The following is a 57671-nucleotide window of genomic DNA, read 5'->3' on the forward strand; positions in this document are numbered from 1 at the left end:
ACCGGAGAGTTGCTGGAAGGTATACGTTTAGGACCAAAGAGGTTTCGGTGCATTGGACCGGCTCTAGAGATAAAGTTATTTCTACAGCCATTCATGAAACGAGTCATCGAGTTTTGGGTGCAGCAATAAGGTCCACTACTTGTCCCATGTGGCTCAATGAGGGTCTAGCTGAGTATTTTGGGCAAGGAAGAGCTTCAGGGAATAATGTGGTGATTAAACCAAATACATATCAAGAGCGATTGCTACGTGACGCGCTGCGCAATGGTTCTTTGCCAGCACTCAAAGAACACGTAAATTTACATATAATAGCGTGGCAGGGTGGAAACACTCAACTGAACTATGCCATTGCTTGGTCCATGGTTTCCTTATTGATGTCTTCAAACCAAGGCAAAGCTCTTATACAAAAAATACTTCATGAATTAGCCTACGATAGACCGAGCACATTCGATAGCGTTCTGGCTTTCGACAAGCACTATAAAGGTGGGCTAACTTATTTTGAGAAAGAGTGGCACAAATATATTGAAGGTCGGAAAAAGAGCATAAGCTATCCTAGTGATGTACGTAGGAGAGCTTTTTTTGAAGTGATTCCTTCGACGTTGAGGGTAAATCGCTAGGACTCCTTCAAAGCTTTCAATCTGTGCGGCCTCTTAACTTTTTTACTTCAGACTCCAGTTCTTTGATGCGCTTAGAAAGCTCGGGGAGCTTATGGATAAGTGCCTCATAGTGAAGTTGCTTTTGCAGGGGTTGTGCGGGTGCTCCTCGGTAAGTGCCTTTGCTTAAATTTTTGGTAGCAGCAGAACGAGCTGTGAGTGTCACTTGATCTCCCAATTCAAGGTGACCAACTGTGGCTGATTGCCCGCCCATAACCAGGTATGCTCCCGCGGAAGTGCTTCCAGAAATACCGCTCTGTGCCACAATGACTGCGTGTGGACCGATTGTCACATTATGGGCAATCTGCACTAGATTATCGATTTTAGACCCTTCCTTTATCCAGGTTTTTGAGAACCTTCCCCTATCTATACAAACATTAGCCCCTACCTCGACATGGGAATCTAACTGAACAAAGCCAGTTTGCGGGATCTTTGTATATTTACCTTGCTCGAACTCATAACCAAAGCCATCGGATCCGATTACCGTGCCCGAATGGACAATGACATTATGGGCTATTTTGGAGCGCTCACCTATCGTGACATTTGGATGAATCAAGCAATTTTCTCCTAAGCTTGAGTTCTGGCCTATGTAACATCCTGAGCCTATGTAACATCCTGAGCCTATACTTGCCCCAGAGCCTACAACCACTTGAGCACCAATATGGGAGGAGGAATCTACAAGAGCTGTTTTATCGATTAATGCTGAAGGGTGAACTCCGGGCTCCCAAGTAAGAGGTGGAGGGGTAAATAATGAGGTGAGTTTCGTGAATGCTTGAGATACATTCTCCACCACGATAACAGAGCATGGAAAAGGTTGCTCTTCATAGCAGGGTTCGATAAGGATAGCACCAGCCTTTGTGCTTAAGGCGGATTTTAAATATTTTAAATGGCTTAAGAATGATAATTCACCAGGCTTGGCGAGGCTGAGATCATTGACTCCTGTGATTTCGATTTCAGCCTGGCCTAAGATTTTGCCATTTACCAAGGCGGCAAGCTCTGTCAGTTGCCGCATAGGATCGTCTTACTCTGTAGGCTTAGATTTGTTAAGTTCTGCGATGATATCGTCCGAAATGTCCGGGATGCCTTCGCTGTGAATGATGGCTGGAGCTCCGCTAAGCGTTTTGCCAGTGGAGTCTAGCACCAAATTATATTTCCCTTTCGTAATTGATTTGATGGTTCCATCCATTTCTTCCAGGATTTCGCTCCTCATGCGTTGTGTTTGGTCCATGGTAAGCTTACGTGTTGTTTGTAAAAACTCATTGATCTTATTTCTGCTGGACATGATTTCCTGCTCTTTGTCTTTAAGGCGGCTTAGTTTATCTTCTTTAGCACTATCAGCTAAAGAAGGGTCTTCTACAGCTTCCTTCAATTCACGATGCTGCTCCATTAGCTTTTGGAAGGATTCCTGGCGATCTGATAGCTCCTTCTTGTAGCTGTTTTCCTGATCTTTGAGGCGAGCTTGTGCCTCCTCTGTCTTGTAGTAAGAGTTGAAAACTTTTTCTAGATCTACAATTGCTATTTTTAGCTCTGCAATAGCTTCGGTTGTAAGACCAAGTATTAGGGCGCCACACAATGATAATATGTTCTTTTTCATAATTCGTTAGTAAACTCTCGTTTATAGTTAAGGTTAAAATTGAAGGGAATACTTCTACTAAAACTGATAGCCGACGTCAAAGTGGAATTCAAAATCGCCATCATTTGGATCACGTTGAACAATGGGAAATCCGAGATCAAGGCGAAGTGGACCAATAGGTAGGTCAAGCCGCAACCCTAGACCGGTTGAGAGGGAGTACTCAGATACATCGAAATCAAATGAGTCCCTATTATTAAAGCCCCCGTCTAAGAAAGTTGCGAAGCGAACGCGGTCAATAACCGGTATCGTTAGCTCAAGATTTCCGTAGCCCATGGTCTTACCGCCCTCGGGCTCATCACTCAGAACACCATTAGAATCAATGAAATTAGGACCTACAGAGCGATTTTCAAAGCCTCTTATACTTCTGGAGCCCCCGATAAAGAATCGGTCAAATAGGGGAACATTATCTGAATCTCCAAAGGAATCCGTAAGTCCTGCAACACCTCTGACGGAGAAAATCATATCATACGGGAGGCTAAAATACTTAGAGCCTTCAAGTTTGAGTGACCATGTGTCCGTATCACCTTGAAGTGGGCCCCCCGAACCTTCAGCGGTAAGTGTTACCCTTTCACCACTGCGAGCTAGTAAAGGGGAATCACGTGTGTCATAGGTGATATTTCCTCGAACGGAGCTCTTAGTGCGCTCTCCTTCTTCCTCTTGGATACCTATAGGAGCTGAAGAGTCTACATCAAAAATTTCAATATTCTCAAACTGATAGCGCATACCGACACTCCAGAATTGGTTAAGAGCTTTGCCCACCCTAACAGCCCCACCATAACGGCGTTGGTCAAACTCGCTACTTAGAAAATCAGATTGATTAAAGAAACCATCGAAACCGAGGGAGATGCGGCGGTTTAGGAACCAGGGTTCTGTCCAGCTAATAAGAGCATCTTGTCTTTTGATACCATATTGGAGGCGCATGCGGAACTTCTGCCCCGCGCCCAAGAATTTAGGGGCATTGGCAATATCAAAATTACTTTGCGTCAGCTCAACAAAACCCAGCAAACTGTCTACAGTGCTGAATCCCGCACCAAACGTAACCGATCCTGTTCGCTGTTCCTCAACCGTGACAACCATATTTTTGCGGTTCGGAACACTCGTTTCCTGTGCAGAGACATCTACCTTGGAAAAGTAGCCGAGGTTTTCTAGGCGTTTTTGGCTAGCGTCAGCACGTACTGAATCGTAAGTGTCACCGGGTGCTAGAGCCAGCTCGCGTCTAAGAACCTTGTCCTTTGTTTGATTATTACCCTGAATGATAATTTTTTCTACGAATGACTGGGAGTTTTCCTCGATAACATAGACCAGATCCATCTTACCGTTTTGGATATTGGGCTCGCGGTTAATGTAGATGCGTGTGTCAATATAGCCCTTGCGCCCATAAAGGTCTCTAATGGCGTTTTTATCCGCCTCAAGTCCCTCAGGTGAAAAGATGCTACCAGGTTTCATATTGGTAACACTGTTCAGCTTAATATCATCAAATAGCTGATTTTCTTGAAATTTGACGTCTCCTACCGAGTATTGAATACCCTCAAATAAGGTGATGGTTATATTAATAGCATCCGCTTCAGGTCTTTGAATAGCATAGTCTTCAATCGTTACATCTATGTAGCCTTTGCTTTGGTATAACCCTCTGATTGCTCTTAAATCTTCTTGAAACTGGTCTTCTTTCATGCGCCCTGATTTGTTGATCCAAGTTAACCAATCTTTTATACGTGTTTTCATCACTTTACGAAGTTCCTTATCTGTAACGGCTTCATTACCTTCGAACTCGATGGCACGAACAAAAGCCTTTCCGCCTTCCTGTATGGTGTAGGTGATAACGGCACGGTTAATTTGATCGTTGATATCGATGTCATAGAGGACTTCTGCTCTATCGAAACCTTTTTCCAGGTAATAGTCTTGGATATCCTGACCATCAGAAGAAACTAGCTGCTCACTCAAGGGTTCTCCTGGCCGAGAAGCGATTTTTTTGTGTAAGGCTTTTTCTTTAATGGCTTGATTGCCAATGATGATGACTTCCTTAACAATTGACTTTGGTTTGACTATGACTACGACCTTGACTCCGTCAGCGACAGGCTCATCCTGAATTCTCAAGTTAGTGAAGAGGCCTGTAGCATAAAGAGTTTTAATATCTTGTTCGACGGCGGCTAAAGAGTAGGGCTGGCCCACAGTGGTTCGCATGTTCGATAGAATGACGCTGCGGTCGACGGAACTGGAAGACTTTTCGGGAAGATAAATAACCTCTATCTCTCTAACTATAAGACGGTTATTTGTATCGGTGCCAGTGGCTGCTGCATCCGGCGGCTTAATCAAGGTTTTTCCAGACTCTTGAGCTTCAGAAAAAGAGATGCTGGTGAGTAAGGCAAGGAGAGCGATTTGGCCAAAACGAGGATTCAATATTCTATTGAAACGCAGGTGCTGATTTAGCATGAAATCTCCTTATCAAATACGCTTAACATACATATAGCCTTAATTATTACTTATTACGAAAAAGTACGTCAAAAGTCACACCTTTTCGTGAAAACTGGAGAAATACCTCCTTTACGTCAAGATAATAGTATGGTTCATCAAGTGGTTCTTTATTCATTTAAGCTCAAATGAAGCAATGATTACCCAGGATTAACATGAGATTTTGCTTTCAATGGTGGGAGTGCTTTCTTGAGTGGTTAGGCTGTCATACATTTTATTGGTACGCTTTCTATGGCTGGAAGTTCTCATTATCTCAATTCATTTGCTAAAACTGGCTACCATCTAAGTCTATGCATTTGCTTGTAATCTCACTATTTATTTCATCTAAAACAAAAGAACAAATGAAACCCGGTTGATGCGTGAGAGACTTGAAGATTGACGCAGGATCTAGGTCCCTAGAAGCATGGAGTCTCCAAGAGGGATTACCTTTTGATACATCTTTGTCGATTCTCTTTTCTCGACAGCTCAAGCTTTTGCGCATCTCTTTCAACTTTTATTACATAATCCAGGTTAAAAGTACAATAACAAAGTCGGAACTTTGAGAGATTTAGAACCGGTGAGGGGAATGTAAATTCTGTGTCTTTAACGAAAATAAATGGAGTGTTAAAAAAGTTTGCCGATGTTCTATCTAAGACTATTCTTAAATAAGTAATGTTTTCTCGTCTATCAGCTTTATCACTAGTTGTTCCCTTATATATATCTTCACTTTTTGCGAGTCAGGAAGGTTCGGAATGGAACATAGACAACAAATATCGGACGATTGGGAAGCTCGTTCCTGCATTTCTAGAGCGCCAGCATTATCTACAAGAGCAGCTTAACCATGAGCACAATGAGGAGTGGCTCTCTAACTACATGAAATCTTATGATTTTAATCATGCCTTTTTCTATAGGAAAGACTATGAAGAGCTCATGCAGATGCATGGTAATGATTTAACAACCAAATTAATGACAGGAAACATAGAGCCTGCATTTAATGTTTTTGATTTATTCAAAAAAAGGCTTGAATCCAGAGTTGCCTGGATTGAAAAGCGCCTCAGGGAGTCATTCGATTTTACGCAAGATGAATATTATTCCATAGACCGTTCAGAAGTTCCATGGCCTGAGTCGGAAGAAAAGGCAGATGAGCTTTGGGAAAGTCGTCTGAAGTATGACCTTCTTCAGGAGCGCCTCATCCGAGTAGAACTGGCGGAAAAGAAAAAAGAAGAGGGTGAGGAACAGGATAAAAAAGAAATTTCTAGCGAGTCCCCGCAAGAAAAAGTGCTTAAGCGCTACAAGACCCTTTTGAAAACATTTAGTGACTACGAAGATGAGGACATCATGACAACTTATCTTTCTGCCCTCACTTCAGTTTACGACCCTCATTCCCAATACCTTGGGCCAAGTCAATTAGCGGATTTTTCCATAGCTATGAAATTAGAGTTATTTGGCATTGGGGCTGTGTTGACAACTGAAAATGGCTATTGCACGGTTCGGGAGGTTATCTCTGGGGGCCCCGCTGACCTGGACGGTAGGCTCGAAGTCAATGATAGGATTGTGGGTGTTGCTCAGGGAAATGGAGAATACGAGGATGTCGTCGGAATGAGGCTTCGTAAAGCAGTTCAGCTAATACGCGGACCAAAAGATACCATTGTACGTTTGAAAGTTTTTCCAGGAGATTCAGATGTTGTTAAAGAAATCACTATTGTTCGCAATAAAATTGATCTAAAAGAAGCGCAAGCCAAGGCAGAGGTGCTTGAGATTGAATACGAGAGTGGGGCAAGGCGCAAATTAGGCTTGATAGAGCTTCCTTCCTTTTACGGTGATATAAGCTCAGGTGCTTCCCCAGGGTCTAAGTCACGCAGCACTTCAAAGGATGTAGCTGTTCTTATCAAGCGCCTAAAAGAAGAGAAAGTTGAAGGTCTGGTTCTAGACTTACGCAAAAATGGAGGAGGTTTATTGAGTGAGGCGGTCAACTTGGTAGGGCTATTTATTGATAAGGGGCCGGTTGTTCAGATCCAGGGCGTAGAGGGACGCAAGGATGTTTTACGGGATAATGACTCTGGTGCCCTATATGGAGGGCCCCTCATTGTCTTGACTAATCGTGAAAGTGCTTCTGCTTCAGAAATATGCGCCGGAGCGTTGCAAAATTATCGCAGAGCCTTAGTTGTCGGGGAAAGTAGTACTCATGGCAAAGGTACGGTGCAATCCGTGATAGAGCTAAACCGCTGGATGAATAGAGATTTCGGGAGAACTAGGCCTGAAGCTGGAGCACTGAAACTGACTATGCAAAAGTTTTATTTACCGAATGGAGACTCAACACAGAATCGTGGTGTGTTGCCCAATATTGCGCTTCCTTCAGTTAATGATTATTTGGAAATAGGCGAATCTCATCTTCCTCATTCCCTGCCTTGGGATCAAACGGCATCTGTCCCTTACAAGGCCGTGAATTATATCGATAGCGAGCTTATCGGTCAATTAACGGAGCTTTCTAAGCGGCGTATCTCATCAAGTCCAGATTATCAATTTTTACTTAAGGACATTGAAAGAGTTAGTAAAAGGGTACAAGAAAAGCGCATTTCGCTTAATGAAAATAAGAGAATTGAAGAACTGAAAGAAGAAAAGGTAAGGCGCAAAGCTCGTAAAGAGGCTATCAAAGTAGCTGTCAAAAACTTCAAGATCAAGGTTCTTTCAATTACGTTAGATAATCTTGAAGGGGAGTATATCGAATCGTTAAAGGATAGGAATGAGAATAAGAGAGAAGAGAATGAAGATGAGAATTTCTTCGATGACCTAGAAATACATGCTGTGGATCACCAGCTTCGGGAGACCTTTCATATTATGGATGATATGCTTCGGTTATCTGCAGCGAATCACGAGTTGATTACTGCTCAAAAAGTTGGGGCTAAGAATGAATTTTTTGTCGATTAGTTAGGCAAATCTTTAATATTCGATAAGCTAGTCGCCTAGCTCTTTTTGTTACTTGTTTCATTTTCCCAGGTATTATCTGGTCTTAAGTGATAAAGGATCATACAAATGCAGTTGATTTTAGCCTCTAGTTCTCCTAGGAGACAGGATTTATTACAAGAAGCAGGATACTGTTTTGAGTCAGAGGCACCCTATATAGACGAGTGGGATTCGACCACGCATCCGGATCTAAGTGCCATAGATTTGGCTTTAGCAAATGCCCAACGCAAGGCGCAGAAAGTGGCAGAACACAGGCAAGATGCAGTGGTGTTAGCCGCGGATACAATTGTTTACTGCGATGGCAAGGTCTTGGGCAAGCCAGAAGATCAGGGGGAGGCTAAAAAGATGCTTAGACTTCTAAACGGTAAGACACATGAAGTGATCACGGCTATGGCTTGGTTCGAGACAGCCAAAAATTTCATGAGACGTTGTGTTGATAAGACCTACGTCACTTTTCGGAATCTAAGCGAGGAGGATATTGATTTTTACCTAGGTAAAGTTCATGTTCTGGATAAAGCTGGAGGCTATGCGGTGCAAGAGCACGGAGAAGAGATTATAGAGAGAATTGAAGGCTCCCGAACCAATGTAATCGGTTTGCCTATGGAGCGTTTGCAAGAGTGGTGGGATGATCTAGGAGTTTGATTTTTTAAATCTGTATTTGTCAAACTGAAGCTACATGAACAACTGGTGCTAATAGTTTTAGTGTCTAGGATACTATCTAAATGATGTCTTTAAATATATGTGATTTTATTACGAATAAGCGTCCCGTGCTTTTGTTAGCTCCTATGCAGGATGTTACAGATTTACCATTCTGGAGGGTGATGCATCGCTACGGAGGTCCAGATATTTATTTTACTGAATACTTTAGAGTGTACCCGAATTCACGTCCGGAAAAGCATATCCTGGAATGTGTTCGTAAGAACCCCTCAAATAAACCTGTCTTAGCTCAAATGATAGGGAGAGATATACCCAGTTTATTGCGAACTGCAGAAGCACTTCAGGGTGAAAATATCTTGGGCCTGGACCTTAATTTAGGCTGTCCAGCACCTATTGTCTGTAAAAAGAGCAGTGGTGGAGGTATGCTTCGTGAAAAGGAACATCTCTTAGAAGTTCTCGAGGTGCTCAGAGAAGCGATTACGGGTAATTTTACGATCAAGACACGTATCGGGTTTTATGATGAAAATGAGTTTGATGAGTTGTTGGGAATATTTTCACAGGTCCCGGTTGATGCAGTCACAGTGCATGGAAGAACAGTCAAAGAGATGTATAGGGCGAATGTGCATTATGATCGTATAACACAGGCGGTTCGGGTGATGTCAACTAGGAGTATCCCTGTATTTGCCAACGGCAATGTTTTATCGGCCCATATTGCCAAGCGGGTTGCTCAAGACACAGGTGCAGCAGGTCTTATGATCGGGCGCGGGTGCATAAGGAATCCCTGGATCTGGGACCAAATTAAAGAATTGTATGAATTTGGAGAGGTGCAAACACAACCTACACTAAGAGATCTTAGGGAATATATAGATTGTTTATATAAGGAAACGACTCCTATCCATTTGCCAGAGAAGGTAAAAGTAGCGAAAATGAAAAAATATATGAATTTCATAGCTCAGGGCATTGGCCCTGAAGAAAGTTTTCTTTTTGAAATCCGCCGTGTAAATAGTGAAAAAGAGTTTTTTAACTGCTGCGATAGATGGCTAATGGAGAAAGAATTCTTTCAACCAGAAATGCATGGCGGCGCGTTAGTGAACTCTGGAAATCCTCGTAACGATTGTTATTGATTTATTAGATCATCCCGGCTAGCCGTTGGCAGCGAGTTGATCGATATTCTCGTTTCCTACCACACGATTGATATCTAGAAGGGTTTTGACAACTCCCTTAATCTTTGCCATGCCTAGCATGTAATGGGTATCAACGAAAGCTCCGAAATCAGGTGCAGGTTCTATTTCATCGGTGGTGATGTTAATAACCTCTTCAACTCCATCAACCACTAACCCCATAAGAACATCACGTCCAGAGGAGGATTTGGCGTCTACAACGATGATACAACTTTGTTCGTTAGTTTCAGCATCAGATAGTGAAAATTTTAGACGCAAACTAATAACTGGAATGACCTTGCCTCTAAGATTTGTGACACCTTTGACAAAATGAGGCATTTGAGGCATGGGCGTGATTGTTTGCATTCGGATAATCTCACGGATTTGCAGAACGCCTATACCATAGGATTCATTGCATAATTTAAAGGTCAGGTATTTACCTGCTACTTTAGATAGGGTTGATTCTACTTCTGATTGTTCGACGCTCATATTGAAAGTTCCTATGCAGAGACTTAGTCTCTTAATATACTTATATTAGCTATCGGATAATCCATATAGTGCTTGAGGGAATTTTGTTTTTTCTCTTTTCGATATGGATTTTGTAAATCAAATCGTTCATCTCTGTCATTAGCTGTTATGACATATTATTTGCAGGCAAATGGTTCTGATATGGTTTAAAATGTCATACTTCGGACCTTGATTTTTGCAATTGTAAGTCGAAATAATCCATATGGAGTGTCTTTAGATCTAGAGAGATTTATTTCTAATTTCACACAAGTATTGGATTCATGGAACACTCAGATAAGCGAGTAGAGGGACAGAGTTTTTTTTATATCCTAGCGAGATATGGAAGCTACTCGCCAGTAGTGTTAGCTGGTTTGGTGACGCTCGCGTGCCTCGCTCTTACTGTTTTGTCTTGGTGGGCGAGTATAGAAAGCTTAGAGGACTCCTTCAATAGGCCATTCCAAAAAGAAGCGCGGCATCTTGTTTATCATTTTAAGGAAGAACTGCAGGACTACAAGCAAGCTTTAAATATGCTGGGAGCGGCATTGAGGACTAATGATAAGAAGCTAGAGCAACCCCATATTCAGGAAGTTTTAGAGTCTTTAGAGCTCAATGAATTTTCTGGTATAACCAATGTATTGTGGATAAGAAAAAAGGTAGGCGAAAAAGCAGGCGCAAATCAGGCTGTTTTATTTACTGTCTCAGGTGCAATTCAAGATAAAAAGCTTTCAGGTTATGCGATTAGTTCTCTTAATGAAGCTATGGGCACTTATCAACAAAAAACTGGTTTAGTGGTGACCCGCATTATCAATCACAAATCTATAGCCAAAAATAAGAGTATTGTTTATTTCATGAAACCACTCCAAGAGGCTGAAGGTAAATTTGTTAATTGGTATGCCATAAGGGTTGATCTTCAGACTTTATTAAATCTTCTTAGGGAAGAGAGTGTGGCCTCTTGGAGTTTTGATGTGCAAGACATTAGTGGTTTAGATTCGGCTGAAATAAAAGGTGCTAGTGATTCTTCTCTCTTGGTAAAGGAAAGTGATTTGAACTATCGTCAATTTTTAGAGTTAGGATCTAGAAAGTGGCGCTTATGGATAAGCTCAGAGACTTACCCAAAAAGTCTAGGCTATTCTGATGAAATGTTGAGGATGCTTATTTTAGGTATCTTAGCTAGTTGTCTTATAGGTTTTCTTGCAGGGTGCTTACTCAGGTTGAAAATAAAATCCGACCTAGACTTGAAACAAACAAGTGAGTTATGTGATCAAGCAGATGAGCAGCTTAAAAATCTAAATTGTGTTGTAAATTCTGTTCATGAAGGCCTTATTATGACAGACGCAAATTATCACGTCGAATGGGCGAATGATTCTTTTACTCGCATGTCAGAGTTTTCTTTAGGCGAAATTATAGGGAAGCCTGCTTTTTGTTTTCAATTTGGTGAGGATACAGATAAAGCTTCCATAGATATCATTAATAATGCTGTAAAAAATAAGCAAGGTTTCCGCTTGGAAATTCTTAATTATGCAAAATTCGGTCGCGACTATTGGGCCGAATTAGAAGCTCAGGCTATCTATGATAATGAGGAAATTAGTCATTTTGTCATTCGTGAGTTAGACATTACCGAACGAAAACTGACAGAGTCAGAAATACTCTGGGCTAAAGAGCAATCAGAAGCGGCTGAGCGTGCTAAAGGAGAATTTTTGGCGGTTATGAGCCATGAGATTAGAACCCCTATGAATGGAGTCATTGGCTTTACCAATATTTTATTGGAAAGCCGGCTTGATCACGAGCAAAGAGAATATGTTGAAACCATTAGGTCATGTGGTGATGCTCTTTTAACACTGATTAATGATATTCTCGATTATTCGAAAATTGAGTCGGGAAAGATGGTGTTGGATGAGCACCCGTTTGAATTGAGAAGATGTTTGCATGATGTCTTTAGTCTAACCAGTACTAAAGCGGCAGATAATAGGATAGAGGTGATTTGTAGAGTCGGCGATGGTGTTCCCCAATGGATTGCCGGGGATGTATCTAGGCTGAGACAGATCTTAATTAATCTAGTTGGTAATGCACTGAAGTTTACAGAAGATGGTGAAGTGGCAGTGGATGTAGAATTAAAAGAATCATTGCAAGGGACGGATCCGCGCGTTTGTTTAGAGTTTCGCGTATCAGATACTGGGATTGGTATTCCTAAAGAAAAGATTAATGAATTATTCAAAAGCTTTAGCCAAGCAGATTCTTCTACTACGAGGAAATACGGAGGAACAGGTTTAGGGTTGGCAATCTCCAAGCGGTTGGTTGAACTCATGGGAGGGAATATTGGAGTTGAGAGTGAGTCAGGAAAAGGATCGACATTCTTTTTTACAACGTATTTCAAAACAGATGACTCCGATCATCCGGATAAGCTAGCTATTAATCATGAAGTCTTGAGGGGTAAACGTGTTTTAATCGTTGATGATAATGCATCTCACAGAAAGGTTGTGGAATACCAGTTAAAGCGTTTTGGTATTCAATCTAGAGCTGCTGGCTCTGGTACGGAGGCTCTAGAGATACTAGATGAGGATTGGGCTTTTGACCTTATTTTGATGGATATGGTGATGCCGGGTATGGATGGAGCAACGCTATCTAAGAAGATAAAAAAAGGTATCCATACAACCTATATACCGATCATTTTGCTCACCTGTATGGGTAGGGGGTCGATTACAGAGGAGGATTCTAACCTCAAACTTTTTGAGATGAAACTACACAAACCGGTCCAGGACTTTACCTTGCGTAATGGGTTAGCTGAGGTGCTGCAAGAAAAAGCCCTAGATAATGGAGAAGGGAGTATCGTTAGCTCTGTGAGCAAGCAAAGAGGCGTGCATCAATTTGCTGATGAGTATCCCTTCGAGATTTTGGTAGCAGAAGATAACAAAGTGAATCAGAAAGTTATTAGGCTGATGCTCAAAAAGCTGGGGTACGAGCCCGAAATTGTAAACAATGGCCTAGAGTGCTTAGAGGAGTTAAAAAATAAGAGCTATGGTTTAATTTTAATGGATATCCAAATGCCGGGCATGGATGGTTTTCAAGCGACATCTGAAATCCGAGTTATTGAGCGCAATGAAAAAGTTCAGCCTGCGGATCGCTTGCAAATTATTGCCTTAACAGCAAATGCTATGGAAGGAGATAGACATAAGTGTTTAGAGGCCGGCATGAATGCTTATATCCCTAAGCCTGTTAAAGCAGATGAATTATGCGAAGCCATAAAAATCTGCTCTGAGAATGTTATGAGGGCTGAGGGTAGTAGTCCACCTGAAAAGTCTATAGCCTCAAGAAATGTTAAGCCGGTTAAAGAAAAGGGTTAGTATTCTTTTCCACTTCCACGGAGGTGCTAGGACCATGTCCCGGGTAGACTACAGTTTTTGCCGGTAAGGTGAGAATTTTATTTTTGATATGGCCTATTAGTTCATCATGAGAGCAGCCTGGAAAATCTGTTCTGCCAATACTTCCTGCGAAGAGGACATCTCCTCCAAATAGAATATGTTGACTCGCTTCGTAGAAACAAATACTCCCAGGTGAGTGGCCTGGCGCATGAATGACTTTAAAGTTCCAAGGTGAAAGCGAAAGAGAATCATCATGACCCAAAGCATGGGTAACATCCACGGGATTTATAAGACCTGGAGGGAGGCCGAAGCCTGACATTATGTCTGGGTTTTTAAACATCACTAAATCAGCTTTGTGATAGTAAACAGGACATCCGAACTGATGGATGATTTTTGAAGCATCCCAAATATGATCATAGTGGCCATGGGTTAGGACTAGTCCTAAAAGTGTTTCAACATTGCTTTTAAGATACCCCCAAAAACCTTCTGGAGCGTCTATAGCTAGATGCCCTCCATTAGCCTTGACTAGATAAGCATTGGTGCTCGCAACACCACCTGTGTAAGTCTGGATTTCCATTTCTGCCATGTTTAGTTTGAACGACTGTAAGTGTGTTTTATTCTACTCGAGGGTTTATATTACTAACTAAACTGTTCTAAGGATAGAGATAAGTTGTGCAAGAATCTAACAAAAATTTGCAATTGCCCAAGGATGCTAATATTGCGGTAGTAGGCTCGGGTGCTGTTGGTTGCTTTTATGGAGCTAGACTGGCTAGGGTAGGAAATCGAGTTTCCTTCCTAATGCGAGCAGATGCTGAACATGTTCGCCAAAATGGCTTAAAAATAAACAGTTATGAGGGGAATTTTCTTTTATCAGATGCATCTGTATTTACTCAAACTCAAGATATGGGAGTTCAAGATCTTGTCATTGTTGCTTTAAAGGCAACAGACAATCATGTCTTACCTCAGTTGCTTAAACCATTGGTGGGAAGTCAGACTATCATCCTGACATTACAGAACGGCTTGGGTAATGAAGAATTCTTGACTCAGTTATTCCATGTGAAACACATTATGGGCGGAGTATGTTTTGTTTGTTTAAACCGGATTGCTCCCGGTGTTATCCAGCATTTTAAGCATGGACACATTGAGGTTGGAGAATTCAGTTCTGGGTCACTGCCTCGAACTGAAGCTATTGCAAAGTTGTTTGAAAATGCCGGTATCACATGTACTCTGAGCGACAACCTACAGGAAACACGTTGGCGAAAACTTGTGTGGAATATTCCATTTAATGGATTGTCTATATCTGAGGGTGGCTTAGATGTTTCTCAATTACTTGCAAATCCCCAAATGCTCAAAAAAGTAGAGGCTTTGATGGAAGAAATAATTACTACAGCCACAGCCTTGGGGATTGCTATCCCTCCATCTTTTATTAGGGATCAAATAAGTAAAACAAGAGTAATGGGCCCATATCGTCCATCTAGCTTGATTGATTATGAGCTTGGTCGAGCTGTCGAGGTCGAATCTATTTGGGGAGAACCTTTGAGAAGAGCGCAAGCTAAAGGACTGTTTATGCCTAGATTATCTAAGCTTTATCATTCATTAAAAGACCTGTTTAGGCATCATTTTTAAACTTTATTGAATTTGTGATTTTGATAGCATACTACGTTATAAGCTGTGATATCGTCTTAACAAATAAGAGGGTATATGAAGAGGCATACAACTCATATTTTATCATCAGGCGCTTTCCTCGTTTTAGGTTTGGTGTGTGGATTCATAATTCCATCGAAGAAAGTTAGTCATTTCTTTTTTGCTAATGGTAAAGAGAGTGGCCTGGTTTCTCCTGATTATTCTAGTGCTAAGCCCTCCGGAGAATCAGAAAATTCTAATCGGACCAAAATTAATAAGGGTATTTTTAGGGATGACCGCGTTTTGAGCGAATTCAAGGCTTCTCTTCGAATGAAGACGGATTTTCAGCGTTTACAGGGAGTCTACAGCTTGCTGGAAAATGTGGATCAAACTCAATTACCAATGCTTTTGGGGCAGATGGTAGGTATAGATTCAAGCAGCTCTGAGACAATAGAGCGTGCTATCATGGCAAAGTGGGTAGAATTAGACCCTAATGCCGCCCTTCAATATGTCATCAGTGCCGAGAGTCGAAACTCTGATGAGTGGACGAGTGCATTATTTCAGACATGGGTAGAGCTAGATGAGGTGTCTGCGTTAGCAGCTGTTACTGAAATAGGGGATAGGGGCAAAAGAAGGAGAGCTCAATCTGCTGTAATCGAGTTTATTGCCAAGTCAGATCATAGTAAGGCTATCGAAGTTGCTTCTCGATTTGTAAAAGAAGGGGCGAGCCAATGGTTGTATTTCAAGGCTATAGAATCTTGGTCTAAAACAGAGCCTATGATGGCTGCTGAACAAATTAAGCAACTAGCATTTGTAGAGCCTTGGGCCAAAAAGCAGATGCTTTCCAGGATAGCGGGACAATGGGCTGAAACAAATCGTCAGGCCGCTCTCAGTTGGGTGCAAGGGCAAGTCGGCGATCCATTTAAAGGGCGTATGCTTAGGACGATTATGGGAGATTGGGCTGAGACGTTACCTCAAAAGGCAGCGGCCTTTTTACTCGATATGGATAAAAGTCAAATGCGCTCTGAGATAACAGCTGAAGTGGTCGAAACGTGGGCAGAGAAAGATCCCAAAGATGCCGCGCAGTGGGTTATGGACAACACGCAGGCTAATGAGCTAATGGATAGCTTAGAAACGGTGGTAGAAGAATGGGTTCTTCAGGACTCGGAGAGTGCTACTGAATTTGCTTTAGGTTTAGAGCCTGGTCCTCTCAGGAATAATGCACTTAGTGAACTTCTCAAGAAGTGGCTAGATCATGATGTTGAGAAGGCCGTAGAATGGGTCAAGACGATTCCTTTAGAAGATGAGGCTATGAAAAGGATGCTGCAGTCATCTGTTTGGAAATGGGGTCGCAAAGATCCAAAATCAGCTGCCGCGTTTGCTGCTCAATTGCCAGACGGCAGGATGAAAAATGATTTTGCGAAAAACATTGTCGAAGGATGGGCTAGTTCCAACATACAGGAAGCCTTAACTTGGGCCGAATCACTTGGTGAATCTGGCAATGGGGCTGTCATCAAAGCGATTTCTTCTTGGACTGAACAGAACCCAGCAGAAGCGGCTAGGTATGTGGAGTCAATAACTGATGATAAACTGCAAAAGAGAGGAATTAGAGAGGTTATCAATCAATGGGGGGAGTATGATCCTGGGGGGGCCGCTAATTGGCTCATGCAATTTAAGGAAGATGAAAGGCTGTCGGGTGTTTCTTCTTTAGCTTACGAATGGCTCAGAAGTGATGTAAATAGTGCGATGGATTGGATTGATGCGATGCCTTATGGACCCTCTCGCGATGCCGGGGTCGAGAACATCATAGATCGTTTCTATGAAAGTGACCCTGAAGGTGCATTTGCTTGGGCAAAAAGTATAGCGAGTGACAAGAGCCGTTATTCTAAAATGGAACGTGTCGCTCGAAAATGGCTCGAACAGGACGAAGGAAAAGCGCGCGTCGAGATTGAAAACTCATCTCTTCCTGATGAAGTGAAAAGTAGGCTCTTGGGTAGTTGAGCTCGGCATGGCGTAAATGCCTAGCCTTCGCTGAAGCTTGCTTCCCAATAGACACATCAGTTAGTGGTGTCTTGAAAACGAGATAATTCAAATAATGCCTTTGTGTTTCCGTGCTTGTATGCTAGTATTTTCTCGTTAAGATTTAAAAATTATAAGGGAGTATAATTTATGGAAAAACTAGAGACAGCAAGGAAGCGGCTGGCCCTGGTAAGATGGGCTATTCTAGCTATTGGCGTGGGAACAACCTTAGTGGGATGGTTCACTTCCGGCCAAATGACTCCTATGATCATGTTGCCAACCACACTCGGCGTTTTGGGTTTTGTCACTCTGTACGTGCTTTGGGCAATTGTGCATATGCATTATACTTCGGTAAATCGCCAGGAAAAATTCGAAAAGCGTATGACACCAAGGCGCGTGATTTGGGAGAAAGAAGTATGTCACTTGATGCGAAATTAGGGGAGTATTTCTCGTAAAACTAGGCAAAGCCATAGATAGTCCCTTTATTCTGAAGTAAATAGCTGCGTGCTTGAGCAGAAGGAAGTTTTATTTTTTTCCTAAAGTTTAATTAATTCTGTCGATTCAAACTCTTAGTTCAGCTTGTAAGTAGAATAAACGAGTTGACTTTTTATATTAATAAGAATAAAAAGTAACTATGAATCGACGCCCTGATGGTCTTAATTTCTCTAGAGGCAATATTACTCTCATAGCATTGCTATTTGTTGTCTTTGCCTTATGGGATGTTCCGGCTTTTGCTCAGGAGAGCAGCGCTGTTCCTCCCCCCAATCCTCCAAGACCACTTCCCAGCCCTGATGTAACAAGTGCGGACCCTAATGTGGTAACCGTTCCTGAGCCTGCAACAGGGAGAATTAGGCCTAAGGCCCCTTACCCGGGTCCTCAATATGTCGTAACATCCCTAGATCTTAATAGGAGTCATAAAGGTGGTACTTATGTGGGTGTCTTTGGAGGGATGAGCTTATTGCAGGATGAGTTTTTCGAGGAAGATGGTATTAATTTGGCTGCAACTGGCAGATTAGGATGGAGTGGTGATGGAGTCACTCCCATGGCAGGAATAAAAGTGGGATACTTATGGCCTTTTGATACGGAGCCGATTGATCAGTTTGATGCTGAATTAGGTAAGCCATCTATCCGCCTCTCGGGGGCACTAGAATTCGAGGCTTATTATTTAAATAATGAAATCGAAGCAACTTTCCCTGCTCCTATTTCGGGGGCTGATACATTCATTCTGGATAGCGCAGTGTTTGCTGTGAATGCCTTTTTAGTGGGACAAGTTAAGAACTGGAGATTTTACGTTGGGCCTGGTATAGGAGTGGCTTGGATTAACATAAGTGATTATGATTTTGGTCCTGATTCTGTTGCAGGGTTAGAGGATGAAGATGATCAGGTGGCTTTGGCATTTCAAGCCATTGCTGGTGCGGAATATCTATTTGACCGTGGGGATTGGGCATTATTTTCCGAAGCTCGCTATCTGGGCCTTTCGGAAGCCGATTTTTTTAGCGGTGCTGCCGCGATTGAAATTGAGCAGCTAGATCAAATTCTCTTGAATGTTGGGGTTAAGAAATACTTCTAGTCTTCTAGGAGTCTAATTTCTGCCAAATAGGTTCTAATTGATCCTAGAAGGCTGCGAGGCTCAATCCTTAAATCAGACTTTCTTAGTCGTCCTTATTTAGTTAACATTCCTTTGAATGTTTACCGGGCTCAGAGGGTATCTTCGGCTATTATTTTTATCTGTTGCAGTATGTTTGTTGGCTAATTGTGGAGGCAGCCAAAAGGCAAATAAGATTAACTCTCCTAAAGGTTTCTTAAGTAGTTTTGATGCTGAGCGGGCTGAGCGCTTATCTCCAGAAGGATGTGCGGAATGCCACGAGGACTCAGTTCATGCTTGGCAGGTTTCTCACCATGCCAAAGCCAACAGGCTGATCGGGACAGATGATGTAGACAAGCTAGCATTTAGATCTGAAACGATTATTTCAGGTAAGGCGAGTTTTGAGCTAAATTCTGGTTTCAGTATGTTAGAAAATCGTGAGGATGGGTCTATTCACAAGCATAAGCCTGTTGGTGTAATTGGCTATACGCCTCTTATACAGTACTTGCTTCCCTTTGAAGGTGGAAGATTTCAAACCCTTTCAACTGCCTATGATCCTTCGAGGGATGAGTGGTTCTATGTATTTGGTGAGGGAGATGATAGGCGTTTACCGGGTGATTGGGGGCATTGGACTGGACAGGGGAATAATTGGAATGCTAACTGCGCAACATGCCATATGTCTGACTACCATAAGAACTACGACTTAGGAACCGAAAGCTATTACAGTGAGTGGTTATTTCAAAGCATTAGTTGTATCGAATGTCACCAGGGAATGGATCAGCATGTAAGGCTTGCTAGAGAGAATAAGCCACACGAAGTAGCTTACAACGATCCTGGACTAAGCATGGAAAATTGTGCTTCGTGTCATTCACGAAGGCAAGAGCTGACTAAGGATCAGTTTAAGTCTGGTGAGCGTTACCACGACCATTTTCACTTGGCTCTACCGAATTTGCCAGGGGTGTATCATGGTGATGGACAAGTAGCTAATGAGAATTTTGTTTACGGATCTCTAATGATGAGCCGCATGGGACATAAGGGGGTCAATTGTGCTGATTGTCACAAGCCACATACTAGCAAATTAATTCTGCCTATTGAAGATAACCAGCTTTGTATGCATTGTCATGGTTCAGGCAATAAAGGTGCTACTCTTATTACACCAGAGGAACATACTTTCCATAAGGCGGGATCTTCTGGCAGTCAGTGTGTGGAGTGCCACATGCCGAGCACTCCTTTTATGCAAAGGGATTTTAGGCGTGATCATGGTTTTACCTCTCCAGATCCACTGTTAACGAAGGAATTTGGTATTCCCAATTCTTGCAATCGCTGTCATCAAGACAAGGATGTCGACTGGTCTCTTAAGTGGACGGAAAAATGGTACGGAGAGAAAATGAAGAGACGTAGCCGTAGGCGTGCTCGTGCAGTAGAGCAGTACCACCGTGGGATTCAAGATGTTGGAGATGAGCTTCTCGCCTTAGCTCTGGATGAAGAAATCGATGCATGGCGCGCTGCCTTGGTTGCAATGTTAGGCCCTTGGGTTAGAGAATTTAAAATCAGGCAGTTCTTGAGGGAAAAGCTAAAGGATAGCAGCTACCTGGTTCGCAGCCATGCCATTCGAGCATTAAATGGAGTAGAGCTAGCTATCCCATGGATCGAACCACTTCTTAAGGATGAAACAAGATCTGTTAGGTTAGATGCGGCAAGGTTCTTATTGCATTACAACAAGCTATCACCTCGGGCACGAACTGAGCTCTTAGAGTACATGGAAATGAATGCAGATCAACCAGCAACAAGCCTAGCGCATGGAGAGTGGTCCATCATAGAGGGCAAGCCGGAGGAGGCTCTTAGGCATATTACTAGAGCAACGCGATTAGATGCTCGAGGGGTGGATACATATTTAGATGCTGCTGTCTTAGTTAGTAGAATAAGCAAAACAGATCAAGCATTGGAATTTGTTAATTCAGCCTTAAAGAATCAGCCCGGCAACGCTCAAGCGTATTATTCACGTGCTTTATTATTAGCGGAGTTAGGAGACTTATCGGGAGCAGCCATGTCTTTCCAAGACGCAGTGAAAAATCGTCCAGATTTTGGAAGAGCCTGGTATAATCTATCTCTTGCATTAAATCAATTACAACGCCGAAAAGAAGCCCAAAAGGCCATTGTAAAAGCTTTGGAAATAGAGCCAGAAAACTCTGAATATCAACAAGCGGCCCGTGCTTTAGGTTTCAGCGACCCCTAACGGTATATCAAGTATCTCATCCCTTTCTTAGGCTAGATAAACGAGTAGACCTCCAAAAGCAAAACAAATACAAGCCAGCACAATGGCTAATATGAACCAAACGGTGTTTAGTTCCTTGACCTGCGGGGTGGCTTCGCCCTGCTGATAGTATCTGTTAGGAAAAACAGCATGAGGAAGTGCAGACCCTCCTCTCATCCCTGGAAGATGACCTGTTGTTCTACCAAGAGAACCTGTTCTTCTTGCCGGCATAGGGCCAGAGATATAGCCAGTTAACTGTGCTGTTTGGTAGTGTCTAGCCCTAGTAGGAGAGGAAGATAGTGCAGGTTTGGCCTTTAAGGGGCTATTTATGGCAGACGGTGCAGGGGTTGGTTGTTGGGTGAGGGTCTGAGGAGGTACATAAGCCTGAGGAGGTGGAGAAGGCTGAGGAGGTGGAGAAGGCTGAGGAGGTATGGCAGTTAACACTTGATCGCTGGTGAGCGATCTAGCCTTATTACTATAAAGACGCACGGTATCCGGCGCCGTTTTAATTTCCCCTAAGGTAAAAGCTAAGGAGCTACTGCCAATTGTGATGATATCTCCCTCTTTAAGTGGACTAGGAGTGCCAATACGATTCCCGTTGATTACGGTCCCAGATTTAGACCGCAGGTCCTCAATATAATAGTGATTACCCTCATAAAAGATCCTGGCATGCACGGGACAGAGATTTTCATCATCTAAGCATACCTGACAGCCAGACATGCGGCCAATGAATACATCCTGTGAAGTGATTTCGGTTGATTCAATCCCTGTTTGACTAGACGAATCTTCCGGCAATTTAGTTAATACTGCCATGATTTTTTGAATACAATGTGTAGCGATTTCCTTATCACATACTAATGGACGTCTTGCTTTCTTTAGTTAATCATCTTAACTACAAGATTCGGACAAAACCCCCAGGAATTGAGGAAATTTCATCTATAAATTTGACTTATATAAATGCGAAAGTGTTTGTGGCAAAGCAATTTCATTGTTCATGTCAATATATTAAATTTTCTAATATATTGACATCCTTGGAAAGGATTTCTTGCCCTAAGTTGGGCTTTGAACTAACTTCTTCACTTTCTGTTGAAGGAAAATTAGTTATTTCTTGTGTATCTTTATTTCGAATAAAGATCCTGCGGAACGGAAGATGCTTGCTTATAAGTGATTTTGTCCGAAGTTCAAGGGGTGACTCAGTAAATTGGTTTCTAACGAAGAAATACGAATGGTGAAGAAAACAGCAGATTTAGAGTATGGCTCAAGTAGGGTTAATCAGTCCTTAAGCCCCGAACAAAAAATAGGGTTATTGCGAGACATGATACGTATCCGTCGCTTTGAGGAGCGCTCGCTCAAGGCTTACAGCAGGGGCAACATAGCAGGGTTTCTGCATCTGTATAATGGACAGGAGGCGGTGGCAATTGGAGCGATATCCGTTTGTGGCGAAAACGATCACTTGATTACGGCTTATCGAGACCATGGTCACGCTTTAGGGGTGGGCATGTCCATGAATGAATGTATGGCTGAACTGTATGGGAAGGCAACGGGTTGCTCTAAAGGCAAGGGAGGTTCGATGCATTTTTTTGCGCCGGATAAGAACTACTGGGGGGGGCATGGCATCGTCGGAGGCCAGACTCCACTGGGAGCGGGTATAGCGTTTGGATTAAAGTACAGGGGTATTACAGGTTCTTGTTTGTGTTTTTTGGGAGATGGTGCAGTTAATCAAGGTGCTTTTCATGAATCTCTCAATCTTGCCTCTTTATGGGACCTCCCGGTCATTTATGTGATTGAAAATAACGGTTACTCTATGGGAACGAGTCAATCCCGCTCATCCCGTTATACAGAATGTTTAGCCAAGAGGGCGGAAGGTTATGATATGGCATGGGATCAGTGTTTTGGACATGATATTTACGAAGTAAGAGATCATATCCAAAAAGCAATTGACCGAGCACACGGGGAATCTCGTCCAACCCTTATCGAGATAGACACTTACCGGTATGAAGGGCACTCCGTAGCTGATGCCAATAAAAAAATCTATCGCGCGCCCGAAGAAATCGAAGCATACAAAAAAACGAAAGACCCGATAAATGTATTTTATTCCAAGTTGATTGAGGAAGAGATAATTAATGAAAAACAGTTTAAGGAGATCAGTCAATCTGCTAGCGAAGAAGCTAACAAAGCAGCAGAATTTGCAGAGCGGAGTCCATACCCTGAGCCAAGCTCTATTCTTGAGGATGTCTACTGGGAGACAGATAACCCTGAGCAACGCAGCTCCAAAGGACGTATCTTCTTTAATGATGAATTTTAAATCCTTTTCAAAGTAATAAATTATGCGAAGCCTTGAATACAGAGATGCATTGAGAGAAGGTCTCTCTCAGGAGATAGAGCGCGACGAAAATGTTGTGATTATTGGTGAAGAGGTCGCCCAATATAATGGAGCTTACAAAGTCACAAAAGGTATGTGGGAAAAATATGGGGATAAACGCCTGATGGATGCCCCAATCAGCGAAGCTGGCTTTATTGGAATGGGTATAGGTGCTTCTATGATGGGTGTGAGACCTGTCATGGAGTTGATGTTTTATAGCTTTGCCTATGTGGCATGGGACCAATTAATTAATAATGCCGCTACCGTTCGCTATATGTCAGGCGGAAAGATTAATTGCCCAATCGTTGTGCGTGGGCCTGCTAATGGCGGAACGGGAGTAGGAGCCACCCATTCTCACACCCCTGAGAACGCTATTGCAAATATGCCCGGAACAAAGGTGGTATGCCCTGCCACCGCATATGATGCGAAAGGGCTTATCAAAGCTTCTATCAGAGACAATGATCCAGTTTATTTTATGGAGAACACGATGCTCTATGGGGAAACTTGGGAAGTGCCAGAAGATGATTATGTAGTTCCTATTGGTGTTGCTGATGTAAAGCGCGAAGGCTCAGACATCAGTATTATAACTCATGGGCGCTGTGTGGTGATGGCATTGAAAGCGGCAGAAGTTTTAGAAGCAGAACATGATGTAAGTGCTGAAGTAATCGATCTCCGTTCTATTCGTCCACTTGATGAAGAAACGATTATCGAATCAGTGATGAAGACAAATCGAGCGTTACTTGTAGAAGAAAATAGACCATTTTGTGGGGTGGATGCTCAGATTTCGCATCTGATTCAAGAGAAGGCGTTTGATTATCTAGATGCGCCAGTCAAGAGGCTTTCCGCTATCGATGCACCCGCAATCTACTCTCCTCCACTTGAGAAATATCAGATACCTAATGTTGATCGCATTATAAAAGCTGCTTTAACTATTGGTTAAGCACGCTACATTTTTCTCGGATAATAAAAACTGGAGTTTTATATGGCTGAATTAATAGAAATGCCCAAGTTAAGTGATACGATGACTGAGGGAACACTAGTCAAATGGCTGGTGAAAGAAGGAGATGCGATTGAAATAGGTGATGAGATTGCAGAAATCGAGACAGACAAAGCGACCATGCCTGTGGAAGCTTTTGATGCAGGGGTTGTTCTAAAGATTGTTGCACAAGAGGGGGCAACAGCTCCTGTAAAATCCGTGATCGCGGTAGTTGGAGAAGAAGGGGAAAAGGTTGATGAAAAAATTATTTCAGATGCGCAGGCTAGTAAGACTGTAAAGTCCGTTGCACAAGATGAGCCGGCTACTCCCACTAAAAACCAAGAAGTAGAGACACCAGTGGCTAGCGAGGCTCTAGTTGTTCCCACTCATTCTAAAAGTTCATTCGATACGCGTGTTAAGGCTTCTCCCCTAGCCCGTAAAATTGCTGAAGAGCAAGGTATTGCATTAGAGAAGGTTTCTGGGAGTGGTCCCAGAGGCCGGATTGTCAAAAATGATGTATTAAATATGGCTCAATTAAATGGCGGAGGGACAAACTGGGGAGTATTTCCTAGCGGTCCTATTGCTAAAGATGAAAATATTCCTTTGACCAATATGCGCAAAACGATTGCCAAGCGCCTAGTCGAGAGCAAGCAGCAATCGCCACACTTCTATGTGGAAATGGAAGTTGATTGTGATGCAATGGTCGTTTTACGCAAACAGCTCAATGCTAGATTCGAAAAACTCGCTGAGCCTTTTAAATTAAGTTTTAATGACTTTGTTATGAAGGCTGCAGCTAATGCTGCTCATCAATCACCTGCTATCAATGCTTCATGGGCTGGTGATACTATCAAGCAACACGGGTCTGTTCACCTTGCATTCGGCGTGGCGATCGATTCTGGGTTGATCACACCAGTTATTAAAGATGCCCAGAGCAAGAGCTTAAAAGAGATTAGCCAGGAGGCTAAGGTCCTTATAGTTAAAGCGAAGCAAGGAAAATTGACACCCGAAGAATACACAACGGGAACAATTACCATTTCAAATTTAGGCATGTTCGGCGTAGACCGTTTCTCAGCTATTGTGAATCCACCACAGGCCGCTATCCTAGCTGTTGGTAATATAGTTAAAAAGCCTGTGCTTGACTCTCAAGATCAGATTGTAGTGGGACATCGTATGAGTATCACCGTATCTGCTGATCACCGGGTGGTGGATGGTGCGGTTGCTGCAATATATCTGGCAGAATTGAAAGCTCTATTAGAAACCCCCTCGCTATTGTTACTTTGAAGATTGAAAAAGAGAGTTAGATTAAACAGATGGAATATGATTTGATAGTAGTTGGTGGAGGACCAGCTGGATACGTTGGAGCAATTCGTGCCGCTCAGTTAGGAAAGAAAGTGGCTTGTGTAGATAAAGAGCGAGCTGGGGGAACTTGTTTGAACTGGGGTTGTATTCCAACTAAAGCTCTACTCAAGAGTGCTGAGATGTATGAACACATGAACCATGCTGCTGATTTTGGCTTAGAGGCTAAGGGGATTGGCTATGATTTTGAAAAGGTTGTGACACGTAGTCGTGGCGTTTCTGACAAAATGGCCAAAGGCATCGAGTTTCTCTTTAAAACAAAGAAAGTCGATTATCACGTGGGCATGGGGAAAGTTCACAAAGATAAGAGTGTCACAGTAACTAAGTCAGATGGTAAACAAGAAACGCTCAGAGCTAAGCACATACTTTTGGCAACCGGCTGCGTGCCTCGTTTGCTTCCCGGTTTAAAAGTTGATGGGAATAGGATACTCAGTAGCCGTGAAGCACTTGAGTTAAAGACTCAGCCAAAGTCCATTGTTATTATCGGGGCCGGGGCTATTGGGGTGGAGTTTGCCTATTTCTACAATGCTTTTGGCACCAAAGTTACTTTAGTGGAAATGTTACCCAATATCCTACCCGTTGAGGATATTGAGATTTCGCAGACGCTTGCGAAGTCTCTTAAGAAAAGCGGTATTGAAGTTTTAACCGAAACCAAAACCGACAAAGTTGAAGTGGGTCCTAAAAGTGTGACGGTTACTCTATCGGGCAAGGGGGCACAGGTTCTCGAGGCTGAAAGTTTACTGTGTGCCATTGGTGTTCAATCGAATTTGGAAGGGCTTCTTGCAGAAGGCGTTACCCCAAAGCTAGATCGAGGATACTTAGTTACAGATGAGCGTTATCAAACGAGTCTGCCCGGAATTTATGCTGCTGGAGATATTATCGGCCCCCCCTGGTTAGCTCACGTAGCTTCTCATGAAGCGATTGAAGCGGTGGAAGGGCTGTTTGTGGAAGACAAAAAACCGCATAAAGTAACGCTCTATCCTGGTTGCACATATTGCCAGCCACAAGTTGCCAGCATTGGCTTAACTGAGGCTAAAGCCAAAGAGAATAAACTAGATTACAAAGTAGGTAAATTTACCTATCGAGCTAGCGGTAAAGCCGTTGCCGCAGGGGACCCTGAAGGTTTTGTAAAGCTGATAATTGCTGAACCTCATGGTGAAATTCTTGGAGCACACATCATCGGTGCCGATGCTACAGAGCTTATTGCTGAGATAGGCTTGGCAATATCACTTGAAGCAACTACAGATGAAATTATTTCCACTGTGCATGCTCATCCAACACTCAGTGAAATGATAGCGGAGGCTACGTTGGCTGGGGAGGGGAGAGCTATACATAGTTGATAACCCGCAATCAAACCATGGAATATCCAATCGACAAAAAACCCCCTTGGCTTCGAGCTAAAATTCCTGGAGGTGAGGGCTATGCTTCGGTTAAGCAATTAGTCGATGGAAATAATCTGCACACAGTTTGCGAGAGTGCTCGCTGCCCTAATCAAGGAGAATGTTGGAGTCGCAAAACAGCGACCCTAATGATTTTAGGAAATACCTGCACGAGAGCTTGTAGTTTTTGTGCGATAGATACTGGTAGACCTACAGAGACAGATTGGGCAGAGCCGGCTAGAGTAGCAGAAGCAGTGAAAAAGATGGGGTTGCGCTATGCTGTTTTGACGTCGGTAGCACGTGATGATTTAGAAGATGAGGGCTCTACTATTTGGGCCAATACAATTCGTGCGGTACGACACTTAAATCCGAGTACGAAGATAGAGGTGCTTATTCCCGATTTTAAAGATAAGGAGTGGTGCTTGAATAACGTTCTTAAGGCAATGCCTGATATTTTGAACCATAATATTGAGACCATAGAGCGCTTGCAGAAAAAAGTTCGTTCGGTGGCTAGATACGAATGGAGTTTAAGATTACTAGCTCGTGCAAAAAGACGAGGCTTTACTACCAAGACCGGAATGATGCTCGGTGTGGGTGAGACAAAGAAAGAGATTGAGCAGACCTTGCAAGATCTAGCAGCAGTTAAGGTAGATATTCTAACATTAGGGCAATATCTGCGCCCTACAGAGAAACATTTGCCAATTCATCGATGGGTAACACCTGAAGAGTTTGCGTTCTGGAAACAACGAGGATTAGATTTAGGCTTTGGTGTGGTAGAGAGTGGCCCGCTTGTTCGTAGTTCTTATCATGCTGACGAACAAGGTGAGAAATATGCTCGTCCGGAGGCGGTAGCCGCCTGACCGCTTCATAGATAAGATGAAGTTATACTTATTGAACGTGGGTGTTTACATCAGCGCTTTATTGTTATTATTTTCGTCTTGTTCAGAAGCAGAACCACGATACTTCATTAAGAAAACGAGTGACTTTCAAATAACTGGGAATGGCTCAGCTAAGGCATGGGAAAGAGCCGAGTGGATGGTTATTCCGCAAAGGCGTATATTTGGGGATCCATATGAATTAAAAGTGAAGTCCTTATATTCCAAGAAGGGACTTTATTTTTTATATTATTCGCAAGACAAGAAACTGACAGCTACTTTGACAGAAGATAATTCACACTTATGGAAAGAGGATGTCATAGAGCTTTTTATTTGGCCTGATGAGAGAGACTCTATCTATTTCGAATATGAACTGTCCCCACTTAATGTTGAGTTGCCTATCTTGGTGCCAAATCTTGGAGGTAAATATAAGGGTTGGCTACCATGGGATTATGATGGAGAGAAAAAAATTATTCGTCGAACAAGTGCAGTTGGAGGTATAGTTGAATCCATGGGAAAAGTAGATGCTTGGATAGCTGAATTTTTTATTCCTTATCAACTCCTAGAGCCTTTGCGAAATGTTCCACCAAAGAGTGGCTCAAAGTGGCGTATGAATTTTTATCGCTTTGATTATGACTCAGGTAAGGGTTCTACCTGGGAATGGGCTCCGGTAAACCACAACTTTCATGATTATAAAAACTTTGGCTTTATTCTATTCGAATAACCTCAAATATTTTTATTATAATTCCTCCAACCTGCGTAACCTATTCTCTATTTTAGCTGCTTCACTAGTCCGACCAAGTCTGTTGAGCAATAGGTAATAATTTTTAAGATATTTTACTTTTTTGGGGGCACGATTGATAAGATATTCATAGTCGGATATGGCTCCTTCATAATCATTTGTTTGGAATTTAAGTTTTGCTCGAAGATGAATCAAGCGAATAGAATCTGGGTAATGCCCTAGTGCCGTGTTAATCCAATGAGAAGCTTTAGGGAACTGTTTCGTATTGAGAAGGTGTTCTGAAATTCTGAAAAGCGCATTGGGCTCTTTTGGGTCATATTCGATTAGTTTTCTAAATTTTTGATAAGCATCATTAAATTTCCTTTGAGCGACTAGGTACTCTCCGTTTTTGTTAATAATTTTTACTAGCACATTTAGGACTATCTTATTGTTGGATACAAGTGCAACAGCCTGCAAGATCTGTTCCTCGGCGGAATCCCTTTGACCATTTTTATCCATTACTTGGGCTTGCAAGGACATTTTGATTGCTTCTCTATTGGTTGCTATTTTTGCAAGACTAGAGGAGGCTAATGAGGTTTCTAAGGAAGTCGGTATATCAGAAAAGTAGGTAAGTAGGATATCTTCGAGGCAATCGTGGTAGTCTGAATAAAAAACATTTCTTGGTGCGTGGAATTCGACAATGGGATGAGAATCCGTATTAAGGGGACCAGGATCTGTAAAATCTTCGTGTTTTGTTAAGTCAGTGATTAGCATGCCTATTATGTCCTCAGTAGAATCTATAGAAATTGTTTGTAATGAATGACGAACCTTTGGCAATGAGAGCTTTCCTTCTAAACTAGTAGTGTTAAGAGTGATATCACCTTTATACCCAAGCAAGATGGTGTCAGTTCCTGTATAGAAAAGAAGACTATTGGGAAATGCACGAGCAAATGAGCGCATGATAAGCATAAACTCGTTCTTTGAACTATCATAAAGAGGTAAAAACTGAGCGGCCAGGCCGTTGGGGTTTAGTCTGCTGCTCATCAATTCAAAGTGCTCGTATGTAAAAAGTGGTCCGGAACCTGACACAACTGGCTCAATGGGATCAGATATGATGGTGTCATAGAGTTGGTCTGTTACAAAGAGGTAATTGCGCGCATCATCGACGTGCATGTCAAAGCGTGAGTCATTCAGAATATTTTCATTCCATGGAGTAAAGAATTTAGCAACTTCAGTAGTTGCTTCTTCTATTTCAACTACTTTTATGGATTCAACGGGATAACAGGCAATCGCTCCTGTGGTGATTCCTGTCCCCAATCCTATGTTTAAATTTTTTAAGGGGCTATCATGTAATAGCATGGGTATATGAGCGATCATTAGTTGTAGGGCCATACTTGAGCTAGTAGTATCAGCCTCGATTTTCCCATCACATATGTATGTCATGACTTGGTTGTGATCTTTTGTGACAGCAACGGTTGAATGGAACCCTTCATGAAGGTAGAGAGTTTCTAATTTACTGAGTCTATCTTTTAAGTAAACCTGACGGCCAACTATGGATGTGGAGGCTCGATAATAGGGTGAGAACCAGAGTGAATGCTTCTCCCAGCGGGGTGTCACAGTAAAAAATATGCAGGTTACCAGTGAAATAACAGCTATGAATTTTGCGTAATGCCAATCATTAGGTAGCAATTTATAGGCAAGTAAACAGCTAAAAAGCAGGATACCAAGAGCGCAGCCTAATAATGATTTTTCTAGTCCGAAGATCGGCAGAAAAATTAAACCGGTTACTAGAGCTCCAAATGCTCCTGCCGTAGTATTGATTGCATAGAGCGAACCAATACTAGAGCTACTATGATGTGTTTGAGACCTCATTTCTTGAGTTAAGAAGGTGAAAAGAGCTCCAAAAAAGAATGTTGGAACAAATAGTATAAATACAGCAGTAAAAAAATTCATGAGAAGAAATGTGTTCCAGGTTAGCTCTAATTCGGCAATGGTATGAATATAAATGGAAGGAATTTTGACGAAGCAAGATGTGCTAAATAATGTATAAATACCTATTAGTGCAAAAAGTAACGGAACGAATAGGATAGATAGATTTTTTTTATTAGTGATATAATTCATTGCCATAGAGCCTATGACAATGCCAATTAAGAAAACACTGAGCATTGATGAAAAAGAATATACTGCGCTTCCATTAATCATTGTTAATCCACGGAACCATAGAATCTCCAGTCCAAGTGCGGTAAAGCCTGCGTAAGCGGCAGAAGCAATTAGCCAAATTTTTGTTTTGCCACTTTTGATGTCTTTCTTAAGGGATGCCTTAGAATTGTTTTCGAATCTAGGGTGAGCTTTAAAATCTTTCCAAAGAATAAAAGATACAGTGGCAACAAGAAAATTTATAGTTACAGCAAGAGAGTTTGTAAGGATAAGTCCAAATGAAGGTATAAGGAAAAAGCCACAGACGAGAACTCCAAATACTGCTCCTAAGGTGTTTGCACCATATAAGAATCCTAGTTGTTTTCTAAACCTTCCTTTATCTGGGACTAAGCCTTCACAAATTAGAGGAAGAGTAGCACCCATTAGCAGTGTGGGAATAAGAAGAATTCCGAGCACTGTGAATACTCGAAAAGAAATTAATAAGGGTATCCAATCTGGTATAGTAAGATAAATAAATCGATATAGATTGCGGACCATTGGAAAGCAAAATGGGATGGCTATCCCGAAGATGCCAATGAATACCTCAATAAGAAAAAACAATTGCAAAGGCTTATGGGCCCGTGTCGCTACTTTTCCTGCAATATAGGATCCTCCCGCATGGCCTATCATAAACGCGGCAAGAACAATACTAGTGGCGTAGACTGTGTTGCCGACAATGAGTCCTAATTGTCTTTGCCAAATAATTTCATAGCTGATTGCTGCAAATCCTGAGCAAAATAGTAATAAACGAGCTAAGTAAGGGTGTAAATCGAAGTTTGTGTAGACGGTGCTATCTTCTTGAGTATTTTGGCGTGATGAAGGCATCTGGCACACGACCTTAGCCCAAGGGGCCAGCGTCTTTTTCCTTACGTTGGATTATTTTGCTTTATGCATGATAAGGTTCACCAAGAATGCCAGACATTGTTGTGAAATTGAAGCTTCGTTCAAGCAGTCTATCAAGCACATCTGGAGTAGCATCGGCAGTTTGTTTGTGTAAGTCGTGGAGCAAAACAATGGATCCGGGCGTCGTGTTTTTATAGATATGACTGACAATTCTAGAGGCGCCAGGACGTGCCCAATCCCTAGGGTCAACAGACCAATAAGCAATACCTAAGCCTTCTCCCATGGGGATTTCGCCTTGTTTTTTATGAAAAGCTCCATAAGGAGGTCGAAACCAGGTAGGCACTTTACCAGTCACTTGCTCAATGACCTCCTGAGTTTTGTGAATTTCATACTCTACTCGGCTGCTACTAAGTTTCTTTAGGTTTGGATGGGTGTAGGTATGGTTGGCAACTTCGTGTCCTGCTGCAGCAACCTCATTAGCTAGGGATTTATAGGCCTTAACTTTATTGCCTATCATAAAAAAAGTGGCTCTAAGTTTACGTTTTTCTAAATCATTGAGAATAGAGTTGGTAATGCTTGGTGTTGGTCCATCATCGTACGTTAATGCTATGCGGTGGCCAAAACCGGGAGCTGTGGAAACAAAATGGGGTTTCCTCTCTTTTACAGCTTCAGCAGGCAATTCCTGCGGTTGCTCTTCACTTTTCTGGATCCCAGCAGGGTGTTCTTTGAGTTCAGGCTCTAAATATTGAGCAGTTGGGATGTCTTCGCCTAGCAGATTGGATGAGGAAAAGCAACCTGCACTTGTCCCAAAACTAATCATCTTGATAAAATCCGCTCGCTTCATCTTATTTATAGTTATTAAATCGCTTCTCCTTACAAAGATAATGCCTTTTATATCGGTAGCTGAATAAAGAGTTAAATCAAGTATTCCTTATAAAATCAAGCTAGGCAGCATGCTTTCTGAGTAAAAGCAGAAAGTTTTGCCATGTAGTTCGCACTATTTAATGAGACAAGGAAGTTCCTTTCCCATCCTACCAGATGGTTTCGGCAGATTACTTAAATAACCTGTTTTGCTAAGAAATTTCTTTAGGAGATTTTTTCCCAGGAAAAAAGCGGTTTCGGCATTTTGTTCCTGACAAGTGCATAGCTCCATTTTGGCGTGAAAAATTAAAAAAATTTAAGTCGTTGATTAAGAGTAAGATATAACTCCGGCGAAATGGGCTGGCATATCCGTTGCTTTTAAATAACGGCATATGGCAAGCATGGTTAACAGCATCGTAGATGATAAATCTATTAGAGTCATAGAAATGGCACTCGATGCTAGGATGGCTCGGCAACAAGCAATTGCTAGCAATATTGCGAATGTAAACACGCCCGGATTCAAAAGGGTGGATTTGACAGATAGCTTCAAAGTGCAATTTCAAAAGGCGATCGCTGATGTTCAAGCAGGCAAAGAGCTAAAAACGCGACCCATTCCTGAAGTCGGAGAAGCAACAGTACATGGGCCTACCCGTAAAGACGGTAATAACGTGAATATGGAGCAAGAAGTTGTGGAGTTATCGAAAAACCGTTTGGAATATGAGTTTGCTGCTCAGGTCATGAAAGCGAGGTTTGACGGGTTAAAGCGAGCAATTGGTGGCACAGGAGGAACTTAATTATGGATTCTAATATATTACCAGCAGCAGATGTAAGCTCAAGTGCACTGAACGTCGAGAGAGCGAGGTTGGATGTTATTGCTTCTAACATTGCCAATGCTCAAACGACAAATGATGTCAATGGAGGGCCTTATAGAAGAAAGCATATATTATTTGAGTCAGTCCTCATGGATGCAAAAGATGGCATAAAATCCGGTAAGGAAATAGGTGTAAGAGTAGCTGGTGTAGTAGAAGATAAAAGCCCGCTAACAACGATTTATAACCCGAGCCACCCGCATGCTGATGAAAAAGGCATGGTAGCTATGCCCAATGTCAACATCATTGAGGAGATGGTGGATTTGATGACTGCAACTAGGGCTTACGAAGCGAACACAAAAGTAGTACAAGGTTCAAAAAAGATGGTGGAAAGCGCTATGAGGATTGGTCAGTAGGCTAGTTGAGGTTGGATAATTGAGAGAAAAAGTATGAATGATATAAACTCGTTCTTTCCGATAGAAGGTTCTCAAGGGGTAGGCGCTAGCCGTTTATCTCCATCTCGGCAATTTCCCATTGAGTCCTCTGGAAATCCTTCTATTAAAGCTTTTGAATTACCTAAACCGATTGAAAAAGCACATTCGTTAGATTCAGCACGAGGAGTTTCAAACGAGCCTGAAACATGGGGTCATATGGTCCAACAAATGGTTAAGGATGTGAATCAAGCACAGAAGAATGCTGGCTATAAAATCAGAGATGTTTTGAGTGGAGGCTCAACAACGGTGCATGAGGCGATGATTGCTTCACAGAAATCCGGAGTCGCTTTTCGAGTATTAGCAGAAGTTAGAAATAAAGCTCTAGAGACTTATAAGGAAATTATAAAGATTCAAGTTTGAATTATAGGGCAAAACAAGGGGAAGAATCATGGCAGGTATATTGGAAAGTCTATCGCAAATGTGGTCGGGTCTATCTGGGCCTAGGAAATTATCTCTAATTGCTACAACGGTTTGTAGCATTGCATTATTGATTTCAATTATCGTTTTTTCTAGCAAGCCTAAGTTGAGTCTTTTGTATGCCCGTTTGGCCCCCGCAGAAGCAGGTAAAGTCGTAGATTATTTGCAAAGCAGGGGTATACCCTTTGAACTAAAAGATAATGGAACAACTATTATGGTTCCAGCAACCAAAGTTTATGAGACGCGTCTAGATTTAGCTCAAGAAGGTGTTCCTCGTACTGGTGATACCGCTGGTGGTGTTGGGTTTGAAATATTTGATGAACCAAAATTTGGTATGTCTGATTTCATGCAGAAAGCAAACTATCACCGGGCTTTGCAAGGGGAGTTGGCTAGGACGATCTCGCAGTTGGAAGAGGTCGAACAAGCAAGAGTCATGATAGTTGTTCCTGAGCAAAGACTGTTTTCAAAGAATAAGCAAAGTTCAAAGGCTTCTGTTTTTTTGAAACTTATGCCTGGCACGTTTCTTGAAACAAGACAAATTCAAGCAATTCGTTTTTTAGTCGCCAATGGAGTTGAGGGCTTAGAGCCATCGAGAGTTACAATTGTTGATAGTTCCGGTAATGGGTTAGCCCTAGATCAACAAGGAGAAACCATCACCAATTTGACGCAATCTCAAATCGTTGCCAGGGGCCGGGTAGAAGATCATCTGCGTGAAAAAGCTCAGAGCATGTTAGATTTGGTACTGGGTCCAGGACAGTCTGTAGTCAGAATTAGCGCGGAGCTAGATTTTGATTCAATAGAGCAGACCTCTGAGAAATATGATCCAGATGGCGCTGTAATCCGAAGCCAAACACTAGATACTGAAAATGCAACTTCTGAAACAACAAGCTCGGGAGCAGCTGCTGGAATAGAAAGTAATCAGGCGACCTCAGAGCAAACATCAGGTGAAGTTACCAAAACTAATGAAACAAAGGAAAATACCAAGAGTGAATTTGAAATCAATCGAACAGTTGAAACGAGACATCGCTCAGGCGGAGATATCAAAAAAATCTCTGTTGCGGTATTTATCAATGCTCGCAAAACTGGAGAAGGAGCTGATGCGAAAGTCGTTCCTCGCACTCCACAAGAATTGAAGTCATTAGAAGAGATTGTAAAAAATGCTGTGGGATATGTGAATGACGGGCAGAGGCTAGACAGCATTCAGGTTCAGGAGACAGAATTTAACGATATCTTTGCCAATATTCCTGCTGAGAATGCTCCTGTTGGAATAGTAGCCAAGGCCGATCAATATATGCCCTATATTAGTCAGGCATTTCTCATTTTGCTAGCTGTAGCCGTCATGATGTATTTTCGAAATATTGTTCGAAGTTCCTATAAAAGTGAAGGAGATGGGGGGCGTGAGTTTGCTGACATTTTAGAACGCTTTGAAACACTACAGCGGCAAGACGAGGAAGACAAAGCTAGAGCTATGGCAGAAGCTAGAACGGTGTCATTGTTGAATGTAGATGAAATGAGTAGAATTATCCGAGATAACCCAAACAATACGGGGCAGGCGATTAGACAGTGGTTAAACAACAATAATTAAATTATTAAGAGCAATATAGAATGGCTACAGAAGCACCATTAGATATGACGGAAGTCATTGAGCCCGAGGGTAAAACCCTGCAGGAAGTCATTGATTCAATGAATAAGAAGCAAAAACTTGCTTCTTTGTTTGTTGTATTGGGTCAGGACTTGGCTTCAGAGATACTTAGTGATTTTGACGAGTATGAGGTAGAGGAAATCACTACAGAGATGACGAAGATTGATTTTGTTCCCATTCCTCTACAAAGAGCGCTACTTTATGAGTTTTCATCTATTACAATGAATGCAGTGACTTCTGCTGTAGGAGGTCCTTCATTCGCAAAGCAAGTTTTAGAAAGATCGTTTGGGAGCTTTAAGGCGAACGAAGTAATTAGTCGAGTTGCTCCTAACAAAGTTAAAACCATAGATACCTCAAAACTAAGAGACATACCGCCTGTACAGCTAATGAGTTTGCTGCGTAAGGAGCAAACCCAAACATGGGCACTAGTTCTTTCTTATCTTGAGGCAGGTAGATGTGCAGAGGTCCTTTCACTATTAAACCCGGAATTCCGCGCTGATATAGCTGAACGCATTGCTACGATGGAACCAACTTCAGCAGTAGTTGCTCAAAAAGTGATCACTATTATTGAGCAAAGACTAAACACCAGAGGCCCGAAAGGGGTGACTACTTCAGGTGGAACCAAGATTTTGGCTGAAATTTTAAATGAACTGGATGACGCTTCTTCTAAACATGTTTTAACAACACTGGAGGAACGTAATCCAGAGTTATCACGGGCTATCAAGAAACAACTATTTGTCTTTGAGGATATTGGCAATCTTGATCAATCTGCACTAGCAAAACTGATGCGTGAGGTAGATTTCCATGTTCTAGCCATAGCTCTTAAAACAGCATCCGATAAGTTTAAGAATAAATTGCTAGGCTGTCTCACGAAGCGTGCTCGTGAGATGATAGCAGAAGAAATTCAATTCATGCCTCCTGTGCGATTAAGTGATGTTGAGGATGCTCAAGAACAAGTTATTGAAATTGTTCGTAAGCTTGAAGCAAGTGGTGAAATAGTCATGAGCAGAAAGGGAGAAGGGGATGAGCTTATCAGTTGATGTTGTTTTGCCACATGAGGTAAAAGCCGTAAAGATTCTCTCTGATGAAGAGGCAAAAGTATGGGAAGAGGAATATGATGTAGGTTTCTCTGAGGGCTACCAAGCTGGACAATGGCGTGCAACACGCGAATTATATTTATTAGCTAAGCAACATGCTATTGAGATTAACGGCCTGTTGGCAACGATCACTAAAATTCATGATGGATTGGCACATTTAGCCGAAGAACATCTGCCTGAATTGCTTAGAACGGCCTTGATGCGAGTTTTCTCTAATTATCAATTAACGGATGAGCAAGTAGCTGTAGAAATTGAAAATCTAATCAAGCAGTTAAAACAAGGTGATCATGTGAAGATCCAAATGTCTCCTGCTCAACTTGAAAGAGTTAGAGCTGCTCTAGATCGCTATGAAGTAACGTTGCCTGACCTAGCAATGAGTTGGGAACCTTCTACGAGTTTGCAGGAAGGTGAATTTATGTTGACCAGTGAGCTAGGTCAGTTCGATGGACGAACAAGCAAAAGAATCACGAAGATTCAAGAAGCCCTTGAACCTTACGTGAATCCATGAAACGGTGTTTGATTGTTAATGAGTTAGGTGAAAGCTTGCGTGATATTGAACCACCAGGCTTTATGGGTAAGGTAACACGCGTTGTTGGTCTAACTGTTGAATCTGAAGGTCCTCCAGCCTCATTGGGAGAGGCTTGTGTTATTTATAGCTCTCAGGGTAGGCAGAAGCGTTTAGCAGAAGTGGTTGGTTTTCGTAATGGTAGACTCTTGTTGATGCCCTGGGATGGTATGGAGGGAGTAGCAGTTGGTGATGGAGTTCAGTCTACAAAAGCTCCTCCTAAAATAGCTTCTGGCCAAGCAGTGCTAGGACGAGTAGTCGATTCTTTAGGTCATCCAATAGATGATCTAGGTCAATACAAACAAGCACCGGATTGGATTCCAATAGTTAAGCAAGTTCCCGATCCTGCTAATCGTCCACGTATTGAAAATATATTGGAAACTGGTGTTCGAGCAATTGATGCCTTTGCTACAGTGGGCATTGGTCAGCGCATGGGAATTTTTGCTGGTAGCGGAGTGGGTAAGAGTAGTTTGTTAGGTATGGTCTGTCGCTATGCACAAGCTGATGTAAATGTAATTGCTCTTATAGGAGAACGTGGTCGTGAAGTGATGGAATTCGTAGAAAGAGACTTAGGGCCAGCTCTAAAGAAATCCGTGGTTGTGGTAGCTACATCTGACCAACCAGCATTAGCAAGAATTAAAGCAGCTTTTGCGGCAAATAGTATTGCCAATCATTTTCGTCAACAGGGTAAGCATGTCTTGCTTATGGTCGACTCACTCACACGCTTTGCTATGGCACAAAGAGAAGTGGGGTTAGCTATCGGAGAACCTCCAGCTACTCGTGGATATCCACCTTCTGTTTTCACTTTGATGCCTCTAATTTTGGAACAGGCTGGTAATTCAGGGAAAGGAGCAATCACGGGTTTCTATACCGTTCTCACAGAAGGAGATGATTGGAATGATCCAGTTAGCGATTGCGCGCGGTCGATTCTGGATGGGCACATTTTATTAGCACGGAAGCTAGCAAGTGAAAACCATTATCCAGCAATTGACGTTTTAGAAAGTCTAAGTCGCCTCCAGTTAGATCTTATTACCCCGGAACACAAAAACTTAGTGGGCTCTGCACGCCATATTATGGCTATTCAAAGGCAATACCAGGAGCTAGTGGATATAGGTGCTTACACGCCGGGTTCAAATACAGAGCTTGATTATGCCCTTCAGGCCTATCCGAGGATTGTGGACTTTTTAAGGCAGTCCATTGATCAAGCAAGTGGTTTTCAGGAATCCTTGAAGAAGCTTAGTAATTCAATAGGAGTGAAAGATAATGGCCAAGAGAAAACATAACCTAGAGCCTTTATTAAGGCTTCGTCAGTACGAATACGAAATGGAGCAGTCAAGACTTAAGAAATGCAGGATTGGTGAACAAGAGTGTGAGAGTCAACTCCATCATTTGCAAAGAAAACTTACTAAGGCTAGCGAAGTGCCACTTGGGAAGCTATCTGCAGGTCAGTATGCTGTTTTGGACAGTTATCGTTGGAAAATGAAGGGTGAAATCGAGGTGGCAGCAAGGAAATTACATAGCGCATTTGAGAGCTCAAAGAAGCAAATGAAAATGACCATGTTAGCAAAACAGAAATTAGAAATGGTGGAACGCATTTTGATTAATTACAAAAAAGGGCTTCTTAAAGAAGAAGAAATGTCTGAGCGAAAGTTATTAGATGATTTAGCGCAACGCAAAAGTTCACTTAGCTATGAGCTTATGGAGGAATCGATATGAAAAAATCCATTATTATGTTAGCAATCGTTGTTATTGTCATATCACTAAGCTTCATTGCGAGCTTTGGTCTTACTACCTATATGCTAGTTAATACGTTAATACCGGAACTAGCAGTTCTGCCTCCTCTCCCAGAACCCAAGGAGATGGATATCTTGGAGAAAGAGGAGGAGGTTATTACTTTTGAATCACTACACGAGCCAAGTATAGATAATATTAATCACTTAGCACGAGAGCTAAAGCACTGGCAGGATGATCTTCAAAAAAAGCAGTTTGAGTTGCTGGAGATGGATCAGGTTTTACTAGAGCGTGAGAACCTGTTGGCGGCAGAACGTGAAGCATTAGAACGGCAAATGGGAAAGCTCATTGGTTTAAAAGAGGAATTAGAATCTTTGGTGATTCATGTAGAAACCAATGAACAAGAAAATTATAAAAACTTAGCTAAGCTTTATAGCACCATGAGAATGGACCAATCTATGAAAATGATGCGTCAATTACCTGACGATCAAGTGCTACAAATGCTGACTATCATGAAAATGCAGACCACAGCAAAAATGTTGGAAGTGTGGCTTAAGGAGTATCCAGATGATTTACCTAGATTAACACGAATTACAGATGATATGAGGCGTATGGTCAAAGCAAGTGAACTTGAGACACCAGGAGGAGCTCAATGAGTGAAGTAGGTGCGATTGGAGTTAGAGAATCTAAAAATCTCAATGAGGCAGGCTCTTCCGGATTCTTTACTAAAACGAATAATAGTGATGGGGAAAATTCTTTTGAAGCAACCTTGGATCAATCCCTTAACCAGGATGATCCATCTAGCTCTGCTCAGCGAGACGATCAGGTAAAGTCTGATGATTCAGGTGACAGTCAAGTAATTATTGATGAAGGGGCAGTTGATGAAGGGGCAGTTGATGAAGGGGCAGTTGATGAAGAGGCAGTTGATGAAGAGGCAGTTGATGAAGAGGCAGTTGATGAAGAGGCAGTTGATAACCACTCGAATGGGAACTTAAAACAGGCTGAGCATGGTCAGCAATCCTCTAAGACACCCATTACGAATGGTATAAATGTGCAGGAATTCTCAACCCTTAATAAAGGCGGAATCTCTGAAAACAAAACCATTAAAGACGACTCTGCCTTTGACAGAAAGTTAACAATTATAGAGGAAAGTCACAAAGCTCTGAGTAGTGATTCAAAGGCAGTACCGAAAACGGATAATTCTTCCCTTCAAAATTTTAATGAGAGTAGAAATGTTCCCGTTAAAGATGAGGTGAAAATATTAAATGTTAGTTTAACTGAGCCCGTCAAAAATAAGAATAAGGTGGAATTGGTCAATCTTGCTAGAAATCTAAAGGGCAAAGAGGGTGCAAAGGATATTTTAGGGAAATTGATTAATCATGAACGCATGATTGGCACAAGTTATGCAAATAAAACAACTATGTTGTTATCTGAAGATAGCCTAACACAGCTAAGTGATACAAAATCTGCCAATGGACTCGGAGATAAAGCTCTTTCGTTGTTAGGTGATTTATCAAAGGAGGTAAATCATCAGGTTAAATCCTTAATGAAAAGTGATTCTGTTGAACTTAAAGATAATTCAACACTTAAGCCTACACTGCAGCGCTACATTCAAGAGATGAATGGATTTAGTCGCACCAGGCGTCTCCAGATTCAACTAGCAGCACCTAATGGTGGTATGGTGAATGTTTATTTATCAGAAGTTAATGGAGCCATGCGTGTTCAAATGAGTGCTGGAAATGAAGGTGTGCTCGAATGGCTTCAGGAAAATATGAAATTTCTAAAAACAATAGATGCTGGGGTTAATATGAGGTGGTTACCTCCACAGATTGAAGCTCCTAAGCAGTCAAAAGAGTCTCAAGATAAAAAAGAAGAACGCAAAAAACGTGAGGATGGAAAATCACAAAATGGTAAGGAACGAGCAGATTCGACTCAAGACGTGTCGACTGTGGAACTGGGAATAGAATAATGATTCAAGCAGCAATGACAGGCCTAGGATTATTGGGGCTTACAAGGGGTGTAACAGGCGCAGCCATGCCAAAAAATACAGAAGGAATAAGTCCACAAGATTTTGCGAGACAACTTCGGGATACGTTAGGAGGTTTTGATCTTCCAAGTAAAGCAGAAGCAATCTTCTCACGTCTCAAAGAGCAGCCTGGTGTAATTGAGTTTTTTTCTGAAGAACAAAAAAATGAGATAACACAGGAACTTAAAGGATTACTGGCTGAGTTCAAAGATCATGCGGGACGTATGAAACAAGGCGTCATAGATCGAGTAGATATTGAGAGTGGCTTTATGCGCTTTACGATTGATGGGGAGCACTATGATCTCAGTCAATTATCAAAGATTGTAGACAATTTTAAGGGAGCATTGAAATGACGGATCCGATTAACACAAGCAGTATCTTTCAGTCAGACCAAGTATCAAGTCCTCAATCGCAAGAACTAACTCAAGAGGATTTTTACCAAATTTTAGTTACGCAAATCAGTAACCAAGACCCATTAAAGCCTGTCGATAGTAATGCTTTCATGGAGGACTTTATGACTATGGCAAACTTTGATGCGATTCAGGAGATGGGTAACCAATTTGGATCTCTATATGAACAACAGCAATATATGTGGGCTAGTGATTTAGTGGGTTCAGAAGTAACCCTAAGAAATGAAAATGGACAAGAGATCTCCGGTGCAATTACCAGCTCTCGAGTTGGTAACGATAAGGTCTACATAACTGTAGACGATCAAGAATACGAGGCGAGTTCAATTGAATCTATTATTAAAACATGAGCAGAAGTAATGATTAATTATTAAGCTACAAAGAGGATATGAAAGGGAAGAATTATGATACGTAGTTTATTTTCAGCAGTAAGTGGGTTGTTGAATAACCAACAACGGATGGATGTAATTGGTAATAACATCGCAAATGTGAGTACGGTGGCATATAAATCCAGTGATGCTACATTTGCCGAAGCGCAGATTCAAATTGAGCGCGGTGCGACTACCGAACAACCAATTGGCTTTGCTATTGGGTTAGGTGCTAGGTTAGTTGGCACAACTACAAATTTCAATCAAGGGGCATTTCAAAGAACTGATGTTACTTCAGATTTAGGACTTAATGGAGAAGGTATGTACTCCGTTGGAACGACTATTGCTGGTGGAAATGCTTTTTTAACACGCGCAGGAAACTTTATCATTGACTCGGATGGATATTTTAGAACTCCTGATGGGTTATACCTAAAAGGCCAAATGGGTACAGGCACTACGGCTAATATTACAGCTGCAGTAACGCCAACAGATTTTACAGCAGGCAACTTTCCCACAGCTGCGGTTTTTGTCCCTGATCAAATCGGAGGTGTGAATGTATCCAGTTATTCTGTAGGTCTGGATGGTGTTATAACTGCTGTTAGCACTACAGGTGCTACACTGGACGTCGGACAAATTCACGTGGCCAGCTTTAGTAACGAGAATGGGTTACGACGCGAGGGTAATAATCTTTATACGAATACTGCCTCATCCGGCCATGAAGGTAGTTATATACCTAATTCAGCAAATTTATCGACAACGATACAAAGCGGCTCATTAGAACTCTCTAATGTTGATATGGCAGAACAATTTAGCCGCATGATTATTACGCAACGTTCATTCGATGCGAATGCCAGGACTATTTCTACTAGTGACGAAATGCTGCAAACACTGATGAACCTCAAGAGGTAATAAGGATAGGAGCTAACTATGGCGGAAGATGGAGAAGAAAATAAGGATAGTGGGGAGAGTGGCAGTTCAGGTGGTGGAATGCCCATGGGGCTCTTTTTGGGTGTTACAGGCGGTATGTCTGTATTGCTCTTAGGGGGAGGCTTTGCCATAGCTTATTTTATTTTGCCTACACAGATCGCTTCGATTGTAGAGGAGCAGCAAGCTGATATGTTAGCCGCCTACACTGCAGCAGCTGCTTCGGCTGGGTCCGGGGAAGCCGGTGTAGAAGACGAAAGTAATGCTGGTGAGGCTGGCGGTAATGAAGGAGAAGGCGCCAGTGAGGGGAATAGCGATAATGATGGTGGCACAGGAGAGTCTGATGGCTCTGGGTCCATAGAAGATATGCCTACTAGCGAGGACTTTATTTTATCAGAAATCATTGTGAATTTAGCGGGGAGTCGTGGGGGGCGTTACGTTAAGGCGACGATGTTTTTTGACGGCTCAAAATATGTCCTGGGTGAGTTAGAGCAGCACAGACCGAAAGTAACAGATGTTGTATCGGAGGTTTTATCAAGTAAAACACTTGCTCAGTTTAATAGCCCAGGCGTTCGAGGGGAGCTAAGAAGAGAACTTATAGCGGCAGTGAATGCAACTCTTAAGAGGGGTAAGGTTGACAATATCTATTTTGAATCACTTCTTGTTCAATAATATATGGCAGATGAAGAAGAAATTCCCGGAGCCGATGTTCTCAGCCAATCGGAGGTTGAGGACATTCTTGCTTCTATTGGTGCTGAAACTGAGGACCAAGTTAAGGTTATCAGCAGGCGCCTCAAGCAGCCTGAAAAGCATCAATTAGAAGAATTTGACTTTCGCAGCCCTGTCTTTCTCAGTGCTGCTGAAATGCGTCGCTTGCGCATTAAGAACGAAGAATTTATCCGAAGCTTAAGTGCAGCCCTTTCGGTCTATTTACAAATGGAATTCGGTCTGCAAATGTCAAGGCTTGAAACATTGACTTATCAAATGATGTTGGAAAGCTTGCCCATGCCCAGCCATTTGACTTTATTCAGGATGAATCCCTTAAATGGTATTTGTTTAATGGATATTTCTCCAAGACTTGGTCTCACTATTCTTGATCGGATGATGGGTGGGCCAGGACATTCAATTAAGAATGAAAGAGATTTTACAGATATTGAGGTGACAGTTCTTCAGGACTTTATTCATTTGATTTTAAAGGAGTTTGCCAACAGTTGGCAGCGTTATCAAAATTTAGAACATGAAATTATAGAGCATGAAAATACAGCTCGATTTCTAAACATTGTTGAACCAGACGAGGTCATTTTATACCTAGAAATGGAGGCGAGACTTGGTGATTGTTTAGCAGGTATTCGGTTTATGATTCCCTATCGTATGATGGAAGGAATCATTGATCAGCTAATGGCAGAAATATCCAATCAGGAAGGGAGGATTGAGGAGAAAAAAGCGCCCACTGTCATGGTGGAAAATTATAAGAATATTCCAATCATACTTAAAACCTTTTTGAAGGGGTTATCGATGACTTTGGGTGAAATAAAAGATTTAGATAGAGGAGATTTAATTCTTTTAGACGAAAAGCTATGTAACCAAGTGATTGTGGAGCTAGGTAAAATACCAAAATTCAAAGGACAAGTAGATATTTTGAAAGAACCTGTAAGTGTCACACTTACGGAAAAGATGGATACCAATTATGAGTGAGGAAGTAAGCACAGAACCCCTGGATTCAAGCATCATCATGAATATCCCGGTCGCTCTTAGTGTTGAGCTCGGTAGGACGGAATTACAAGTTAAAGAGCTTGTAGGGTTAGCCCCTGGGAATGTTGTTGAATTAGATCGCCAGGTGAATGATCCCGTAGACTTATATGTGAATGGGCGTCTTATTGCTAAGGGTGAGGTAGTGGTTGTTGATGATGCAATTGGCATAAAAATTACGGAAGTCGTAGGTAAGGAATAGCCGTGATAGATGTAATAGAGCCATGGCGTTTAATAGCCTTGATTTTCTTTATGGGAGGATTAGTTGCTCTCTGGTGTTGGAGTAATAAGGGAAAAATAAAAGTCAATGGTATGATATCAGGGAAAAGCTCAAAAATAAATGTGATCGAAAGACGTTGGATAGGTTCCAAAGAAAGTTTGATTTTAGTAGAAGTAGAAGGTGAAAAATACTTGTTAGCAACTGGGCAAGGAGGCTCGTCATGGCAAAAATTAGAATCAAAGTGTCAATTAGAACAAGTAATCTAATAGTCTATGTTGAAGTGCTTAAAAAGACATTCCACCCTGGGGTTGAGGTTTTCTTTAGGAATACTTTCGCTAGTGTTCTTCTTAATCTTGGGTGATGATCTTTGTGCTCAAGCATCTTCCTCAAATAGCGGGCCACTAACTATCACCTTGGCTAACAACGATGGTGAGGAAGTAGGAGATCTCTCAATGAGTCTTCAACTCTTGATTATCTTTACTATACTGAGTGTTGCACCAGCTATATTAATTATGACCACATCGTTTATACGAATCATTGTGGTGTTGTCATTTTTAAAAAGTGGTTTGAGTGTGCAACAGCCTCCATCTCAAGTTTTAGCAGGTATGGCTATGTTTTTAACGTTCTTTATTATGAAGCCGACTTGGGATGAAGTTTATCTTGTCTCTGTTGAGCCTTATCAAAAAGGTGAAATAACAACCATGGAAGCACTGGAAAGAGCGCAAGAGCCTTTAAAAGAATTTATGCTGCTTTACACAAGAGAAACAGAGTTGAGTTTCTTTATGGACGTTGCCCCAAGTCCCTTAGAAGCAGAGGATCCTAGAGATCTACCCCTGCAGGTTATATTGCCAGCCTTTATGCTTTCGGAATTGAAAACAGGCTTCCAAATGGGATTACTTATCTTATTACCGTTCCTAGTGGTGGATATGGTGATCGCTTCGACTTTGATGTCATTGGGTATGTTTATGTTACCACCACCTATTATAGCTTTGCCCATTAAATTGATGATCTTTGTCCTTATTGATGGATGGACCGTCATACTAACCTCACTTGTAAACAGCTTTCATTTAACAGGATGAATAATGATACAGCATATGAATTGATTAAGATTTGCCTTATGCAAGGCATTATTATTTCTGCACCCTTGATTTTGATGGCAATGGGCGTAGGTATTGTTATCAGTCTTTTTCAGACAGTGACTTCTATTCAGGAGCAAACTCTAACCTTTGTTCCAAAAGTGCTTGCTGCTGCTTTTATCCTCTGGTTGATAGCTCCCTGGATTTTAGAAAGTTTAGGTAATCTCATGATCTTAATGTTTTCTCGAGCCGGCGAGGTTAACGTATGAACCTTTTTATGGATCCGATAGCCTTTTGGCTAGTGGCGGCGCGTTTGTCAGGTTTATTTGCCGCTGTTCCAGGCGTAAGCGATTTTTCGATACCTACTGTTGTCAAGGCTGGATTACTTATCTGGCTAACCTTTTTTTTAACACCGCTTACACCGGCCGCAAATTATGCAATTTCTGGAGTGGTTGGCCTCGTTTTTATAGGCATGGGAGAGTTAGTTATAGGAGCGGGTCTTGGGTTGGTTGTTAAGATGTGTATGGTGGTCATGCAATTTGCAGGCATGTTAGTAGATAATGAACTTGGATTAACTGCTGCTGAACAATTAAATCCTGCAGTCACAATATCTGGAGGTGTATTTGGCAGGGTTTTTGTGATTGCGGGAATGGTATATTTCTGGGTCTTAGACTATTTTACATTAGTTCTAATGGGTTTAGTAAAGAGTTTTGAAATTATTCCCATGGCACATTTTATTTCTAACATAGGGATTAAGACATTAGTCAATGTAGGCTCGAGCATCCTGATTAGTGGATTTGCTATAGCAATTCCAATATTAGCAGTTTCCTTTATGACAACTTTTGCTTTAGGTCTGATATCAAAAGCAGTTCAGGGTCTTAATATTATGTTTTTAAGCTTCACCATTCGTCTGGGCGTAGGGCTTGCGGCAGTGATTGTTTTTTTGCCATTGCTCTTGTTCATGATTCGAAAGCAATTGGGGACGATTTTGCCTAGGATTACAGACTATATGGTCGAATTAAACAAGCTTACCTAAACATAGATATGTCGGAGGATAAAGATAGCAAAAACCTGCCAGCTACCGGCAAGAAGAGAGAGGAATTGCGTTCACGCGGAGTAGTGGTTCGCAGCCAAGATCTTGGGGCTACGGTTTTATTAGCTGCCGCCATTGTTATGCTGTTAGTTTTGGGAAAGTACTATGGTGAGGCTTTTGTGGAAGTGATGAGCAGTAGCTTCGTTGAAATAGAGAATGTAGGACCAAATTCTTTGGGATTAATACATAATGCTGTTGTGATGCAACCTCAACTTGCAATATATCAAATCCTCTTTTGGATGGGTATTATTCTCTTGGTGTTACTCGCTCAAATTTCTCAAGTCGGACTGAGGATTTCTTCTAAGACATTAGAACCAAAGATAACAGCACTAAATCCTATCAATGGAATTAAAAATTTATTTAGCGTGCAGAAACTGGTGCAGCTTATCCTTGGGGTCTTTAAAATGGTTTTGGTAGTGGGCCTTACCTATGGGGCATATGTTGAACTAAGACAGAGTCCGGTATTTACTCGTATGGTAGGGCCTATGGAATATGGCGCATTCCTCACTTCAGTGATCTGGGAGGTGGGCTGGCGTGTTTTAGTCGCTCTGGTTGTGATATCAGCTATCGATTATGCTTATCAAAAATTCAAGTACGAGCGAGATAATCGTATGAGTCGTCAGGATGTAAAGGAAGAGATGAAACAGACGGAAGGTAATCCAGAAGTTAAGAAAAAGATCCGAGGCAAGATGCTCATCTCGTTTCGTAGGATGCTTGAGAACATGGCGGATTCGACCATAGTCATTACCAACCCAACTCACTTTGCAGTTGCCTTAAAGTATCGGAGGGGAGAAACACCTGCACCCATGGTTATGGCCAAGGGAATGGATCGAATCGCCTTCAAAATTAAAGATAAAGCTATTGATCTTCATATTCCGATTGTTGAAAACAAGCCGTTGGCAAGAGGGCTTTATCAAGAGGCCATAATAGGTGAAGCGATCCCTGTAGATTACTACAGGGCGGTTGCAATTGTCATAGCAGGACTACAGAGCGAGGGTTACACCTTGGAGGCTAGTTCATGAATAAAGCTTCAACACAGCAAGCTGCACAGTCTACCGAACTTTGGCAAAAGTTATATGCCAAGGGTGACATGTGGTTCAGCTTTGCTTTATTGGGTGTCATTTTTATTCTCGTGCTACCGTTGCCACCACTGCTTATTGATTTATTACTTACTCTCAGCATAACAATAGGAGTATTGGTTGTCTTAACGGTTTCTAATGTTAAAAATGCTACGGAGTTTAGTGTCTTTCCTACCCTTCTGCTATTCGTAACACTCTTTCGACTAGGTTTAAATGTAGCGACCACGCGCGCTATTCTAACAGGCGGAGATGCAGGCAACCTTATCGATGCTTTTGGACAGTTTGTCGTAGGAGGTAATGTTATTGTTGGACTGATAGTTTTTATTATTCTTACACTCATTAATTTTATTGTTATCACAAAGGGTGCTGGACGTGTGGCAGAAGTAGCTGCTCGATTTGCTTTGGATGCCTTACCCGGCAAACAAATGAGTATTGATGCAGATTTAAATGCTGGCCTGCTTTCTGAGCAAGAAGCACGAGCAAAACGTGAGCAGTTGCAAAAGGATTCGAGTTTCTTTGGAGCTATGGATGGAGCTAGTAAGTTTGTTCGTGGAGATGCTGTTGCAGGCATTCTTATTACCGCCATCAACTTAGTCGGTGGAATAGGGGTAGGCGTTTTGCAAATGAACTTATCTGTTGGGGAATCTGTCAAAACCTTTACCTTACTCAGTGTTGGAGATGGGCTGGTGTCGCAGATACCTGCTTTGCTGGTGTCAACTGCTGCGGGTATCATTATAACGCGTTCTAGTTCTTCTCTTAAGCTTGGTACAGATGTTGCACGTCAGGTCTTTTCGAGTAGAAGAGCTATCTGGGGAACGGGTGGTCTTCTCTGGGCATTAATGTTTGTTCCGGGTTTTCCTGTGCCCATCTTATTTTTATTGGGCGGAGTTGTCATGGGGGTTGGCTACTTGTGGCCTCAATTAGCAGGAAAAGATCAGGTTGATGATAGTTCTCTAAATGAGGAAAGTGATGCTACTAAAGGTCAGGGGGTCGGAGCAAAAAGTGATCAGAAAGAATCGAAGGATCGCAATAAGGTAGAAGTATTAATTTTAGAATTAGGCTTAGATTTGCTACCACTTGTCCATGGTGATGTTAAAAATATCATTGATCGTATTGCTTCTTTGAGAAGAAGTCTTTCATTTGAATTAGGGATTACCATTCCCACTGTTTCAGTTAGGGATAATTCAGGCTTACCACCTCATAGTTACCGCTTACTATTAAGAGGCCATGAGGTTGCTTCTGCAGAATGCTATGTAGGACATGTCTTGGCGATGGGAACTGGTTCCATGCAAAGACCCTTGCAAGGTAGAAAATCTATAGAGCCTGCCTTTGGGCTTCCTGCTACTTGGATACCTGATTCTGAGAGAAAACAGGCTGAGCGTTTAGGTTATGCGGTAGTTGATCCCATATCTGTCTTGACTACACACTTAAATGAAGTGCTCAAAATGAGAGCAGCTGATTTGTTGTCACGCCAAAATGTTCAACTGCTACTGGATGAGTTGAAGGAGTCTCATGCTGCGGTATTACAGGAAATGAATAATCTTCAACTTGGTATAGGCACGGTACATCGTGTGTTACAAAATCTGCTTAGAGAGAAAATCTCCATAAGAGAATTACCACTGATCCTTGAAAAATTATGTGATCAAATTCAAATGACCAAAAATATAGACGAGCTGAGTGAAGCAGCTAGGAAAGAACTTGTCTTTGAGATAGCTCGTTTGTGCGATATGCATGAAAATAAATTGATATGTATCACTTTAGATGCCGAGTTGGAACAGACGCTACTCAAAAGTATTAGACAAACAACACATGAAATCACTTTGGCCATGGATCCGAACATTGCTACACATCTCCATAATCAATTGAAAGTATCTATAGAAGATGTTACAAACCAGGGGTTCTCACCAACATTGCTTTGTTCGCCAAGTATCAGGCTGGGATTAAGAAAATTCTTTAGTGATACTTTTTCTAAGTTGGTGGTTGTAGCTTATAATGAAATATCCCCCAGCATTGAATTACAGCCTTTAGCCTCAATTGGACTTCCTATTTCACCTAATATAAGTAAAGCCGCTTAGAAACATGTCATTTTAGCATGCGAGATAATAACGTTTAGTTCTGTTTATGTTCGAATGTTATAGTGATGATATATAAATAGCTGTTAGTGTTAATCCGTGCAGCTAGAAAATATACCATTCTCTGAAATCAAGGTAGGGGATGTGGCTTCCCTTGAACGCCCTGTAAAGATCGAGGATTTAGAGCTTTTTGCAGAAGCGACCGGTGATTACAACCCTATTCATTTAGATGAAAGTTTTGCCAAGCAAACTGATTACGGTAAATGTATCGCGCATGGTATGTGGGTGGGTTCTTTAATATCAGCTTTGTTAGCGACTAAACTTCCTGGCCCGGGGGGTGTTTATCTTAGTCAGTCGCTAAAATTTCATCGTCCTGCTTTTGTTGGAGATATCTTAACGGTTAAGGTTACTGTTTTAGCGAAAAAAAGGCGTAATATCCTTATCATGGAATGTGAAGTGACTAATCAGCATCAGAAGATGGTTGTTAAAGGGGAATGCATGGTCACGACCCAAGACCAAAGGTAAGCGTATCGAACGCTGGTAAATAATTGAGTTGTGGTGCTTGAGGATAGATGTAAAAGTTTTGGCTTAAGAAGCATCTAGAAGACAAATATGTCTAATATTGAGCCTCCATCAAAAAGATCTATGGGACATCATTTTAAGGAGCTATGGCTGATCTTGAAAATGATTATGCACAAGCTTTTTTCTCTTCAGGGCACTACCGATATTGAGGGCACCATTGACAATATCACTCGCAATATTTCCATTCGTGGAACGAATATGTGGATGTTGATTTCTTCTTCTGTACTAGCATCTGTGGGTTTGGATATGAATTCTGGAGCTATTCTGATTGGCGCAATGCTTATTTCTCCCTTGATGTCACCTATTATAGGTATGGGTTTTTCCCTTGGCACACATGACCGAAATCTCTTTTTTATGGCGCTTAATAACTTGCTTATTACAGTAGTAATTAGCCTCGTATTTAGTTCGGTTTATTTTTATATGACACCTCTTGGAGAAATAACCGACCAATTACGGTCGAGGACATCGCCTACACTTTTAGATGCAATAGTAGCAATTTTTGGTGGTGTCGCTGGGATTGTAGCATGTTCGAGAACTAAGTCTTTAAATGCTATTCCAGGCGTTGCTATTGCTACAGCGCTTATGCCACCCCTTTGCACAGCTGGTTACGGAATCGCTAAAGGAGACTTAGGCTTTTTTATGGGGGCCTTTTATCTTTTCTTCATCAATGCACTTTTCATTACGGCAGTTACCTATTTTATGGTTCAACTCCTCGGCTTTCCTCATAAGCATTTTTTCGAGAAGAATCAACGTAATAAAGTGAAAATCTTTACGATCATAGCCTGTCTAACCACATTGATCCCGAGTATATTTTTCCTTGGAAATTTAGTAAAAGAGCAAAAAATCAAAGCTCAAGTAAATGAGTTTGTAACCCGCGAAATCAATACATCCTTACATGAGGCGGTAGAATGGAAATTGGAAGATAAAGGGCAAGGAGGTAAGCGACTGAAAGTCTATATGATAGGCTCACCCGTCACGCCAGAACAAGAGAGTCTCTTGAAAGAGAAGTTAATTGGTGAAGCCTATGAGTTGGATTTCGTCAATCTACACATCGTCCAAATGAATGTTCCTAAAGAAAAAGCGGAGAAAGAAGACTCCATAGTGGTTAAAGAGCTTATTAGCACCATGGAGCAGGTGAAGAAGAGAGATGAAGAGATTGCACAACTTAAGCTCGCAGCCTTAAAGGTTGATAAGGATGCTAGGTTATTACCTAATTTAGATGAAGAGGTTGCTTTGATATTTCCAGAGATAGATCGTGCTTGGTATGGTTTGATGCTTCCCATGGACTCGAGTGCAAAGAAGAAGGAAGTGCCAACATTGATGTTAACTTTTAAAAGAGGAGTTAAGGAACAGTTTGAGCTATTAGAGTCACAAAATGAGATTCAAACCAACGCTCAAGAAGTGGAAGATGAGGTGGATAATCAAGAAAGAATGACCAGTGAGGAGATGCCATCAGAACAACCCAAGCCTATTCTTGAAGAATTAAGTCATGCAAAAAAGCAAGACATTATCCAGCGCTTGAGGGGCTTTTTGAAAAAGCGTTTCGACAAGGAAAGTCTCCATATTTTAGAGTATGATCCTACTCAAGATATGAACCTCGTTATCCATGCAGCCGATCAGATGGAGTGGAAAGAAGAGCAGGGCAAGGAGGCAGGGAATGTTTTGGAGAGCGCGAATCAAAAAGAATAGTCCCAACTTGCATTGTATTGGGTAGAGGCTATTATTTTGCTATGAAATCAGCCTATGAACTTGCTATGGAGAAGCTCGAAAAAGCGCAGCCAGCTGAAAAATTAACAGACGAACAAAAAGCTCAGATCACGGAAATTAACTCTCTTTACGAATCCAAAATTGCCGAACGAGAGACATTTCTTGCCAGTCTTATTGCGCAAGCCGAGGCAAAGGGAGATTTTAATGAAGTTGCAGAAGTTCAAGAACAAAAGGTTCGTGACATCGCTGCTCTAAAAGATGAGTGGGAGACCAAAAAGCAAAAAGTTTGGAAGAAATAGTCACACAAGCTTGTACTCTCATTTTTAATCCAAATGATGTCATAAAGGCTTAAAGATCTTGGCCCTTAGTGTATTTTCTAATGAATGGGCAACAGTGACTCATCCAACCTGTCGTTTTATAGCTTCACCGATGAAAGCTTCTAGGGATCTGAGTATTCCCTTAGTGTTTGGACCCACGTTGATATCAGGGGATCAATCCGCCAGACGAATCAATCAATAGTTGAATCTTCTGCATGCCTCGGTTGAATCAGGGTATGACAAAAATGGATGTTTAAGACTCATTCAAAAATGCTCTTTGAAGTCTGGACTCTCCTAGGGGTATCACCTTATTGAGCCCATACCCCTACTCTATTTGGATGAGTACTCCGCCTTGATAGCTTCGCCTTTGCTAGCTTATCCAAGCTACGTTCAGACAATGCGATTGACGTATCTTCCTCAACTCTCTTTTTCTAGTGACTTAAACTTTTACGGATCTTGTTCAACTTTTTTAGCATCATTCGCTTTTAATTGATACCATAGATAGGTAGAAGCTGTGCACCACAGTATGCTAAGGCAAAGAGTCTCGGCGACCATCTTAAGCATAATGGTCATAGGTATTAAGAAGGTTGAGATTTGCCACATTAAAGACACAACCATCGTTTGTAGATTATTGCGATGCTCTTCTCGATCACTTTGCTTCCAATCTTTATTCCAAAGTCCTTGCGGCTTAGTGGTGTTATAGAATTCTTTGCGAATTTTTTCTTCTGTTTGCGGCGTCATGAAAGTGCCTAATACACTGCCAAGTAAAGAGCAGGAGGCTACTATGAGAACTGTATGGATTTCGTGTAGATACTCATCCGAAACGAAGATAAAGGTTAGAAGCGAGGCGGTAAAACCTGTAAGGATTCCCATCGTAAACCCTGCTCCGTTAAAGCGTTCCCAAAACCACCGCAGGGCAAAAGGGACAAGAAATGCGGGGAACAGGTTGGTCACAATAGCGACCCAGATGCCAACAATTGAATCAAAGTTTAGCGTGATGAATAGGCCGGTGACTACAATGAAAAATGACGCAATATATCCGACCCAGACCAGCTCTTTTTCTGTGCAAGACTGTTTGAGGGGTTGATAGAGATCTTTCACTACATAGGAAGCTCCGGCATTAATGGTGCTATCAAATGTAGACATAGCGGCAGCTAGCATCGCAGCAATAATGATTCCACGCACACCAGAAGGGAAAAACTCGGATAAGAGAACTTCAGGTAAAATTACTTCTGGGTCTTTGGTGCCAACGCCTAGTGAAATTGCTAAGACTGCAAAGCCCAGCACCATTGGCCATCGGAAAGCAAACAGGATAGTCCATAACATACCTATCTTTAGGCAGTCTGACTCATTCTTCGCTGAGTAGAAACGTTGGGCCATGTAAGCGGAGCCTCCACTGCCTCCTAGTCCTTCCAAAATTCCCTTACTGGCCCATACAAGCAAGCAAAGACCAAAAAAGCGATAGTCTAAAATACCATGAGAAGTATTTATTTTAAGCTCTTCTTGAAAGAGCGAAGGGAGAACTCGATTAAAAGTTGCTCCAGGCCATTGTTCGAGGAGTTCGGGGGTCACCTCTGAAAAGCCTACGATTGCTACATACAGTGCGGCACCACCAATCAATACGCTCTGAACAACATCAGTCCAAACCACACCATAGATGCCACTCAGCACGGTATAAAGGAAAGCGATGGCTAGCATGAGTAATTGGCATTGTAGGATAGTAAAAGGAAGAAAGACGGATAGGAATTTGCCAGCAGCTCCTAGGAAGAAAACGACCATACCTATGGTGATAACCAGGTAAGTGACTGCTGCACTCATGCGCGCTAACTTACCTTGCCAATCTTTACCAAACCGTAGTTGCATCCATTCAGCGGTGGTCATCACTTGGCTACGGCGGTGCCATTTACCCATGAAAGCCATAAAAATAGCGATAGGCAAAACCACTCCGCCTCGCATTTCTATAAAGAAGCCATGAAGGCCGAACCAGTAGAGCATAGTGACTAGGGTCATCGTTCCAGCTATGTCTAGGTTACTTGACATGCCCGAAGCGCCCAAAGCCCACCAAGGCAGCTTGCGATCGCCTAGAAAATAATGCTCTGAGCTCTGGCTTGCGCGTTTAGCTAAAAAAACTCCGAAGATGAGAAGGCTTACAAGGTATATGGCAATGATGGTGTAATCAACACGAGTCATTGCACGTCACTTAAATGGCTATCAACAGACTAGCACTCATAGATTGGAATAACAGCTAAACTGTTTCGACTTTAACTGTCTTGACTTTGAATTCTTGATAAGCCTCAAAGGTCCAGGGGTAAAGGGCTTCAGCAATTTCCCGCATGCCTCGGGCGACCTCTCTCACTTCCCATTGTGCATGATGATCTTCTCTTAGATGAAGGAAATGTAGGAGGTTATGCAGATCGCAGTTCACATAGATTTCCGTGAAGATGCTGACGGGTAAAACGGTTCGGGCAAGCTCTCGAGCTACCCCTTGCTCTAACAAACTTCTATAGGTTTCATAGGCTTGTTTATTAAAGGTCTCTACTTGATTCGTGAGCTTATCGTGATCAAGTCCAGCAGTAGTGCTTCCCTGCTTATTTTTTTCGTCGGGTGAACGCCATTCAGTGGGAACGTAAAATTCATCCATAAGTTCTGAGTACCTGGCACTCCACTCATTGAGACGAAAGGTTCTGTGTCGAACAAACTGTCTCATAATAAAGATAGGCATTTTAATATTAAATGTGATGTTACACTGTTCGAAAGGGCTGGTGTGTCGGTTTCTGTAGAGATAGCGCAGGAGCTTCTTGTCCTGTTCTTCGCCTTTACTTGGGCTTTTATAAGAAATTCTAGCAGATTCTACTATACGGGTGTCCGAACCGAGGTGATCTATGTAGCGAACAAATCCTTTATCAAGTATGGGGATGGTGTAGCCTTTTTCCATGAAGGGTAAGGATTGTCTATGAACGAGAAGTTGTCGATCTAGAAGTTTTTTGAAACTTCTTGGAGCTGGTGCGTGTTATTGGTTTTCCTCGGCCTGATCTTTTTGGATCTTATCGAGTCCTTCTTGCATCTCGCCGGGAAGCTCCGAGATTTTTTCTTTAACTGCAGGGGCTTTTTCCTTCACACCATCAGAAACTTTCTCTGTCACCTCTTTGCCATATTTTATGATTTGGTCAAAGGTAACTTTTTGGCCGCCCTTCTTATCCGGAAAACAAAGGCTAACAACAAAAATAGCCATACTAGCTATACACACTGCACCGAACCAGGAGATGAGTGAGCCTATATAGCCGGCACGAAACAAACTTAGATTAATGCCAAGTAAAGGTAGTAAGAAGACTGCAGTAGGACCAAGTATAAGAAGCATTTTCTGCTTGCCTGGATCTTCTATGTTTGGATAAGCATAAGTGAGAACCGATGCTATTGTGATGGCTACCCCAAAAAGGACAATGGCTCCGCTGAAAATACTGACTAGACCAGTGGCATTTCTAGCTCCGGTGAGTAAATGAAATTTAGCTAAGCAAATAGCCAGAATAGAAAATCCAACAAAAAGGCTAATGGAAAACTCTGCTGTACTGTGCGGGGTTTGCACCATATAGATCAATGTAATCCATAGATGATTAAAGAACTCCTCTTGCTGCGGCAATATCCTTGGCATGCGATAAATACTAGCTAACTGTTGAGCTTAAGCAAGTTTGCTTGAACCGTTGTTGACTAGTCGCTTAGTTGGACCCAAAAGGTGAGAGGCAGTTTGCCTTCAGAAAAGTCTTGGAGATTCGGAGTGGTGTATATTTTACATATTTGTTTGAGTTTTTCTGCCGCTTTTTCCACGTCCCTTCGAAGAACTTCTTTTTTGATCGAGAGGCAGTTTGTAGAAATAAGCATTTTGCCGAGGGGAGAGAGAAGTTGAAGACCTTGTTCAATTAGCTGTGGTAAATTCTTTTCCACATGGAATGGCCCTATTTTCTTGGCATGGCTGAAAGTTGGAGGATCTAAAATGATGACATCAAATTTTTTCCTCTGGCGCCGCAAACGTGGTAGTATTTCACGAACATCATTAGTGAAAAAGCCATGAGCTTGTGGATTGATGTGGTTAAGTCGGAAATTTTCCCTGCCTCGGTCAAGATGCGAACGCAGGGTATCTACATTCAATGTGTCACATCCCATAGAGGCTGCAACTACTGAAAAGGAGCAAGTATAAGCAAAAAGATTGAGGACTTTGCACTCAGACTTTGCTCTTTTAGTGTTAAGGAAATCAATCAGGTATTTTCTATTTAAACGCTGATCCATAAAGAATCCCACTGAGTATCCTATAGCAAAGGAGATCTGATACGAGAGTCCCCATTCCTGGGCAGTTGTTTTATAGGGGCTTTCACTCTCTTGAAAAATACGAACAGGACTTTGACGTAAATTTGGTCTGTTAGTGACAAGGCGTGTATAGATGCTTTCAGCGACAAGTTGATGTGTGTCGAGCCATTCACGCAAATCCTTTAAAATCTCTCTGGGATCCATTTCTGGGAGATGTGAAATGATGAAATGTTGATGGTAACGCTCGATCCAAAGTCCCGGGGAAGAGTAGATACGGTGAATATTTGTCTTTTCCAAAGCGAACTCCTCGAGAAGTGACTTTGGAATAAACATGGCATGGTTATTTGAAGCGCTACTTAGAAACTTATTGTAACGAATCATCGTTAAAGCGCTTCTTGGGGCGGCGTTCTTGGAAAGATGTGCTTCTAGGTGTTCTTGGGACTGTCTTAAAGGCCGGCAGCTTTTTGTTGATAGGCTCTCCAACGCCAATGACTTCCCAACCGCGGAGAATGAAGATAGGTACGAGTCGGTCAGTATTCGGTTCGTATCCCTTGTAGTCAGCAAAGCGG

At 42.0% G+C, this 57671-nt stretch carries 54 protein-coding genes (2 of these 54 cut by a window edge); 41 read left to right on the forward strand and 13 right to left on the reverse strand.

The window, feature by feature from the left end:
• On the forward strand, positions 1–614 hold the 3' portion of the coding sequence (locus tag AAGA18_01905) for a DUF1570 domain-containing protein (protein ID MEM9444082.1). 331 nt of this gene lie to the left of the window's left edge; the window shows 614 of its 945 coding nt (coding positions 332–945); the start codon falls outside the window, past its left edge; it ends in the stop codon at positions 612–614.
• A 16-nt stretch (positions 615–630) separates the two neighbouring features.
• Here AAGA18_01905 and lpxD read toward each other — a convergent pair whose 3' ends face one another.
• Genes lpxD through bamA form a run of 3 tightly spaced genes read right to left on the reverse strand, consistent with a single transcriptional unit; the run spans position 631 to position 4713 of the window.
• Positions 631–1662 carry a UDP-3-O-(3-hydroxymyristoyl)glucosamine N-acyltransferase gene (lpxD, locus tag AAGA18_01910; GenBank protein ID MEM9444083.1) on the reverse strand — a complete coding sequence of 344 codons (1032 nt, stop codon included), beginning with the start codon at positions 1660–1662 and terminating at the stop codon, positions 631–633.
• 9 nt (positions 1663–1671) lie between these two features.
• Entirely contained in the window at positions 1672–2244 is a 573-nt protein-coding gene (locus AAGA18_01915; protein MEM9444084.1) for an OmpH family outer membrane protein, read from the reverse strand.
• Positions 2245–2301: 57 nt separating this feature from the next.
• A complete protein-coding gene (bamA, locus tag AAGA18_01920; protein MEM9444085.1) occupies positions 2302–4713 on the reverse strand; it encodes an outer membrane protein assembly factor BamA in 2412 nt (803 codons plus the stop codon).
• Positions 4714–5403: 690 nt separating this feature from the next.
• Here bamA and AAGA18_01925 point away from each other — a divergent pair.
• The 3 genes from AAGA18_01925 (at position 5404) to AAGA18_01935 (ending at position 9476) form a co-directional block, all read left to right on the forward strand.
• Positions 5404–7659, forward strand: a complete 2256-nt coding sequence (locus tag AAGA18_01925; protein ID MEM9444086.1) for a carboxy terminal-processing peptidase — start codon at positions 5404–5406, stop codon at positions 7657–7659.
• A gap of 105 nt (positions 7660–7764) precedes the next feature.
• Positions 7765–8337, forward strand: coding sequence for a nucleoside triphosphate pyrophosphatase (locus AAGA18_01930; GenBank protein MEM9444087.1), 573 nt, complete (start codon positions 7765–7767; stop codon positions 8335–8337).
• 80 nt (positions 8338–8417) lie between these two features.
• A complete protein-coding gene (locus AAGA18_01935; GenBank protein ID MEM9444088.1) occupies positions 8418–9476 on the forward strand; it encodes a tRNA-dihydrouridine synthase family protein in 1059 nt (352 codons plus the stop codon).
• 18 nt (positions 9477–9494) lie between these two features.
• Here the strand turns inward: AAGA18_01935 and AAGA18_01940 are convergent, their stop codons facing one another.
• Complete coding sequence (locus tag AAGA18_01940; protein MEM9444089.1) at positions 9495–10001, reverse strand: chemotaxis protein CheW; 507 nt, start codon at positions 9999–10001, stop codon at positions 9495–9497.
• Positions 10002–10300: 299 nt separating this feature from the next.
• Here AAGA18_01940 and AAGA18_01945 point away from each other — a divergent pair, with 299 nt between their 5' ends.
• Positions 10301–13360, forward strand: a complete 3060-nt coding sequence (locus AAGA18_01945; protein MEM9444090.1) for a response regulator — start codon at positions 10301–10303, stop codon at positions 13358–13360.
• Here AAGA18_01945 and AAGA18_01950 read toward each other — a convergent pair.
• Entirely contained in the window at positions 13344–13964 is a 621-nt protein-coding gene (locus AAGA18_01950) for an MBL fold metallo-hydrolase (protein ID MEM9444091.1), read from the reverse strand. The two genes, AAGA18_01945 and AAGA18_01950, sit on opposite strands and share 17 nt — an antisense overlap.
• A gap of 86 nt (positions 13965–14050) precedes the next feature.
• On the opposite strand from AAGA18_01950, the gene AAGA18_01955 reads away from it, so the two are divergent.
• The 5 genes from AAGA18_01955 (at position 14051) to AAGA18_01975 (ending at position 20841) form a co-directional block, all read left to right on the forward strand.
• Positions 14051–15004, forward strand: a complete 954-nt coding sequence (locus AAGA18_01955; GenBank protein ID MEM9444092.1) for a 2-dehydropantoate 2-reductase — start codon at positions 14051–14053, stop codon at positions 15002–15004.
• Positions 15005–15079: 75 nt separating this feature from the next.
• The gene (locus AAGA18_01960) at positions 15080–17002 is read left to right on the forward strand and encodes a hypothetical protein (protein ID MEM9444093.1); all 1923 of its coding nucleotides are present in this window, start codon (positions 15080–15082) and stop codon (positions 17000–17002) included.
• 168 nt (positions 17003–17170) lie between these two features.
• Positions 17171–17458, forward strand: a complete 288-nt coding sequence (locus tag AAGA18_01965; GenBank protein MEM9444094.1) for a hypothetical protein — start codon at positions 17171–17173, stop codon at positions 17456–17458.
• Between the two features lie 196 nt (positions 17459–17654).
• Positions 17655–18590 carry a hypothetical protein gene (locus tag AAGA18_01970; GenBank protein ID MEM9444095.1) on the forward strand — a complete coding sequence of 312 codons (936 nt, stop codon included), beginning with the start codon at positions 17655–17657 and terminating at the stop codon, positions 18588–18590.
• Positions 18591–18705: 115 nt separating this feature from the next.
• Complete coding sequence (locus tag AAGA18_01975; GenBank protein ID MEM9444096.1) at positions 18706–20841, forward strand: cytochrome c3 family protein; 2136 nt, start codon at positions 18706–18708, stop codon at positions 20839–20841.
• 27 nt (positions 20842–20868) lie between these two features.
• Here the strand turns inward: AAGA18_01975 and AAGA18_01980 are convergent, their stop codons facing one another.
• Positions 20869–21672 (reverse strand): FHA domain-containing protein, encoded by an 804-nt coding sequence (locus AAGA18_01980; GenBank protein ID MEM9444097.1) that lies wholly within the window; start codon positions 21670–21672, stop codon positions 20869–20871.
• A 412-nt stretch (positions 21673–22084) separates the two neighbouring features.
• Between AAGA18_01980 and pdhA the strand changes: the two genes are divergently transcribed.
• From pdhA to AAGA18_02010, 6 genes are read left to right on the forward strand one after another with little or no spacing between them, the layout of a single operon-like run.
• Positions 22085–23164, forward strand: coding sequence for a pyruvate dehydrogenase (acetyl-transferring) E1 component subunit alpha (gene pdhA, locus AAGA18_01985; GenBank protein MEM9444098.1), 1080 nt, complete (start codon positions 22085–22087; stop codon positions 23162–23164).
• Between the two features lie 22 nt (positions 23165–23186).
• Positions 23187–24161, forward strand: coding sequence for an alpha-ketoacid dehydrogenase subunit beta (locus tag AAGA18_01990; GenBank protein MEM9444099.1), 975 nt, complete (start codon positions 23187–23189; stop codon positions 24159–24161).
• Positions 24162–24203: 42 nt separating this feature from the next.
• A complete protein-coding gene (locus tag AAGA18_01995) occupies positions 24204–25478 on the forward strand; it encodes a dihydrolipoamide acetyltransferase family protein (GenBank protein MEM9444100.1) in 1275 nt (424 codons plus the stop codon).
• Between the two features lie 29 nt (positions 25479–25507).
• Positions 25508–26893, forward strand: coding sequence for a dihydrolipoyl dehydrogenase (gene lpdA / locus AAGA18_02000; protein ID MEM9444101.1), 1386 nt, complete (start codon positions 25508–25510; stop codon positions 26891–26893).
• A gap of 17 nt (positions 26894–26910) precedes the next feature.
• Positions 26911–27792, forward strand: a complete 882-nt coding sequence (lipA, locus tag AAGA18_02005) for a lipoyl synthase (protein MEM9444102.1) — start codon at positions 26911–26913, stop codon at positions 27790–27792.
• 16 nt (positions 27793–27808) lie between these two features.
• The gene (locus tag AAGA18_02010; protein MEM9444103.1) at positions 27809–28531 is read left to right on the forward strand and encodes a carbohydrate-binding family 9-like protein; all 723 of its coding nucleotides are present in this window, start codon (positions 27809–27811) and stop codon (positions 28529–28531) included.
• Between the two features lie 15 nt (positions 28532–28546).
• Here the strand turns inward: AAGA18_02010 and AAGA18_02015 are convergent, their stop codons facing one another.
• Positions 28547–31549 (reverse strand): fused MFS/spermidine synthase, encoded by a 3003-nt coding sequence (locus tag AAGA18_02015; protein MEM9444104.1) that lies wholly within the window; start codon positions 31547–31549, stop codon positions 28547–28549.
• 61 nt (positions 31550–31610) lie between these two features.
• On the reverse strand, positions 31611–32411 hold the full coding sequence (locus AAGA18_02020; GenBank protein MEM9444105.1) for a polysaccharide deacetylase family protein: 801 nt from the start codon (positions 32409–32411) through the stop codon (positions 31611–31613).
• A gap of 409 nt (positions 32412–32820) precedes the next feature.
• Between AAGA18_02020 and flgB the strand changes: the two genes are divergently transcribed.
• The 25 genes from flgB (at position 32821) to AAGA18_02145 (ending at position 52785) form a co-directional block, all read left to right on the forward strand.
• Complete coding sequence (gene flgB / locus AAGA18_02025) at positions 32821–33222, forward strand: flagellar basal body rod protein FlgB (protein ID MEM9444106.1); 402 nt, start codon at positions 32821–32823, stop codon at positions 33220–33222.
• 2 nt (positions 33223–33224) lie between these two features.
• A complete protein-coding gene (flgC, locus tag AAGA18_02030) occupies positions 33225–33653 on the forward strand; it encodes a flagellar basal body rod protein FlgC (GenBank protein MEM9444107.1) in 429 nt (142 codons plus the stop codon).
• Positions 33654–33686: 33 nt separating this feature from the next.
• The gene (gene fliE / locus AAGA18_02035; protein ID MEM9444108.1) at positions 33687–34091 is read left to right on the forward strand and encodes a flagellar hook-basal body complex protein FliE; all 405 of its coding nucleotides are present in this window, start codon (positions 33687–33689) and stop codon (positions 34089–34091) included.
• Positions 34092–34119: 28 nt separating this feature from the next.
• A complete protein-coding gene (gene fliF / locus AAGA18_02040) occupies positions 34120–35733 on the forward strand; it encodes a flagellar basal-body MS-ring/collar protein FliF (GenBank protein MEM9444109.1) in 1614 nt (537 codons plus the stop codon).
• Between the two features lie 20 nt (positions 35734–35753).
• Complete coding sequence (fliG, locus tag AAGA18_02045) at positions 35754–36830, forward strand: flagellar motor switch protein FliG (protein MEM9444110.1); 1077 nt, start codon at positions 35754–35756, stop codon at positions 36828–36830.
• Positions 36814–37395: a FliH/SctL family protein gene (locus tag AAGA18_02050; protein ID MEM9444111.1), complete on the forward strand. Its 582-nt coding sequence runs from the start codon at positions 36814–36816 to the stop codon at positions 37393–37395. The genes fliG and AAGA18_02050 overlap by 17 nt, the downstream gene beginning before the upstream one ends.
• Entirely contained in the window at positions 37392–38735 is a 1344-nt protein-coding gene (locus AAGA18_02055; protein ID MEM9444112.1) for a FliI/YscN family ATPase, read from the forward strand. Before AAGA18_02050 ends, AAGA18_02055 begins: the two co-directional genes overlap by 4 nt.
• Complete coding sequence (locus AAGA18_02060; protein MEM9444113.1) at positions 38716–39168, forward strand: hypothetical protein; 453 nt, start codon at positions 38716–38718, stop codon at positions 39166–39168. The genes AAGA18_02055 and AAGA18_02060 overlap by 20 nt, the downstream gene beginning before the upstream one ends.
• Positions 39165–39839, forward strand: a complete 675-nt coding sequence (locus tag AAGA18_02065) for a hypothetical protein (protein MEM9444114.1) — start codon at positions 39165–39167, stop codon at positions 39837–39839. Before AAGA18_02060 ends, AAGA18_02065 begins: the two co-directional genes overlap by 4 nt.
• The gene (locus AAGA18_02070) at positions 39836–41152 is read left to right on the forward strand and encodes a hypothetical protein (protein ID MEM9444115.1); all 1317 of its coding nucleotides are present in this window, start codon (positions 39836–39838) and stop codon (positions 41150–41152) included. The genes AAGA18_02065 and AAGA18_02070 overlap by 4 nt, the downstream gene beginning before the upstream one ends.
• Positions 41152–41562, forward strand: a complete 411-nt coding sequence (locus AAGA18_02075; protein ID MEM9444116.1) for a hypothetical protein — start codon at positions 41152–41154, stop codon at positions 41560–41562. The genes AAGA18_02070 and AAGA18_02075 overlap by 1 nt, the downstream gene beginning before the upstream one ends.
• A complete protein-coding gene (locus AAGA18_02080; GenBank protein MEM9444117.1) occupies positions 41559–41966 on the forward strand; it encodes a flagellar hook capping FlgD N-terminal domain-containing protein in 408 nt (135 codons plus the stop codon). Before AAGA18_02075 ends, AAGA18_02080 begins: the two co-directional genes overlap by 4 nt.
• A gap of 54 nt (positions 41967–42020) precedes the next feature.
• The gene (locus tag AAGA18_02085; GenBank protein ID MEM9444118.1) at positions 42021–42893 is read left to right on the forward strand and encodes a flagellar hook-basal body complex protein; all 873 of its coding nucleotides are present in this window, start codon (positions 42021–42023) and stop codon (positions 42891–42893) included.
• Positions 42894–42911: 18 nt separating this feature from the next.
• Complete coding sequence (locus AAGA18_02090; protein MEM9444119.1) at positions 42912–43580, forward strand: flagellar basal body-associated FliL family protein; 669 nt, start codon at positions 42912–42914, stop codon at positions 43578–43580.
• Positions 43581–43583: 3 nt separating this feature from the next.
• Positions 43584–44603 carry a flagellar motor switch protein FliM gene (locus AAGA18_02095; protein MEM9444120.1) on the forward strand — a complete coding sequence of 340 codons (1020 nt, stop codon included), beginning with the start codon at positions 43584–43586 and terminating at the stop codon, positions 44601–44603.
• Positions 44596–44859, forward strand: a complete 264-nt coding sequence (fliN, locus tag AAGA18_02100) for a flagellar motor switch protein FliN (GenBank protein MEM9444121.1) — start codon at positions 44596–44598, stop codon at positions 44857–44859. The genes AAGA18_02095 and fliN overlap by 8 nt, the downstream gene beginning before the upstream one ends.
• A 2-nt stretch (positions 44860–44861) precedes the next feature.
• Entirely contained in the window at positions 44862–45143 is a 282-nt protein-coding gene (locus AAGA18_02105; GenBank protein MEM9444122.1) for a flagellar biosynthetic protein FliO, read from the forward strand.
• Positions 45144–45149: 6 nt separating this feature from the next.
• Entirely contained in the window at positions 45150–45956 is an 807-nt protein-coding gene (gene fliP, locus AAGA18_02110) for a flagellar type III secretion system pore protein FliP (GenBank protein ID MEM9444123.1), read from the forward strand.
• Positions 45953–46222 (forward strand): flagellar biosynthetic protein FliQ, encoded by a 270-nt coding sequence (locus AAGA18_02115; GenBank protein MEM9444124.1) that lies wholly within the window; start codon positions 45953–45955, stop codon positions 46220–46222. The genes fliP and AAGA18_02115 overlap by 4 nt, the downstream gene beginning before the upstream one ends.
• Positions 46223–46230: 8 nt before the next feature.
• The gene (locus AAGA18_02120; protein ID MEM9444125.1) at positions 46231–46989 is read left to right on the forward strand and encodes a flagellar biosynthetic protein FliR; all 759 of its coding nucleotides are present in this window, start codon (positions 46231–46233) and stop codon (positions 46987–46989) included.
• Positions 46990–46997: 8 nt separating this feature from the next.
• On the forward strand, positions 46998–48068 hold the full coding sequence (locus tag AAGA18_02125) for an EscU/YscU/HrcU family type III secretion system export apparatus switch protein (GenBank protein MEM9444126.1): 1071 nt from the start codon (positions 46998–47000) through the stop codon (positions 48066–48068).
• A complete protein-coding gene (locus AAGA18_02130; protein ID MEM9444127.1) occupies positions 48065–50200 on the forward strand; it encodes a flagellar biosynthesis protein FlhA in 2136 nt (711 codons plus the stop codon). The genes AAGA18_02125 and AAGA18_02130 overlap by 4 nt, the downstream gene beginning before the upstream one ends.
• A gap of 96 nt (positions 50201–50296) precedes the next feature.
• Positions 50297–50722, forward strand: a complete 426-nt coding sequence (locus tag AAGA18_02135; protein ID MEM9444128.1) for a MaoC family dehydratase — start codon at positions 50297–50299, stop codon at positions 50720–50722.
• Positions 50723–50809: 87 nt separating this feature from the next.
• Positions 50810–52468 carry a TIGR00341 family protein gene (locus AAGA18_02140; protein MEM9444129.1) on the forward strand — a complete coding sequence of 553 codons (1659 nt, stop codon included), beginning with the start codon at positions 50810–50812 and terminating at the stop codon, positions 52466–52468.
• Between the two features lie 41 nt (positions 52469–52509).
• Positions 52510–52785 (forward strand): hypothetical protein, encoded by a 276-nt coding sequence (locus tag AAGA18_02145; GenBank protein MEM9444130.1) that lies wholly within the window; start codon positions 52510–52512, stop codon positions 52783–52785.
• A gap of 465 nt (positions 52786–53250) precedes the next feature.
• On the opposite strand, the gene AAGA18_02150 is transcribed toward AAGA18_02145, so the two are convergent.
• The 5 genes from AAGA18_02150 to AAGA18_02170 form a co-directional block, all read right to left on the reverse strand.
• Positions 53251–54993, reverse strand: coding sequence for a sodium:solute symporter (locus AAGA18_02150; protein ID MEM9444131.1), 1743 nt, complete (start codon positions 54991–54993; stop codon positions 53251–53253).
• 55 nt (positions 54994–55048) lie between these two features.
• Positions 55049–55738: an FAD-dependent thymidylate synthase gene (gene thyX, locus AAGA18_02155; GenBank protein MEM9444132.1), complete on the reverse strand. Its 690-nt coding sequence runs from the start codon at positions 55736–55738 to the stop codon at positions 55049–55051.
• A gap of 75 nt (positions 55739–55813) precedes the next feature.
• A complete protein-coding gene (locus tag AAGA18_02160) occupies positions 55814–56452 on the reverse strand; it encodes a hypothetical protein (GenBank protein ID MEM9444133.1) in 639 nt (212 codons plus the stop codon).
• Positions 56453–56508: 56 nt separating this feature from the next.
• Positions 56509–57483, reverse strand: coding sequence for a class I SAM-dependent methyltransferase (locus tag AAGA18_02165; protein MEM9444134.1), 975 nt, complete (start codon positions 57481–57483; stop codon positions 56509–56511).
• Positions 57467–57671: the end of a hypothetical protein gene (locus tag AAGA18_02170; GenBank protein MEM9444135.1), read on the reverse strand. 350 nt of this gene lie beyond the right edge of the window; 205 of the gene's 555 nt are visible here — the last part of the coding sequence; its start codon lies off the right edge, out of view — the gene reads right to left on this strand; its stop codon occupies positions 57467–57469. Before AAGA18_02170 ends, AAGA18_02165 begins: the two co-directional genes overlap by 17 nt.

The sequence above is a fragment of the Verrucomicrobiota bacterium genome (assembly GCA_039192515.1).
Lineage (GTDB): Bacteria > Verrucomicrobiota > Verrucomicrobiia > Methylacidiphilales > JBCCWR01 > JBCCWR01.

Coding starts and splice junctions, on each gene's coding strand:
- pdhA (MEM9444098.1), top strand. CDS start 22,085: ATGGTGAAGAAAACAGCAGATTTAGAGTATGGCTCAAGTAGGGTTAAT.
- AAGA18_01935 (MEM9444088.1), top strand. CDS start 8,418: ATGATGTCTTTAAATATATGTGATTTTATTACGAATAAGCGTCCCGTG.
- AAGA18_01930 (MEM9444087.1), top strand. CDS start 7,765: ATGCAGTTGATTTTAGCCTCTAGTTCTCCTAGGAGACAGGATTTATTA.
- fliG (MEM9444110.1), top strand. CDS start 35,754: ATGGCTACAGAAGCACCATTAGATATGACGGAAGTCATTGAGCCCGAG.
- AAGA18_02120 (MEM9444125.1), top strand. CDS start 46,231: ATGGATCCGATAGCCTTTTGGCTAGTGGCGGCGCGTTTGTCAGGTTTA.
- AAGA18_02150 (MEM9444131.1), bottom strand. CDS start 54,993: ATGACTCGTGTTGATTACACCATCATTGCCATATACCTTGTAAGCCTT.
- AAGA18_02125 (MEM9444126.1), top strand. CDS start 46,998: ATGTCGGAGGATAAAGATAGCAAAAACCTGCCAGCTACCGGCAAGAAG.
- thyX (MEM9444132.1), bottom strand. CDS start 55,738: ATGGAAAAAGGCTACACCATCCCCATACTTGATAAAGGATTTGTTCGC.
- AAGA18_02160 (MEM9444133.1), bottom strand. CDS start 56,452: ATGCCAAGGATATTGCCGCAGCAAGAGGAGTTCTTTAATCATCTATGG.
- AAGA18_02065 (MEM9444114.1), top strand. CDS start 39,165: ATGAAAAAATCCATTATTATGTTAGCAATCGTTGTTATTGTCATATCA.
- fliF (MEM9444109.1), top strand. CDS start 34,120: ATGGCAGGTATATTGGAAAGTCTATCGCAAATGTGGTCGGGTCTATCT.
- AAGA18_02015 (MEM9444104.1), bottom strand. CDS start 31,549: ATGCCTTCATCACGCCAAAATACTCAAGAAGATAGCACCGTCTACACA.
- flgB (MEM9444106.1), top strand. CDS start 32,821: ATGGCAAGCATGGTTAACAGCATCGTAGATGATAAATCTATTAGAGTC.
- AAGA18_02145 (MEM9444130.1), top strand. CDS start 52,510: ATGAAATCAGCCTATGAACTTGCTATGGAGAAGCTCGAAAAAGCGCAG.
- AAGA18_02070 (MEM9444115.1), top strand. CDS start 39,836: ATGAGTGAAGTAGGTGCGATTGGAGTTAGAGAATCTAAAAATCTCAAT.
- AAGA18_02020 (MEM9444105.1), bottom strand. CDS start 32,411: ATGAAGCGAGCGGATTTTATCAAGATGATTAGTTTTGGGACAAGTGCA.
- AAGA18_02085 (MEM9444118.1), top strand. CDS start 42,021: ATGATACGTAGTTTATTTTCAGCAGTAAGTGGGTTGTTGAATAACCAA.
- AAGA18_01940 (MEM9444089.1), bottom strand. CDS start 10,001: ATGAGCGTCGAACAATCAGAAGTAGAATCAACCCTATCTAAAGTAGCA.
- AAGA18_01915 (MEM9444084.1), bottom strand. CDS start 2,244: ATGAAAAAGAACATATTATCATTGTGTGGCGCCCTAATACTTGGTCTT.
- fliE (MEM9444108.1), top strand. CDS start 33,687: ATGAATGATATAAACTCGTTCTTTCCGATAGAAGGTTCTCAAGGGGTA.
- fliP (MEM9444123.1), top strand. CDS start 45,150: ATGTTGAAGTGCTTAAAAAGACATTCCACCCTGGGGTTGAGGTTTTCT.
- AAGA18_02060 (MEM9444113.1), top strand. CDS start 38,716: ATGGCCAAGAGAAAACATAACCTAGAGCCTTTATTAAGGCTTCGTCAG.
- AAGA18_02095 (MEM9444120.1), top strand. CDS start 43,584: ATGGCAGATGAAGAAGAAATTCCCGGAGCCGATGTTCTCAGCCAATCG.
- AAGA18_02010 (MEM9444103.1), top strand. CDS start 27,809: ATGAAGTTATACTTATTGAACGTGGGTGTTTACATCAGCGCTTTATTG.
- AAGA18_01990 (MEM9444099.1), top strand. CDS start 23,187: ATGCGAAGCCTTGAATACAGAGATGCATTGAGAGAAGGTCTCTCTCAG.
- AAGA18_01950 (MEM9444091.1), bottom strand. CDS start 13,964: ATGGCAGAAATGGAAATCCAGACTTACACAGGTGGTGTTGCGAGCACC.
- lpdA (MEM9444101.1), top strand. CDS start 25,508: ATGGAATATGATTTGATAGTAGTTGGTGGAGGACCAGCTGGATACGTT.
- AAGA18_02115 (MEM9444124.1), top strand. CDS start 45,953: ATGAATAATGATACAGCATATGAATTGATTAAGATTTGCCTTATGCAA.
- AAGA18_01970 (MEM9444095.1), top strand. CDS start 17,655: ATGAATCGACGCCCTGATGGTCTTAATTTCTCTAGAGGCAATATTACT.
- AAGA18_02165 (MEM9444134.1), bottom strand. CDS start 57,483: ATGATTCGTTACAATAAGTTTCTAAGTAGCGCTTCAAATAACCATGCC.
- AAGA18_02050 (MEM9444111.1), top strand. CDS start 36,814: ATGAGCTTATCAGTTGATGTTGTTTTGCCACATGAGGTAAAAGCCGTA.
- flgC (MEM9444107.1), top strand. CDS start 33,225: ATGGATTCTAATATATTACCAGCAGCAGATGTAAGCTCAAGTGCACTG.
- AAGA18_01965 (MEM9444094.1), top strand. CDS start 17,171: ATGGAAAAACTAGAGACAGCAAGGAAGCGGCTGGCCCTGGTAAGATGG.
- AAGA18_01960 (MEM9444093.1), top strand. CDS start 15,080: ATGAAGAGGCATACAACTCATATTTTATCATCAGGCGCTTTCCTCGTT.
- fliN (MEM9444121.1), top strand. CDS start 44,596: ATGAGTGAGGAAGTAAGCACAGAACCCCTGGATTCAAGCATCATCATG.
- AAGA18_01975 (MEM9444096.1), top strand. CDS start 18,706: ATGTTTACCGGGCTCAGAGGGTATCTTCGGCTATTATTTTTATCTGTT.
- lpxD (MEM9444083.1), bottom strand. CDS start 1,662: ATGCGGCAACTGACAGAGCTTGCCGCCTTGGTAAATGGCAAAATCTTA.
- AAGA18_02080 (MEM9444117.1), top strand. CDS start 41,559: ATGACGGATCCGATTAACACAAGCAGTATCTTTCAGTCAGACCAAGTA.
- lipA (MEM9444102.1), top strand. CDS start 26,911: ATGGAATATCCAATCGACAAAAAACCCCCTTGGCTTCGAGCTAAAATT.
- AAGA18_02130 (MEM9444127.1), top strand. CDS start 48,065: ATGAATAAAGCTTCAACACAGCAAGCTGCACAGTCTACCGAACTTTGG.
- AAGA18_01980 (MEM9444097.1), bottom strand. CDS start 21,672: ATGGCAGTATTAACTAAATTGCCGGAAGATTCGTCTAGTCAAACAGGG.
- AAGA18_01925 (MEM9444086.1), top strand. CDS start 5,404: ATGTTTTCTCGTCTATCAGCTTTATCACTAGTTGTTCCCTTATATATA.
- AAGA18_02075 (MEM9444116.1), top strand. CDS start 41,152: ATGATTCAAGCAGCAATGACAGGCCTAGGATTATTGGGGCTTACAAGG.
- AAGA18_02055 (MEM9444112.1), top strand. CDS start 37,392: ATGAAACGGTGTTTGATTGTTAATGAGTTAGGTGAAAGCTTGCGTGAT.
- AAGA18_02140 (MEM9444129.1), top strand. CDS start 50,810: ATGTCTAATATTGAGCCTCCATCAAAAAGATCTATGGGACATCATTTT.
- AAGA18_01995 (MEM9444100.1), top strand. CDS start 24,204: ATGGCTGAATTAATAGAAATGCCCAAGTTAAGTGATACGATGACTGAG.
- AAGA18_01945 (MEM9444090.1), top strand. CDS start 10,301: ATGGAACACTCAGATAAGCGAGTAGAGGGACAGAGTTTTTTTTATATC.
- AAGA18_02090 (MEM9444119.1), top strand. CDS start 42,912: ATGGCGGAAGATGGAGAAGAAAATAAGGATAGTGGGGAGAGTGGCAGT.
- bamA (MEM9444085.1), bottom strand. CDS start 4,713: ATGCTAAATCAGCACCTGCGTTTCAATAGAATATTGAATCCTCGTTTT.